The following is a 51,398-nucleotide window of genomic DNA, read 5'->3' as shown; positions in this document are numbered from 1 at the left end:
GGACGGGCACGATGGACCATGAGGTGGAAGCCAGCGCTCAACGCGTTCGCGATCACCTTCGCCGACCGCTGGCCGGCAGCAGAGACCTACTAATGGAAACCGCCGGAAACACCGTTACTGAAACAGTCCCGGAGAGACGGACACTTGTTCGCCTTCGGATACGACAGGCGTGTCTGGCGCCGACGCCGGCGTCCGTCATGTGCCGGCCGTGCTGCCGCCGCGAGGACGCGGCGGCAGCAGGCCGATGAGTTCTGCGGGTCAAGGCCGATTCAGGCGGGGACGACGGACCGGTTGCGGCGAAGGAGCCACATGACTGCCGGGTAGCCGGTCAGGAGTCCCACGACGACTCCGATCTGCATGAGGAACCAAAAGGTGCCTTCGGTGACCGGGGGCATCAGATCGTTGAAGTGCAACAGGAGCATCCAGCCGACCATGCCGACGTCGAACGCCGCGACGGTGATTACGGCACCCACGAACGCAGCTCCAACCGAGATGCGATGGACACGCCCAGCGCGCTGGTCACGACTGGCTGCACGCTCGTAGATCGCCAGCATGACGGTCGCAAGGACCGCGATGACGAGGATCATCGGCCACATCGCCAGACCGGCGACAGTCCAGCCGACCGCAACGACCAGTGGCACCGCGATCAAGTGTGCCACCGCGGATGCCCCTCCACCGGGGAGCACGGCGACCGCCCTCCCGTCGGCTGGCTCAGCCATCCCCAAAGCGACCTTGTTGGTTGCGGGGTGGGCGCGCCCGCGGCGCAGGTAGGCGACGACGGCAAACGGGCCAAGGTAGAGCGCAGAGGTGAGCCACACCAGTTCTGTAGCGACGCTGCGATGACGGCGACGTAGCACATAAATGTCGAGTGCGATGAGGGCGACGCTGAGCAGTGACACAGTGATGTAGGTCCAAGCGACCGGTGTGAGCCAGTCGGGGACGGCGGAACGCATAGACATGTCCATGAGGTTGTGAATCCTTTGTAATCAAAGTGAGTGGTCGACCAGCCAGATCCCTGGGCCGTCGCACGGCGCGGGAGCCGTTCGGGCGGGACTGGTCGGGGCTGTGCCCGGCGCACGCCAGGTCAGCAGGTGCGCACGCCGAGGGGCGCACGCGTCGAGCTCGGCTCAGAGGCAGTCTCTGAGCGACCTGTCACACCCTCAAGACGCACAAGGAGATGGGTGAAAGCACTGTCCATGCTGGTTGGTGACATCGCCATCGACGCAGAACATCACGAGGACGTGCGCGCGCCACCAGTGCCAAGAAGGTGTTGCGTCGAGTGGCCAGGACCAGCGCCAGCAGCGTGAGCAGGCTGAGACCCCCGGCCATCATGCACACCACGCTCACGTCCGCGACGCACACGTTGTCGCACATCGAGCTCATGGCTGACATGACCGGCGCAACCGCTTCGCTGACGACAGCCCCTACCGCGTCGCCTGTCTGGCCGCCTACTGAAGGGCCGAAGGCGACCGCAGGTGCGGGAATGGAGGCTCCGGCCGACACGGTGCCAGCCAGGCCCTCCATGTCGGTCATGTCGATCATGTCGATCATGTCGGTCATGGGAGTCATCGATGCCGCGACCGCGAGACCTATGCACGCCACGGTCAGCGCGCAGGCAGCCGCAACGCATAGAACGCGCCGCGACAAGCGGGCGACAGCGACGGACCTGAGCACGCGGGAACGATATACGAAGAGCCCATGGGCCGCCCCTGCGCTGAGGCCTAGTCAGACGCGGACGCTCTCGAAGGGACCACCAGGCCGTCGGCGCAGTGCCGGGCGGGCTCCGCCCGGCCTTGGATGGAGCCGAGCGCCGTCCCATGCTGTTCTTACCGCGTGAGGCTCGAGGTGATGTTGACAGGCGCGAGGGAACGATTGTTCATCAGCTCCCAACACCGGGTTGGCCCCCGGCGGCCAGGGAGGCCTGGGCCCAGACTCGACTGACCGTTCGCTGTGAGTGAGAGGTGTTCAATCAGTGTGTGCGAAGCGCGTCGAATGTGTTCCAGCAAGGCTATTCTCTGGACGCGACCGCACCGGCGCTGCACACGACAAAAATCCGGGGAGCCTGCTCATGTTCGTACGCAACTTTCGCACTGTTACCGCCGCGCTGGCCGCCCTCGCGTCGGCAGGCCTACTCTCGTCGCCCGCATCCGGACTTGCAGCCCGTGACTCTGACGGGGACGGGATGCCAAACAGGTGGGAGCTGCGTCACGACCTGAACCCGCAGCGTGCCAATGCGCGCCGTGATGCCGATCACGACGGACTCCGCGACCTTGGCGAGTACCGTCATGACACCGACCCTCAGGTCGAGGACTCCGACGGCGACGGCGACGATGACGGGGACGAAATCGCTGACGGCGTGGACAGCACCGATGTGAACGATCCCGACACCGATGGCGACAACACGCCCGACGGTGACGAGGACGCAGATCACGACGGCGTTGCCAACGAGGATGAGGACGACAACGACGAACCCTGCATCGCGGACGATGACGACTCGGACCAGGACGACGTGGCCGACGAAGACGAGAACGAGCAGGGTGGCAGCCTCAAGGACTCCGACAGCGACGACAACGGCACCTCTGACGGCGACGAGGACTCCGACCGCGACGGCATCGACAACTCCGTCGATGCCGATGACGAGGACTCCGACACAGACGACGACGGCATCGACGATGACGACCAGCAGGGCGACGCGCAGGACGACTGCGACGATCGCCTCGACTGAGTAAACGGATCCGGGATCCGTGCGCATCTCCGGGCCAGCGAGACCGCGCTGGTTGGGCTGGGGACTCCCGAGAGGGTGAGACCCGACTGACCGACGAAGCTGTCGATTAGATCGAAGAACGGCCAACGCCGACGGCCAACGGCCAACGGCGAGTAGCAGAACGTCTTCGTATGGCGCTGTCAGCGCGCAGCCCCGGTCGACGTGCGGACGCAGTCTGCATGCGCAACCGCGCGGCGCCTCCGAAGGAGGCTGGATCCGAGCGCGCCTTGTGTCATCGTCTCGCGGCGGGACGGTTCACATGACAGACGACACTTCAGCAATCGACGTTGTCCTGAGCTACATCGAAGCTTCTCAGCGTGCTCGGGCTTCGGGAAGCGTCGAAGACTTCGAAGCCCTCCGCACGTTCTTGGCTTCTGACTACGTCATCAAGGTCCGCCAGCCCGTGGACCGATGAGCCGTGGCAGGTGATGCAACGCGGGACGGACGCCGTGATTGCACGGTTGCAGGCGCCGATCAACAAGGCCACCTCGCTCACCACCGATAACACCAACGTGCAGCAGGCCGGCAACGACGTGTACGTCGAGCAGCTCTCGACGATCGTCGATGACGACGGCACCCACGTCAGCATGGTGTGTCACATCTTCACGGTGGTCGACGGAGTCATTACCGGCTTGCGGGGCTATCGCAACGAGCGCGGCATTCCCGCAGGGGCTGAGCTGTCACTCATCCGCGCAAGGCGCTATGAGTACGGCACAGCGTGAACGCCCATGCCGCAGATAGCGTGAGCGCTGCGGCTCTACCGGATCGGCCGCGAGGTGTGCGCGATGCCGTCGCAATTCGGTCGCCAGCCAGCGAGATGTGACTGTCAAGAACCCTAAGCCGCCACGCACTGAGCAATTTTCCTGACCGGCGACACTCCCCCGTCCGCTGGCGCTGTTGCCGACGATGACTCGCCCACGCCAACCAACATCAGCAGGGTGCACTTCTGCGCACAGTAAACCCACTGGCGGAGCGGGTAAGTATCACCCGCCAGCACGCAATGGGGAGTCTGCAGACCGGCGGGCGTCGAGTCGACCTAACCGCCCATCCCGCATGACACGAGCGCGGCGCGGAGCTGTCACCAGATTGTGCGGTCGGCCCTCCTTCGGTGTGGTGCTCGTCCTCTTTGACTCAAACGGGAGCGGCATTAGACCTGGGGTGTTTACTCAGCTGGTCTTTGCGGTGCTCGAGTTGCTGAAGCCGCTGAGGTTGAGCGGCGCGTCGTAGGCCCGGACCTTGTAGGTGTAGCTGGTGCGCCGCTGCAGCCCGCTGTCGACGTAGGAAGTGCCGGTGGAATCGGCGACCAGTGCGAAGGTGGTCGAGCCGTTCTGGCTGCGCCAGATCTGGTAGCCGGTCACAGCGGTGTCGTCGGTCGAGGGCTTCCAGGTCAGCGTCACCCGGTTCTTGCCGCCGGTCGCGGTCAGGGACAGCGGGGCCGACGGCGCTGTCGTGTCCGCAGGCGGGGTGGTGCCACCGATCCTGGCGGCCACGTCACGACGGATCGTGGGAAGCGTGGCGTAGAACGCGTCGCCGGGACACAGGGTAGCCGCGTAATCGCGGTGCGAGGCGATATTGGCTGTCGTGATCGTGGCCCCGCTGACGGGGTTGACGAACGCCTGGGTGGCCTGCGGGTCGATGCCGTTGCGGCTCGCCTCCCACGCCAGCAGCGACTCCAGGGCCTGGCGGGCGGCCGGGGTTACGTCCGCGTCGGTGTAGGTCCCTAGCATGGCGATGCCAACCGTCCCGGAGTTCCAGCCTTGCGTGTGGGCCCCCGTCACGCCGCGGCCGTCGAGGTCGTCGCCGCTGGGGTTTGCTCCCGCGTAGTCGCGGGAGTAGCGACCCTCGTAGATGTTGCCGAACTTGTCGATCAGGAAGTTGTAGCCGATGTCACCCCAGCCTTGGGTGACCGAGTGGTAGTAGTAGATCGCCCTGATCTGGCTCTCGGCGCCGGCCCGATCGGCGTAGTCGTGGCTGGTGTCGGTGTGATGGACGACCAGCTTCTTGGTCGCGTAGAACGCCGGCGTCCACGTCATGTACTGCGGGTCCGCGCCCCAGGCGGACCGCGGCTCGACAAGGGGCTGCGTGGTGGCGGCCTGAGACGACTCCGCAATCTGGAACCGCACGGTGCGGTGGGTCGTGATCGCGCCGTCCGACAGGCCAAGGACGGTGAGCGAGCCCAGCGGGCGGTCGGTCACGACGCGCACGGCCACCGCCCCGTCGGCGTTGCGGATGGCCCCGTACGTGGTGCCGTCGTGTCGCGCCAAGCCGATTTCGTCCCGGCCGGCCTCCACTGGCTTACCGAAGTGGACCCCGTCGAGCGAGAACGCCAGCGTGACCTGCGCGCGGGGGTTGCCCCGCCAGTACGGCGCAACGAACTCGGCCCGCACCGGCAGCTGGAAGACCCTGGAAGCTGCGACCCCCGCGGTCACCTGCTCGGCACGCATAGGCGCTGTCCGGTCCACGGCCGTGGCAAAGCTCGGGAGCACCACGGACAGAACACTCGACATGCAGCTGATGATGACGAACCCGATGGTACGACGCATCCGCTCATGGTAAAGCAACCGCCCGCCCCTGGTGCCCGCGCTCCTTCCGTTGCCCGCGAGTGTCGGAGTCGGAGACGCCGTCAAGTCGCCAGAGACAGTCCGGTTCCGGGTTGTGAGCCGGCACAACCTCGACCGGGGACTCGACCCCACGATGGCCGCCTTGCCGCAGGCTATCGAGCGGAGCGCAGGCGGCGCCATCGCTACCTGCGGCGTGCCCTACTCACAAATTGCACGCACCACTCGAACGAGGCTTCGACGGGCCCGAAATTGGACCGTTCTCAAGCCACGCATCAAGAACGGAAAAGATGAAGCCAACCGCAATGATTTGACACGCTGACGACACGACCGTTGTTACGGCGATGAATCCGGGGTGGACACTCTCAGACCACGACACGGCAAGGTCAGATTGTCGGGCCTGACTCACGATGCGGGTGTGACGTTCTGGTTCAGGTGGAACACGTTGTGCGGGTCGTATTGAGCCTTCAGCGCGCGGAGCCGGACTAAGCGGTCGCCGTATGCGTCCTGCACGTAGGCACCGTCCGCGTCGGGCTCGTAGTTGGTGTAGCCCCCGCGCGAGTGCGGCTCTAGTGCCGCAGCAGTGTCACGCGCCCAGGACACGCAGCGGTCCTGATCGACCGGGTCAGTCCAGTTGGCTGCGATGAGTACGTCGTACTTTGCGTCGCGGTGCGCGAAGGCTCCGTCACCCTCCGCGATCGCGCCGCCCATGTGCTCCACGATCAGCTCGAGTGCGGGCGGCGCCTGGACGTCGCTGGCCCGATCGACCAGGACGTCGATGACATCGTCGGTGAGGTCATCAAGGAAGCACGAGCGCCAGTAGTGATACTCACCGCGTGGATATCCCTCGTCCACCCGGCTCTGCTGCTCGATGTAGCTCAGCAGACCCAGCCCATCAAGCAGCGGCTCGCCGACCGCAGCCTTGGTGGGATCGAGCAGGCGTGCACCCTCGGCCGGATCGCCCGCGTAACAGGCGGCAATCGCGGCCACCGGCGAGCCGTCCGGACCCGCGGTCATCGCCGCGTAGGTCGTCAGCTCGTCCGGGGCCTTCCTGGTCAGCTCCCGGTACGACTCCAAAACAACGCGCCGGTGCTCAGGTGCGTACGCCACGCCCCCGCCGTACACCATCGGACCGACCGGATGCAGCCGGTACTCGAACGACGTGACGACGCCGAAATTTCCTCCCCCACCCTTCAGGGCCCAGAAGAGATCCGGGTTCTGGTCGGCGCTGGCCGTGACCAGGCAGCCGTTGGCGGTGACCAGATCGACCGAAAGCAGGTTGTCGCACGCGAGCCCGTGCTTGCGCATGAGCCACCCGATCCCGCCGCCGAGCGTCAGCCCGGCGATCCCGGTCGTGCTGACGACCCCGAGTGTTGTCGCGAGACCGTGCTCCTGGGTCGCGCGGTCGAACTCGGCGCCAGTGGCCCCTGACTGGGCCCGCGCGACGCGTGTCTGGGCATCGACGCTCACCGTGCGCATCAGGCCGAGATCGATGAGTACGCCGGCGTCGCAGGTCGAGAAGCCGGCGACGCTGTGCCCGCCTCCCCGCACCGCGACGGGGAGGTCGTGCTCCACCGCGAAGCCCAGCGCTCGCTGCACGTCGGCTACGTCCTCGCAGCGGGCGATCAGCGCCGGCCTCCGGTTGACGGTGCCGTTCCACACCTGCCGCGCCTCGTCGTACCCGGTGTCGGCCGGCGCCAGCACCTGGCCCAACATGACCTCGCGCAGTCCCGAGATCCCCGCCGCGTCGACTCCCTTGGTCTCAGACATGCTCTTCATCACCACTCCACCTCCGGCTCGCTCCTGTGACAACTTCGACGCGCTGCATGCGGTCGAACGGGTAGTTGCTGCGACGACCGACCTCCAGCACGTCGTCTTCTTCGCCGGCCTCGAACAGGGTCAGCACGACCTCGTCGGCTGGGATCCAGGTCGAGCTCAAGATCCGGATCGGGATCCCGTCGCGTGTCATCTCGCCCGCGACGCGACAGAGGTGCTCCTCTGTGGTCACCAGGTCTGCGCGCCTGACGCCGGGCCAGTAACGCTCCATCAGGAACGTCTCCTGCAGGGCAAGCTTCATGTGAACACGGTAGGCGGGCGCCCACGCGCCGTAATCGGGGAACTCCCTCGAAGCTCAGGCTCTCGTGGCGCCAGGGGTCGAGGTCGACTCACGCGGGACCGACATCCTCGCTACGAGCTCCGCCCGGGAGCGGACGCCCAGCTTCCTGTAGGACCGCGAGAGGTTTGCCTCGACCGTCTTCCTGCTCAACGAAAGCGCCGCGCCGATCTCGCCATTGGTACATCCCTGAGCGACCAGCGCCGCGATCCGCCGCTCGACCGGAGTCAGGTCGACCTGGGCGGTTGATCGCACGCCGAGGCGTGCGATCTCCGAGCGCGCCCGCCCGGCCCACAGGGTCGCGCCGCAACCCTCGAACAGAGCGAGGGCCCGCCCGAGCGTCTCGCGGGCGACCGCTCGACGTTTCATCCTGCGCTGAACGATGCCGCGGATCAGGAGCGTCCGGCCGAGCTCGAGGGGCATCGGCAGCCGCTCGTGCGCCGTCAGCGCCCGTTCGAGGCTTGCGTCTGCCCCGTCGAGGTCGTTCCTGGCCGCCTGGACCAGTGCCCGGGACCGGGCACCGGTGGCCACCGTCCAAGCCCTCTGGGTCGCTCGGGCGACCTCGTCCATCCACCCCACAAGGTCCTCGGCCCGCGCCAGCTCACCGAGCGCGACGAGAGCCTCAATCTCGTCAGGGACCATATGGCAGTCGCCGAACTCCCGATTCCAGCGCGGCCGCATCAGATCGGTCGCCTCGCCCAGCAGGGCTCGAGCGGCCTCGTGGTTGCCGAGCGACAGCTCGACAAACCCGAGCACATGCAGGTTCTGCATGCAGAAGACCACGTCCTCCGCGCGCCGCGCTTCCACCAGACCGGCCTCAGCCAAGCTTCGGGCCTCGTCGACATCACCGAGGCACGCCCGCGCCATCGCCTCGGCGTACAGAGGCGCACCCGACTGGTCGAGGTGCTGTCGTAGCTGAAGGCTCTCCCTAGCGTGCCTGATCGCGCCGAGCCACTCTGCGGCCCACACGTCGAGCTCGGCCAGATGGAACAGGTGCGTCGATGCCGCGTACAGATCGCCGGTCTCCATGGTCTCGTCCAGCAGCAACGTGAGGAACTCGCGGGCCTCGTCGTGTCCGTCGTTGTCCATCACGACCTTGGCCAGGTGACTGCGCGGAGAGGATGCCCCGGCCGACCCATCGAGTGCGACCGCGCGCTCGAAGAGATCGCGGCGTACACCTCCACCGCCGCAGAAGGTCCAGTGGGCCAGTTCGGCGATGGCCATGCCCAGCGCCTGGTCGTCGCCGCTGCGCTCCGCAAGCTCGACGCCGAGACCGGCGTGGTGCTCGGCCGCCGGTACGTCGCCGAGGAAGTAGGCGATCGCTCCTTTGGTCCGGTGGATCCGGCTGGCGACGGCCGCATCCGTGCCGGCATCCAGGAGCGCTCGGTCGCACAGGGCGAGGCCGTGGCCAAGCGGGGTAGAGAGCTCTGCCAGCCACCGCAGCGCCCCTGCTCGTCCTGGGCCGGGGGGCGCATCGGCGACGGCACGTTCGAAGAGGGCCCGGGCGCGGGACCGGTCACCGGCGGCCAGCGCGTACACGCCCGCCGCCATCGCGCGCCGGAAAGTCGCGTCGTGCTCGCCCAGGGGAGTGAACTCAAGAGCCCGCTCGGCGAAGGTTGCCGCCACGTCTGTTGCACCCCGCCGGGCCACGCGGGCGGACGCGTCGTCGAGGGCCGCAGCCAGCGCCTCGTCGGGTTCGAGTGAGGAGAGCGAGAGGTGCCGGGCCCGTTCTTCGGGATCCTGGACAACGTCGGCCAGCTCCCGATGCACCATCCGCCGCTGCGCTGCCGTCGCGGCGTCATACACCGTGGCAGCCATCAGTGGATGGGTGAACCTCACAGTCCCGTCGCTGGAGTCGATGACTCCCGCCGTCTCCGCCCGGGCGACGTCATGCTCGACCGGGCGGCCCATCGCCTCCTGTAGTTGCCCCACGCTCGGTCCCGCCATCGCAGCCGTGAGGAGCAAGACCCGCCGGGTGCGCTCGGGCAGATCCTCCAAGCGTCTGGGAAGCAGGTCGCCGAGACGCTCCGGCACGGGAAGGTGCCCGACGTCGGCCACCCCGCCTCGGTCGATCCACGTTCGCGCGAGTTCGAGGCTGAAGAACGGATTGCCCCGCGACGTCTCATGCACCCGCACGAGCGCCGGCCGCGCGAGCGTGACGCCGAGCCGAGCGTGCACGAGCTGGTACGTCGCGCCCAGCGACAGCGGCGAAACCGCGAGCCGAGTCACCGGAACGTGCTCGAGGAGCGCGTCAGCCCGCCAGTCCTTACGCCGCGTGATGATGACCGCGATCGGCTCGGCTTCGAGGCGACGCAGCGCGAACCCGAGTGCCTGCCTGGTCGGCACGTCGAGCCAATGAGGATCATCGATAGCGACTATGGTGGGCGCCGCGCGAGCAAGCAGGCGAAGGACACTGAACAGCGCGACGGCAACGGCACCCTGACCCACAGGTGCCTCCGTCGACCTGCGCATCAGAGCCGCATCGAGCGCCCGTCGTTGCGGCTCCGGCAGATCGGTCGGGTCATCGTCCACCCACGAGCTCAGAAGGTCGATCAGGCCCGCGAAGCCCACCCCGGCCTCGCTCTCCGTAGGCTGGCAGGCGAGTACGCGATACCCACGCTCTTCGGCCGCACGTACGGACTCCCGCCACAGCCAGGATTTGCCGATGCCGACCTCTCCCTCGATGAGCAGAGCGGTCAAACCTCCGCCGGCCCGTTCCAGGAACGCCCCGATCAAAGCGAGCTCCGAATCGCGCCCGACCGTGCTCTGCGCAGAAGACATCACACCGTCGATTGTGGTCGTCTTCGAAGAGGTCCGGCAACCGCTATCGGGATCCGGCCCCTGCCCAGCCGACCTCTACCCGTGCGGACACGAGCTCCATGGTCGCGCTACCGTCCACCGCCGCAGCACCCGGCGCCGCCGCGCAGCCGTCAACTGCGAGCTCGTCCGCTGAAGGCTCATTCACCCTCCAAGGCGACGAAGCTGCCGCCTACCGAGTGCCGGGCGACGTAGAGGAGATCTGGCGGTCCCGATTCGCTGACGGCACGACCCAGACGCGCTACCAGCAGGTTGTCGACGGTGCAGATGTGCTCGACGGACAGGTCACAGTGCTGAAGGACGCTACCGGGATCACCACGGTCATCGGCGCCCACTTCACGGGTCTGCGGCCTGCCAACTCGCTGCAGCTCGCCCCCTCAGACGCACTATAGGTCGCCACGGAACTCCTCGGCGCGCAGGGGAACCGCACCACGTCACTGCACATCAACCCCCGTAGCGGGAACCTGTACTACGAGGTGGAGACGGCGCGGTTAACCACGCGCTGGGTCCTGTGGGTGGATGCAGCGACGGGTGCGGTCTTGAACCGCTTCAATGCCATTGCTGAGGGTGAAGGCACCGGGGTCAAGGGAGACACCAAGACCATCGACACGACCCCGACCGGTGATCGATTCCAGCTGCAGTCGGCTGACGGACGTCAGAAGACCTACGACGCCGGGAACATGAAGGCGTCGCCGGGCACGATGATGACTGACGACAACGACATCTGGGACACCGAGGTTCCGCTTGACCCGAGTCCGAGCCGGCGGCCCGGGGTGGACGCGCACTACTACGCCAACGTGGTCGACGACTTCTACGCCGACACCTACAGCCGCAACAGCATCGACGACGCCGGGATGCCGATCATCTCGACCGTCCACTACGACGCCGGCTACTGCAACGCGTTCTGGAACGGCACCCAGATGACCTACGGCGACGGCGACGGCGTCAACTGGCTGGCCCTGTCCGGTGGGCTCGATGTCGCTGGCCATGAGCTGACCCACGGCGTCACGGAGTTCACCTCCGGCCTGATCTACGAGAACGAGTCGGGAGCGCTCAATAAGTCGTTCAGCGACATGATGGGCAACACTGCCGAGTTCTACGCCGACCAGCGCGCGCTGGACCCCGCCGCCGAGCCGGACTGGCTCATCGGTGAGGACGTCATCCCGGCCGGCGTGTACGGTGGTGCCGAAGCCGGTTTCCGGAACATGGGCGACCCCAAGGCCGTCGGCGACCCGACCACTACTCGGAGCGGTCTACCAGCAGCTCGGACAACGGTGGGGTGCACACCAACAGCGGCATCCCCAACCACGCCTACTGCCTCGCGGTCGTCGGTGGACGCAACGCGGGCTGTGACGTCGGCGGCTCGGGCGGGCACACCGATGTCGCTGACTGCGCGACCACTGTCAATGCGATCGGTCTGGCGCGTGCAGAGCAGATCTTCTACCAGGCAGTCACCAGCCTGACCGAGTACGCCAACTTCTGCGATGCCCGCAACGCAACGCAACCGTCTCGGTGGCCAAGGGCCCGCGAAAGAGCATCAACAACGCATGGGGCGCAGTAGGCGTCCACCAGGGTGGCGAGCCCGCACTGCCGCCGCCGCCGCCGTGCGTCGGCGACGACGACACCGCCCAGATCCCGTTCGAGACCCCCCACCCCTACGGGAACAACGGTGACTGCACCTGGACCCTCGACAACGACTCGTCAGGGGGCGATGTTCTGGTTGAGGCGGAACAGGTTTGTGGGATCGGTCCGCCGTTTGACCTCGACGAGGCGCTGGTACTTCTTCTCGCCGTAGGCATGCTCCACGAAGTCTTGGCTGCTATCGGACTGTTCGTTGACGTAGTTCGAGGTCACGCCCGACGCTTGGCCGAACAGGGCGGCAGTTTCGCGGCCCCATTGCACGGCGGCTCCTCGATCCTCAGGTCCGTCCCAGGACCCTGTCACGACGTAGTAGTAGGGGTTGGACCTACCTGAGTACGCGGCCTCGTCGTCATCGACGTCAGCGACGGCTCCGCCGAGCTGGATCATGTAGACGTCGCACTCGGCGGTTGGTGCTGCGGCGATCTGTCGGGTCATGAGAGAGATGAAGCCATCGTCGAGCCTCGAGACGAAACCGCCCTTGGAGTAGCAGCAGATCCCCCAGGCGACTGACTCGTCAGAGGCGTGTTGCAGCTCCGTGAACGTGCTGGTCGCCGATTCACCACGCTGACCACCCAACCTAGTCATCGGGCCCAGGCGGGTCTCGGCGGTGGCCGTGTCACCGAACCAGACAGATTTCACCCTGAGCTCATCTCGTGACATCAACAATCCGACGGTTTGATCCCTGGGGAGATCGCTCGCGATGCCGGCCAGGTCTCCCAGGACCCGGTCGGCGGCGGACGTGGGGTAGGCGCTCGTGACCACACAGGGGGAGCCCAGCTCGCGCATTCCAAATTCGAACCACGTGACGACTCCGAAGTTGCCACCGCCACCCCGGATGGCCCAGAACAACTCCGGGTCGGACTCCGCGTCGACCTTGCGCCAGGTTGCGTCAGCGGTGACGAGATCCACGGAGAGAAGGTTGTCGATCGTCAACCCGTAGCGACGACTGTTCCACCCCATTCCCCCACCAAGAGTGAGCCCGCCCACTCCGGTGTGCGAGACCACGCCAGCGGGAACGACGGAATTGACCGGGACGGTGGCCGAATCGAGGTCGTGAAGCAAGGCACCACCGGGCACGCGCACGCGAGCCCGGGCCACGTCGACTTGCACCTCATCGAAGCCCGCGAGGTCGAGCACGATGCCATCGTCGCAAGTGGAGAAACCTGCAAGGCTATGTCCGCCTCCGCGCACCGCCAGCGTGAGTCCAGAGTCGCGGGCTGTCGCGACGGTTCGTTGGACATCTTCCACGACGGACGGGCGAACCACCGCCAGCGGGGATCGATCAAACGCACCGTTCCACACCCGGCGAGCGCCGTCGTAGTCGGTGTCGTCCCTGCCGATGACCTGGCACTCGAGGGATGCGCGCAACTCCGCGAGGACTGACTCAGGAGACGTCATCGTCTACCTCCTTGTGCGGCGTGCGCGTCGAACGGAATCATGGGGCCCCCCTGGTGGGACCCTTTGAACTGGTCCACTCAATATGAGGGTTCTGTTGGGTTGTTGCTGGTCCAGGTGGCTGCGTACTCGCCGGGGGTGAGATCTCCCAGCGAGGGGTGCGGCCGGTAGGTGTTGTATTCGATTCTCCAGGCCTCGACGATGACCTGGGCTTCGTGCAGGGTAGCGAATTCCTCGACGTTGAAGAGCTCGTCGCGGGCACGGCTGTTGAAGGACTCCACGAACGGGTTCTCCCACGGGGTGAATCGCCCTGGGTCTGATGGAGACTCCATCAGACCCAGGGCGATTCACTCGCGGGCCTCCGCAGGAGCGCTTGCGGTCGCAGCCTTGCCCCTAATGAGCCGCGCAAGGCGATGTACATCGCGCTGTCCGTGTTCCTATAGACGAACAGAGTGACCTGTGTCCTCAGTCACGCGTTGCGCCGTAGTGCAAACGAGCGACCGGGCATTCTGAGTATTCACGTCAACTTGTCCGCACGTCCCGCGAGCCGAACGCCGATCGGGAGCGGCGCTGGTCATCAGCCGCGCGATCATCCGGACGTCCCGGTACACCCGTCCGGTGGTCGTCGCCGGGACCGGGACGTTCCCCGGAGACCTTCCAGCGACTGAAGACCCCGTGGCGAGGCTTGCTTCCGAAGCGTCCGTCAGCCCCCAACAATCAAACCGGACGCGGGATGGCGACGCGGGAACTACGCCGCGAGGCATCCCGACCCGCAGCAGATCGCTGGCGCTGTCGACCTCTGGGTCATCGAACCAGAGGTCGTTGCCTCAGAAGCCGCCGAAGCGACGTCCACCCAGGGCTCAGTTCGTCCCCGAAGGTCCCGGCGGATCCAGATTCGTTTACGACGCATCTACAGCCCTCGCGGGCCCTGAGCCTCGCGTCGGCTGCTTACAATTGCGGACAAACGGCGGTCGAGAACGTCAGAGGCGGCTCCCGGATCTCTCCGAAAACCGCCTCTGACCTGCTTCTTTACTTTGTAGCGGGGGCAGGATTTGAACCTGCGACCTCTGGAAGAGATCGAGTGCTACGGAGTGACTCGGACGATCGCGGATCTCCTCGGATGTACGCGGATAGACCTCGCGGTTCACTGCGGAGTGTAGCGCCCTGGCATGGAGGTAATCGGACTGTAAGTGACTAGTTTGTGACAGCGCATCGAATCCCGCGCATTGTCCGCTCTGCATGTTGTCGACGGCGTGTCTGCGGTGGAAGCCCGCGCCCATTCACCGTCCAACAGCCCGCAGCACCTCCGTATTTCGCGCCGCGCAGCCCGTTAGCACCGCCAGTGCTGCACACCCCCTTCTCGTGTTGTCTCCCGCAAACACGCGATAGGGCGCGTGCAATGCTCGCGTTCCAGCCGTGTGAATCGCGGCAGCGTCGGTAGTACTTGGTTTCGATCTACGTGACCAAGACCACCCAGGCGATGCGGACAGATGCTGCCGCGTTAAGTCCCGCGGCGCGTAGCAGCGACGTCGCCCGCAGACGCACCGGCGTCGACACTTCGACTGACCATGCGCTGAGTGTGGCGACACTCATCGCGTCGGGCGAGCGCGCAGGGTGAGTAGCTGCCGTCGCCAAATCGCAGGTGCACCTCATCCCGGTGTGCGACCACCTGCACATCTGGTTCGGTACCGATCATCCGTGCCAAGACGTACGCCGCGCCGATCGCTGTGACATCCCGAGTCACGCCCAGTGGCAGCAAGGACTTGGTCTCGGCGACAGCCTCTTGCTCGCCGGCCCGCATGACGATCCGGGTCGACGATGACACCGCCGAAGCTGCGACTGCGACCGCGACGTTGTCGAGGTCCAAGGATCCAACCGCGGCGACCGCGAGGCAGCGATTCAGCCGGAGTCGTTCCAGCAGCCGCCTCGACTTCCCGTCACCCACAATGACGGGGATGCCAAGCTGCCGGGCCAGCGCGATCCCTGACGCGTCACGGTCTCGCTCGACGGCGACCATGGGTTGGCCGAGAACCTGCAGCCTTTCGCAGAGCCTGACACCGACTTGTCCGAGTCCGATCACGATCACGTGTCCTCCCCGAGGAACCGAACCGCCGCCACGGAACCGCACTAGTCGTGGCTCCAGGAACCGGTCGACCAGGCCCGCTGTAAACAGTGCCGTCAGTACGATCGTCGCGAGCATGGCGGCGGCCGAGAAAATGCCGTACGTGCCTTCTGCGTGCTGGGGGCCGGGACCGACCGTTGCCAACACCCGCGACGCCTCGGAGAGGGCAACTACTGGGGGATGCCCAGCCACCAGCGCGAGCCACATCCAATCAAGCATCAAAATAGCAGCCAAGCCCAGCAGTCCCTTAACCATGATTCGGCTGCCAGGGTCAAGGTGGCGAGGATTCACCGAAAACCGCCTCGAAAGGCTACGCCATGGGGACACGGCCCTGCCCGAGGACGGTCGTTCCTCGAAGGTGTTGGATCCTGGTCGCCAAAGCACTTGAATGCGGTCTCCGTAGTCAGTGAACTCGGCGACGACACCGTTGCCTAGGCACGGGCCGATCAGGCTTGGGATCGCGGCCTCGGCGGACGACACGACCGCTGCGCGCGGTAGAAGAAGGCGTAGCTGCTCGGCGATCGTGCGGTCGAAGACCGTGACGATGAGGGGCAGTGTGGGCTTGAGGTGCGCCAGGGCGAGTGCGTAGCGCAGGGCCTCCACGTCGTCCCGGATTAGGACCAAAGCGTGCGCGTACTCGTCTCGCAGAACGGTGGCGAGATCGGCGTCGCTGGGAGCGATTAGGTGCGCCACCTGGACATCTGCGCCGAGCGCACCAAGGGTCGCACACACGCGGCATGCCACGGGCGTGTCACCAATGACGAGGAGAGGACCGGTAATCAACTCCCCCGCCAGCCATGAAATGGGGTGCTCCGTCGCCAGCGCTCTCTCGAGCGAGAGATCCCTGGGCTCAATCACGACTTAGGCTTTCCATCGGCAGTCATCTGATTTGTACGGGTCGCAAGCCAAGCATCGTGGCTCGCCGCAGCCGGCGCACGGCATGAGCTCGGCATTGCAATGGCAACGCCCTCTCCTGACTGATATCCGTGGAGCGCGACCGGTCGGGGACCGGATGTAAGTACTCATCTGAGGCTCCTGTCCAGTCGACTTCGATGAAAGAATTCGACCGATGTGAGGGTCGTAGATGGCCCAGCTGATCCGGCGGAGTAGTCAATCGGTCAACGGACGCGTCAGCGTCCGGCATGACACGACCCAGCGACCCGCTACGGCGAAAGCCCGTCCCCAGGTGCGCTGGCACCCAACCAACCCGGCCCAACTCCGCTTGACGCGATACGAGTGGACCCCGGCGAGCCTGGTGGACGACTCTCAAAACCGTCCGTTGTCGATCTACGCTCCGATACGAATCAGTTTCTTGTTGACGAACTCGTCCGCGCCAAAGCGACCAAGCTCGCGTCCCGACCCGGACCGCTTGACCCCGCCGAAGGGCAGCTCCGGGCTGTCAGCGCCGACGATGTTGACATAGACCATGCCAGCCTCCAGCGCGTCGGCCACGCGCGCGGCCTGGTCCGGGTCGGTGCTGTAGACGTAAGAACCCAGCCCGAAAGGTGTGTCGTTTGCTACGCCGACCGCCTCTTCCTCCGAGGCGACGCGGTAGATGACGGCGACTGGCCCGAAGAGCTCCTCGCGGTGGATGTCGTTATCCACCGTGACGCCCGTCAGCACCGCAGGCGGGTAGTAGGTGCCATTCGGTTCACCTGCCCGGACGATCGATGCACCTTGCGCAACGGCTCGCTCCACCTGCTCATGCAGCCGCTCGGCCGCAGCGGCCGATGACATCGGACCGACAACGGTGTCTGCCTCGGACGGGTCACCGACCTTCGCGTTAAGCAGGGCTTTGGTGAACTTCTCCACGAAGGCGTCGTAAAGGTCGTCCAGGACGATGAACCGCTTGGCGGCGTTGCAGGCCTGGCCTGTGTTCTCGAGCCTCCCCACCACAGCATCTTCCACAGTCGCGTCAAGGTCGGCAGACGAGAGCAGCACAAAGGGGTCAGACCCACCAAGTTCCAACACGACCTTCTTCAGGTGCCGGCCGGCAACCTCTGCCACGGCGGCGCCAGCCCGCTCGGATCCGGTCAGGGAGACGCCTTGCACTCGCGGATCGGCGATGATGTCCTGCACCTGATCGTTGCTGGCGTAGACGTTCTGGTAGGCCCCTACGGGGAAGCCGGCGTCGTGGAAGATCTTCTCCAGGGCGGCAGCTGACTCGGGGCACTGAGGTGCGTGCTTGAGCAGGATGGTGTTGCCGATGGCGAGGTTCGGAGCCACGAAGCGCGAGACTTGGTAGTAGGGGTAGTTCCAAGGCATGATCCCAAGGAGTAATCCCAGTGAGCTGCGGCGCACCACGCCGGACCCTTCGCCGCCGAGGAGCTGGATGGGCTCGTCGGTTAGGAACTGGCCCGCGTTCTCGGCGTAGTAGTCGTAGATATCGGCGCAGAAATCGACCTCGCCGAGCGAGCCCGCGAGGGTCTTGCCCATCTCCCTCACGATGATGGCAGCCAGCTCCTCGCGCCGCTCGCGGTGCAAGTCGCCGACCCGCCGAATGAGCGCCGCCCGCTCCGCGACGGTGGACCTACGACCCCACGTGCGGTGAGCCTCAGCGCCGGCTCCGACCGCTAGCACCAAGGCCTCGTCCGTGATCTCGGGATAGGTTCGAATGACTTCGCCGGTGGCGGGGTTTGTGACTGCGTAGTGCGACATGAATCCTTCTCTCGGTGATGTCTGGTGCGGGTCGGCGGGGTCCGGTCAAGCTAGGGGATGAGCAACTGGCGCAGCACGGCTCCACCCTCAAGGTCGAGCAGCGCCTGTTCGGCGTCGGCGAGTGGTCGTCGGGCGCTGATCAGCTCGTCGATCATGAGCGTGCCCTCCATGTACTGGTCCACGAGCCAGGGGATGTCGATCGACGGCCGGATGCCTCCGTAGTTGGACCCCATGATCCGCTGGTCCCGATCGACCAGGACCTGGGGCTCGAACGTCGCCGTCACCCCCGCCGCAGGGATGCCCACGACGACCGCCGCGCCCCCCAGACCCAACAGGGCCAGGCACTGCCCGGTCGTCGCACTCTTGCCGATGGCATCGAAGGCGAAATCGACTCCCTCATGCAGGAGGTCGAGCACCGCAGCAACCGCGTCGGTCGAGCTCGCGTCCACCACGTCGGTGGCCCCGAAGGTGCGCGCCAGCGACAACTTCTCCGAACGGACGTCGATCGCCACGATCCGCTCGGCTCCGGCCATACGGGCGCCCTGCACGATGGAAAGACCCACCCCGCCGCACCCGACGACGGCGACCGTCGCGCCCGTCGGGACACCGGCGGTGTGGCGGACGGCGCCCACGCCGGTCGCGACAGCACACCCGACAAGCGAGATTGCTTCCAGCGGTGCGTCGCTGCGGACCTTGATCGCCCCCGCCGCTGGAACAACCGCCTGCTCCGCGAAGGACGACGTCCCCAGGTAGTGGTGGATCGGGGAGCCGTCCACACTGAGTCGCGTGGTGCCGTCGTTGAGTCCGCCACCGAGGGCGACCGTCGTGGCAGCTACTTCGCACCGCACGTCAAGTCCCTTGAGGCAGTAACGGCACTTACCGCAGGGAGCAACCCAGGACAGCACGACGTGATCACCCGGCACGAGGTGCGTGACGGACGCGCCTACCTCGGTGACCACGCCGCTGCCTTCGTGACCCATGACCAACGGCAGCGGCAGTTCCCAGTCCCCCCGACGCACATGGAGGTCGGAGTGGCACACACCAGCGGCTGCGATCGCAACCTTTACCTCGGTGGGGCCAGGCGGGGCTAGCTGCACGTCCAGGATCTCGACAGGGCGTGAGGGATCTGTGAAGACGGCTGCACGCACGGTGATCGACCACCTTTTCTGGTTGCGAACGACGGGTCGGGTCAGGCCGAACTGTGCTCCGAGCCGCTGCGCCCGGGCTCGACGTTGCGAAGGGCCAGCGCCGGCCCTGCCTCCCCGCGCTCCAATCGACCGCGAAGCGCGAGCAGCCACCAGAGCGCGGCCACCACCATCACCAACACGAACGTACGCCCGTTGGCGCGGAAGTCGGGCAGAAACAGCAGGGCGGCGGTCACGCAGGAGAACAGGAACAGTCCGAGCAAGTGGATGGGCGTGCGCCACGTGCCGAGGTTGAACGTACCGGGCGTGGGCTCGGGAAACCGGCCGTGACGCGTCGCGTAAAGCATGCCTGAGGTGGTCAGCACGTAAGCGGTGAAGTAGCCGAGCGCCGACATGCCCAAGATGTAAGCGAACGCCTGCTCGCTTGCGAAGGCCGACATCAGCAGACACAGCGACACCGCACCTGTGGTCCACACGGCCGCGGATGGGGTCTTGCGACTGGGAGAGACGTGGCTCAGGAATCTGGCGCCCGGAACCATGTTGTCTCGCGACATGGCGTAAAGGAGCCGGGTGGCGACAAGCATGTTGGCAAGCACGCACACGAAGATGTTCGTCAGCGCGAAGGCAACGACCACGTCGGAGAACAGGGGGCTGACCTGCTGGCTCATGATGTCAGCGATGGGTGCCGCAGAGGCGCTGATCGCAGCCGGGTCCTTGATGGCCAGGAGGAAGACGACGTACATCAGGAACTCGACGGTGGCCGCGGCGCCGAGCGCGTAGAGCATGGTGCGCGGGATCACCTTGCGGGCATCGCGGGTTTCCTCCGCGATGTCAGCAGCGGCCTCCACACCGAGAAGACCGAAGATGCAGGCCAAACTCGAAGTCAGCCATGCCACGGCGTACGGCGAGGCGACAGCGTCCCCCTTGGTGAAGAGAAAGTCCACGCCCTGGTGGTCGGAGGAGAAGACAAGCGCGACCAGCGCGATAAACAGGGTGACCCCTACTGTAACGAGGATCTCCAGGGCGACACCTGCGTTGTTGAGGGCGGTGGCGAGTCGCACTCCGTATGCGTTGATCAGGACGCATACCAGCACGATCGCTACTGTCAGCCATATCTGCGTGCTGGTCGTCATGGTGAGGCCTAGCAGGCTACCGAGGTAGCTGGCCATGATGTAGGCGACGCCGGTGAAGCCGCTGATGAACCCGATAAGGGCGGAGTACCCCGTGAACCAGCCGAGAGTGGGCCCAACGAGTCGGCTCGTCCACTGGTAGGCGTACCCGGAGAGCGGGATCTTGGAGGCAAGGTCGCCGGCAATGACTGCCCAGACGAAGAAAATCAGCGCGGCGATGGGGAAGGTCCACACGAACGCCGGTCCGGCGGTCGCCAGCCCGAAGCCGAACCCCGAATACACAGCGGTCGTTGCACTAATCACGGCGAATCCCAGGCAGAACGAGGCCACTCGCCCCACCGACCGGTCGAGCTTTTGGGTATATCCGAACTCGCTGAGCGTTGCGTCTTCATCGACTGTTGCCATGGCTCCTCTTAAGGGTGGGTTCCACCGACACGCCCCACAGACAGGCCGGCTTTGGTGGAATGTGGCTCATGCTAAAAACAATGACAAGCTCCAGGACAGATGATTGAATCCGCCAGCTGATACAGGAAAACCCTGCACGTTGACAAACGCCGAACGCAGCGTTGGGCGGCCGGACAACGCCACACGTTTACGCCGGGTCCCGAAGCCGGTGAGCACTCGACGGTCCTGCCGTCCGGTCATAGGGGGACGCTGACCCGTGCCTCGCGGCAGAATTGGTCGACTGCAGCATATGGCGGCCACGGTGCCCATCAGCGCAGCACTTCAGGGCGAAGCATGTCCGTGCCGACAGCCTCTCGCGCGTCCGTCGACGGCATCTCCTGGAGGCGCGCAATTCGAAGCGTCGCGGTAGCCTGGTGCGCGGACATGCCCTCGGAGGCGGAAATGACGTCCACAGCGTCGGCCAGCAGGTGTGTGGCCCCCTTGGCGACACGCTGGTATGTCAGCGGCTTGAGGAAGCGCGAGACCGAGAGACCGGCAGAGTGCTTGGCTCCCCCGGCGGTGGGCAAGACGTGGTTGGTGCCTGCCATGCCTTTGTCGGAGTAGGCGACGGTGCTCCAGGTGCCGAGGAAGAGGGAGCCGTAGTTGCGGAGGTTGTCGTGATACCACTCGTCTTCGGAGGTGAGGACCTCGAGGTGCTCGGGCGCGAGGTCGTCCATCAGCGCTACCGCGGTCTGACGGTCCTGGGCCACAGTGATGGACCCGTAATGGCGCCACGCCGGTCCACAGATGTCGCGGGTGGAAAGAGTCTCAAGCTGGCGGTCGACCTCTGCGGACACCGCCGAGGCAAGGCCGGCGTCAGTGGTAACGAGGGCGGCGGGCGAGTCTGGCCCGTGCTCGGCCTGACCGAGCAGGTCGGCCGCGACGAGCTCGGGGTCTGCGGAGCCGTCGGCGATCACGGCGACCTCCGATGGGCCGGCGAGAAGATCGATCGCGACCCTGCCGAAGAGTTGACGCTTTGCCTCGGCCACGTAGGCGTTGCCGGCACCGACGATCATGTCAGCTGGCTCCTCTTCGAGCAGGCCGAAGGCCATGGCGGCCAGTGCCTGCACGCCGCCCAGCAAGAAGGCCCGGTCCACCCCGGAGATGGCGGCGGCGTAGAGGACGGCAGCGTTGGCGAGTCCGTCGGACTGAGGCGGCGTGCATGCCGTCACTGACGGGACACCGGCGATCTTAGCTACGTTGACTGTCATAAATGCGCTCGCCGTCAGCGGGAACCGCCCGGCCGGCAGGTAGGCGCCGACACGTCCCACCGGGATGTAGCGGTGACCGGTGACGATGCCGGGGACTAGCTCGGTTTCGAAGTCCTGCAGGCAGTTGCGTTGGGCGCGGGCAAAGGCCGCTGTCCGCTCGGCGCCGAGCTCAATGGCCTCGCGCAGGGTGCGGTCGAGGCGCGCCCCGCTCGCATCGATCGCGGCGCGGTCCAGTTCAACCAGGCCCCCGTCGTACCGGTCCAGTTGGCGGGCGTAATGGAGAACGGCGTCCATCCCCTGCCTCTCAATTGTTGACAGCATCTCGGACACCGTGGCGACAACCGCGGGGTCCCTCTGGGCAGCGGGGTCCCCCCCACGTTCGGGAGCCTTCACGACGCGGAAGCGGCCCTCAAGGGATGACAAGACGGATGGTGTGAAACGCATGACCGTCACCCTAGAAAGCCGAAACTCCGGGGACAACCCCGACTTGTCACGAGTTCGCCACAGGGTTTCCCTATGGAGCACTTGGGCCTTAAAATCCTAGGATGGCAACCCTCAACCAACTGCGAGCATTCCTCTTGTCCGCTCGAACCGGCACGTTCACTGCGGCGGCCGTCGAGATGGGGACCGCTCAGGCCTCCGTATCCGAACTGATCCGCCGCCTGGAGGCCGAGTACGGACTAGACTTCTTTGTACGAGGCGGGCGGCGACTCATCCTGACTGCTGCGGGTGAGGAGCTGCTCCCCCACGCCGAGCACTCGGTGGAGGCAGCAGACAACGGCGCTCAGGCACTGCGCTCTCTCCGCTCCCTGGGCGGGGGGGTCGCGACCTTCGGCCTGCTGCGCAACGCCAACTACTACTTGCTTTCCGGCCTGATCGAGCCGTTCCTACAGCGCCACCCGCAGGTGCGGGTCCGTCTGGTGGGGCTGAACTCGGTCGGGGTCGCCGCGGCGGTGGCGTCGGGCGAGCTCGAGGCGGGCCTCGTGGTGTTGCCCATCGACGACACCGGGCTTCGTGTCACCCCCTTGATGCGAGACGAGGTCTTCTTCGCGACCGCGACGCCAGAGCGCGCCGCAACGCCGGTGACGATGGATCAGTTCGCGCAGTCTCGGCTGATCCTGTACGACGCTCACGTGGGGTGGAGTGACCCCACCCGTCGTCAGCTCAGTGACCGGGCTCAGCTCCGGGGGCTCAAGCTCGAGCCGTGGGTGGAAGTCGAGCACGTGGAGTCCGCCCTGGCGCTGGTCAGCCACGGGGTGGGAGACACGATCATCTGCAAGGCCGTCGCTGACCATCCAGCCTTCCCAGACAACATCCACATCGCGCCATTCGAGGAGAGGCTCTACGACACCGTTGCGCTAATACAGCGCGAGAGCGGCGCACTGTCTCCAGCGACGGCTGAGCTCATGCATCTGGCCCGACGGATGTTGCTGCGGGGTAGGAAGCAGCAGCTCCAGGACGCTACCGAGTCCTAGGCTCTCGGCGGCTCAGCTTACGAGCTCCCCGCCGTCGGCGGCGAACGCCTGGCCGGTGAGGAACGATGCGTCGTCGGAGAGCAGGAAGCGCACGTGCAGAGCCACCTCCTGGGCCGAGGACATCCGGCCTAGGGGCACGACCTCGCCCACTTCCCTGAGGAAAGCCTCGCGACCCCCGTAGGTCTCCCACACAGGCGCATTGAACGGCGTGTCGACGAACCCGGGGCACAAGGCGTTGACCCGTATCTGGTCCCGGGCGTGGTCGCGAGCCATAAGCCGGACGAGCTGAACTGCGGCCGCCTTCGTGGTCGAGTACGCCGCCATCCGGCTCTCGGTCTGGAGTCCCGCGTTGGAGGCTGTGACCAAGAGGACACCGCCGCCGTTGCTCCTGAGCTCGGGGATCGCCACTTGGCCCAAGATCACGTGAGATCGCACGTTGACCTCCCACGAGCGGTCGAACTCGTCGAGGGAGGCCTGCTCCACCGTCCCGTTGGTCTGCATGCCCACGTTGCTCCACGCCGCGTCCAGCCCGCCCAACTCGTTGATCGCGCGGCGCAGGGCGTGCGGGTAGCCGACTGTGTCGGTCACGTCGACGACGTAGGCGACCGCCTGTAGCTCCGACGCGAGTTGCCCGAGGGCCTCGGCGTTGCGGTCGAGGAGTGCCAGCTCCCATCCCTGGTCGGCAAGCAGGCGCGCACCGGCGGCGCCGATACCAGTGGCGGCGCCGGTGATCAGCAGACGTTTCGATCGGGTCATGACGAGACTCCTCCGTGGATGTGGCGCGCGGCCAGCTCGGTCAGTCCGGTGGCCACGGCATAGCGGGGACCGAAGCGCCCGGCTACGTCGGCACGAGCGACGACGGTGCCTTGGCCAAGAAGCTCCTCACTCACCGTGCGCACAAGCTCGTCGTCCATTGCACCTCCTCCAGCGAGGACTAGGACCTGCGGTGTGGTGTCCAGCGCCCGCAGCGCTCGACTGACAGATGCACCGACGGTGCTGCGCTTGATCGCGAGCCGGAGGCTGCGCCACTCCTCCGGGGCCAGCGTCGTGGAGAAGGGGAGGAGTTCCGAGGCGGACGCAACGCAAAGGGAGCCGGCGGCCGCCGGCTGTGCCGGCTCCGGCAAGAAGGTGCGGCGACCGTCCTCCCCGTGGGCTAAGTGGACGCCCTCCACACGCACGGCCGGGCGCCGCTTGACGTGCTCGGCCAAGCCGCGCGGGATGCCGAGTGCCGCTGCTGTGACACGCGTCACGAGCTCGCCCGCTCCTGCGCGTATGACGGTCCGGCCTGCGTGTACGCAGTCGACCGTGCCGCCGCCGATGTCGCAGACCGCGGCCCCCTCAGGCACACCAGGGGTCGATCCCACCCCAAGGGTGGCGGCCTGTGCCTCGCTCGCCAGGCACACAGTCGGGATGCTCGTGAGGCGGGCGAGCCGGTCTTGGGGGTTGGTCGCCGGCTCCGCGGTCAGGTTCGCCACCACGGTGGCGGTCGCCTCCACGATGCCGCGTCGTAGCCATGCCCCGTCATCGATCGCGCGCATCGAGACGACGGTCGCGTCGGCGACCTCGCGGAGCTCGGACCCCAGCCAGAGACGACGGACTGTCAGGTCGGGGTCCCGTGCGCTCAGTCGCGCCGCGTCGTGCACCGAGAGTCGATGGCGACCCCCGAGGGTCTCCACCTCTACCCAGGGAGTGCCGTGGTCCACGGCGACCAGCTCGGGAACGGCTGTGACCTCAGGCGCCAGTGTCAACGCACTGGCCGGCGCGTCCGCGAGCTCGCGCAGCTGCGCGGCCAGGGCGGACAAGAGGTCGGACCCGATGCCTAAAGCATGCGCCACTGCCACCGGATCTCCCCATCGGCGCGCCACCGAGTGCGCAGCCATCACCTCCACCGCCACCAGCTGGCCCTCCCGCAGGCCAACGAGGTCCACCTCGTCAACGACCGGAAGGTCCGCGTCGATGCGGTGGTGGAGCAGCACCGCATCATCGTCGGACGAGAGGAGCGCCACGATGGGCCACCCCACTGCCAGCAGCCGCCGGACGTGGTGGGCCGCTTCGTCAAAGTCGTGTGGATCCGGGAGGCTGACGACGATGGGCTGGGTGGCGTCCGGGTCATCCGCATTTGCGAGCAGGGACGCAAGGCTGCGGTGCCGTCCGAGGGACGCCCCCGAGCCCGCTGGCGTACCGGCGGAAGATCTGCGTCGCTCCCGGACTACTGCCCGCAACGGTGCGGGCGGCACCATCACAGTCGCGGTGTGTACTGATACCAGCGGCGCGACGGCGAGCAAATCGGGTCTTCGGCCGCACTCCGCGGCCGCCCGTGTCACCAGGGAGGCGGCGGCAACAAGGGAGCGGTGAGAACCCTTGGCCCCGGCCGTCGGAACGCGACCACTCCATAGGATGCTCGCTGAGCTGGGACCAATCCGTGACACCACGATCTCGGTGGTTGTGTTCCCGATGTCGATCCCCGCGACGAGGTGTGTCACCGCACCAGTCCCCGTTTGGCGTAGACCCCGGCAGCCTCTCGCACCAAGGTCGCGCACCGCTCAGCGCCCCGGGTCTGAAGGTCTGTCGCGAAGGAGTCAAGCTCCTCGCGAGTGGCGCGGTGGGGGCGGAGGACTTCGTAGAGGTCGAGGACCTCCTCGTCGCTCATGGTGGTGAGTTCGGAAGCCAGTAAGAAGTTCGCGGCGAGCTGTGGGTTGCCGTGTTCCTGTGCCACGGATGATTGGCGCACGAGGGCCTCTGATGTCATCCGAATGTCGGAGATGTCGAGGCTGCCGTCCAGCGCACCCTGCACACTCAGGCGAGACGGCTCAGTCACGGTGCACCTCGATGTCCAGGGGACCGGCCTGTGGCTGACAGGCGGTCCGCTCGAGTGAGACCAGAGCCACTGCGCGCGCGTGGTAGCGGGCGGTGATTGCCTCCTCCGTCCCAGCGACGAAGATCGGCGCGGGTGCGGTGTGCTTCGCATGTCGCGCCGCGTTGCTGCCCAAAGCCCGGTAGTGGCCAGCCGTCAGCTGAGGAGCCACGCTGAAGAGTTCGAGGTTCGCCAAGGGCGCGAGATCGCGTCGGTGGATGAGTGCGGTTCCCTTGCCCTGCAGACCGATCCCGACACCGGAACCCGAGAATCGAGCCGCAGAGAGTCCTATCATCCCCACATCGATGGTGGACCGTATCCTTATGAAGCGGGTCACACAGCCCTCCTCCTCGATGCCGGCGGCAATCTGGCGCATCACCTCTCCGATCGGCAGACCACTTAGGGAGAGCCAGACCGTCTCCCCCAGCGCCGGAGACAGGCCGACGCAGACCTCGCGCGGGTCGCGACCGACCTCCGCCGGACCTGTAGGGACGAGGCGTATGTGGTCGCGGTGATCGTCCTGGTCGGCGGTCAGCTGCGCGGCGGTACGCGCCTGACGGATGGCATCGATTTCGGCCTTGCGGGCGGGAGTCGGTCGGTACCCGGTGCCTGGGCCCGTGTAGTCGTTCGGATCGGTGACCTTGGAGAGCACCCGCATCTGCTCGTCGAAAATGGCCGACGTCTGCAGTTGGTCTCCCTGGAGCCGCGCTTGCGTGAGCGCCATGATCGCGTCGGCCTCCTCGGTGAAGCCAGTCCGTGCCAGGGACGCGACCACGTCGATCACGTCGAGCTGCTGTCCCTCGATCACGCGAGCGGCGTCCTGCACCGCCAGCGGATTACCGTCAGGCAGGTCGCGAGAGTCGTTGGCGACGACGACGGCCTCGACGCGAGCGTCGTCGTAGTCAGCTAGGCCGAGGTCTCGGTACACCGCCTGGACTGCTTGGGCAGCCCGACGTCGGACGCGCCCCAGGTGCTCCGGCGTACAAGTCCGGAGTCCTCCATCCACGCCCCAGTCCCTCTGAAGAACTAGGTAGTCGTCGAGGTCGTCGGCGTTGAAGTTGGAGATGGCGAACGTGTTGTCGTAGCGCGGGATGGACCCGTAGCCCGAAAAGATGAAGTCTGCACCCCCGAGCAGCACCGGCAGCGTGTGGGCGGTCCGCCTGATGTCGGACTCCGAGACGAGGGTGTCGTTGCCAGCGCAGGACTCGAGGTCGCGCAACATGACCATGAGGTTCTCGGCCAGCAGCCCCTTCATTCCCTCGGGCACGGACGCCACGATGGCCGCGCCGTCGATACCGCCGTTTTGCACTCCCTGTGTGCCCAGCGCCCGGGCTAGCGAGACACATCGCGACTCTAGGTAGAGCATTGAGCATCCCTCAGCCGCACCCATCAGCACCTCGGAGCCGGCACCGCTGGTGACCCGCATCTTGAGTCCGCGGGAGGCGTACGCCGCAGTCAGGAGGGCCTTGGACCAGGGGGTGTCGTCGCCGTCGGTGAAGACTTGCTCGGTGCCGTAGATGGAAACCGTCTCGGCATAGCTGGTGAGGCCCCGCAACCCCAGCCGCAGCTCCAGCGCCTCCTCGATCGAGCACTGCGCCATTGCGCCAGGCACGCCAACCTGCGATCCGATGAGGACGGCGATCGCGTTCGACGGGGCGTTGGCTAGGACTGGGACGGTGGTCTCCACTTCGCGGAAGCCGTACGCCACCGCTGACGCCGCATCGGCGGCGAGCAGCAGTGGGTCGTCGAGCCGGTTGGTCACGTGCGCCTGGATGCTCGGTGTGCGTCGTGCCCGCATCTTCGACATGGCCAACTGCAGTTCGGCTGGCTGGAGCAACGCGACGACTCGCGCAAGTTTGGCTGGGGTAGTGCCCCCCACCAGCTCGACGACCCGCTGTCGAGGAACGGAGATGTCGACTGTCATGCGGGCCAGATCGACATCGGCCATAGCCATCGCGGATTCAGCTACGGAAAGGTCGATGCCATGCGCCGCGATGAAGGAGTCGATCGTGTCGAATTCCTCTTCCGCCCTGCCATCAAGCTCCACGATCCGCCCATCCCGGACGATCAGCGATGGTGCCGGATCTCCTGGGCTGGAGAGAGCGACCAGGCCGCTGGCGGGGTCGGCGACGTTGAACCCGTCCAGGTTCACGGGCCTCGCATCGAGCACCTTGAAGCGGCGCATCGGCGCCTTGGCCGCGGTGTCGCCCATGGCACTCTCATTTCATCTGTTTCACCGCCGTTGCCTTCGCAAGGCACGGTCGCACTCAGGTGCCTGCGGCACCGGGGCAACGGCGACGCTAAGGTGACGTCTGCGTTCAGGACAACCCCAACTTATCCAGCACTGCGCACAGGAAAACCCCGCGTTCTGGGTCTAATTGGTGAAAGAACGCGATGCGGTGTGGGCACTGGGCCGACGGTCGTCGCACTGTCAGGCGTACGAGTTCCACCGGAGAGCCGATGGCAGGTCGACGTTCACCGGAACCGTCGTCTCAGAACCGGCAGGACTCGTCAAGCCTCCCCCAAGACACTCAACGCCCTCCAGTCAGCGCCACTCACCTGTAGCCAACTTTTCGGACCCCCAAGTCCCTCGCACCTCATGCAACGTCGGAGGTAGGCGCCGGGCGAGCGTCCGGGATCGTCTGGTCATGACGGTGTCGATGCCGCTTGAACACTCATCAGATGCGTCGCGACGCTCGCCGTGGCGACCACCCTCTTGAGCAGTTGATCACAACCCCTGCCCCGGCATCACGCGCACGAGACAGTCATCGGTGCGCACCTCCCTGACATACAGGTGCCGACGTGGTTCCACAGGTCGACCAACGCGGCTGCCCACAGCCCGCAGGTTAGAGAACCCCCCTCGTTCTGCAAACGGTGTATGTCGAAATGGGGTGAGGACGGGCGGAGGCTCTGCGACACCTACAAGATGGGTGGAGACTCACGGCGGGAATCGGCGATCATGACGGCGGATGGAGTTCATGGGTACGAGCGTGCATGCGGTCGTCGGCGTTCACGGAGAAGAAGACGGTGATCCGACTTCTTGGGCGCGGTCTTAGCTCGCGGAGACGAGCTGTGGGACCGCAGAGCGTCAGGTTCCGGGGCGCGCTGACAACCGGCGGCCCTACGCGGAAGGAACTCTGCAGTGCCCACACCGCTCGTCGGCCGTGGCCTCGTTAGCGGCCTCGTGAAGCTGCATCGGCATGGCCCGGCGCCTCTGCAGAGAGTGGAGCGGGCGTGCCACGGCGACGTCCTCGAGCACGTTCACTGCTACTGCAAGGGTCAGGGAAAGGCCACTGGCCAGCACGCGACCTCGATGCCCGAGCGCCGCAAGATACGACCCGAGCGCGACGCCCTTGACCTAGGCACCTGGACACCGGCGTTCACGTCGGCGTGAATCGGGCAACATCAACCCTTTGCGGGGGCTCGCGGATATGCGCGAATGTCCGCAGCACCCCTGCACCCGTCCTGGGACGGGCGGAGGAGGGGGCGCACAGGACGGGCGCTCAGGACGGCAAGAATTGGTGCTTTCGCCATGCACACTGGCTACATGAACGCTGCCTCGGTGGGACCACGCGCCGTGAGCGGCGTGGGGCCGACGGCGTGGCAGGAGGTCAAAATCATCAAAACCGCAGGTCGCGCCGGTCATGCTGAATCAGCGGGACCGTGGGATGCACTCGCAGGTCGAGGCCCCGGTGCCTCGAGTCAGCCCTCGCCATCGGACCAATGCGGAGCAAGCGCCTCGAGTATCTCTGCAGTCACGGGATTCACCTTCTCGTCCGCTTCGATGTAGTGCTCCTTGGTGATCTTGGACGAGGTGTGGCCCAGCATCTCCGCAGCCAGGTCCGCTCCTGCGGCGCGATCCAGGACGGTCGCGACCGTACGCCGGAACGAGTGGGGCGTCACGCCTTCGATCCCGGCCTCCTCGAGCACCGCGCGGAGCCGTCGGCGGATGTTGTTCGTCGTCAGTGGAGTGCCGTTGCGGCTGAAGAAGATCAAGTGGTCTGGCGCTTCTGATGCGATGGCCACCAGCCGTGCGCGCAAGACCTCGGCGGTGAACGACGGCACCGAGACAGTCCTGGTGGACTTCATTGTCTTCGGGTGGGATTGGCGATGCGTGGGCCTGCCCGCGGGCGAAACGATGGTGCCGCACAGGCGGACCGTCGCCGGAGACCTCGTCACGTCCACGTCGCACTTGCGGATGGCGAGCACCTCACCGATCCGAGCCGAGGTGCCGAGCATGACCTCGATGATCTGCTCCAGCTGCCCGTCCGGCGGTGGGCCAGGCACGCCGGACCCTCGGCGCCAACCGCGCACTGCCCGTCGGATCTCCTCTACCTGCTCGATCGTCAGAGACATTGCCTGAGCGGGCGGCCTGCGAAGGCGAGCGGTGTCGCGGACCGGGTTCTCGCGCATGGCGTCGTAGCGCACGGCGAGCCCGAAGGCCAGGCTCAGGACCGTGCGTGCCTGCTTCGCCATGCTGTAGCTCTTGGTCTTGGCAAGCGTCTTGATGAACTGGTCGACCTTGCGGACGCTGACCTCGCGCAGCGCGTAGTGCTCGAAGGCCGGCAGGACGAGCTGGCGCATGTTGCGCTCATAGAGGGCTCGCGTGCTGGGAGCGAGCGCGTCCTCGAGGTCGAGATCGGCCAGCCATACGTCAACCAGATGCCGGAAGGAACTGGCACACGTGAGATCGCCCTGCCCGACCTTCTGCTCGGTCCGCTCGGCAAGCATCTCCTTCAGCTTGCGCTCAGCCGCTTTCGGCGTGTCCGCCGTCGCTTGGACTCGGCGCAGCTGACCGTCGTAGTCACGGAACCGGGTCAGCGCCCGGGCTCGACCGTCGTGGATCCTCTCAACGTGGATCTCACCGAAGGTGCCGATCGGAGTGCGAGGTCTAGCCACGATCGCTCACCCACCGCTGGGTCCGCGCCCCGGCTCGGCCTCGCGCTGCCTGTGCAGCCAGGTCAGGACGTCGGAGGTGGCGAAGCGGACGCGACCGCCGACCTTGATCGCGCACGGCCCCTTGCCGTCGGTGCGCCAGTCGCGGATCGTCGTGACGGGCACGTCGAGATACTCGGCGAGCTCCTCGATGCTCAGCAGCGGCTCCAGGCCGCTCAACGTGCCGTGGGTGGTCTCCATGGCCGTCAGGTGTGCTCGGTGTCCCGGATGCTCCCGCACGGCTCCGTGACATTCCGTGCCGATGGCCGTCGGTGCGTCGTGGAGTGGTCTCGAGACGGGGTTTATGGCCGGTTTGTGGCAGTCGGATCAAATCTCAAATGCTTTCAGGCTCGGAGATCCGTGATCTCCGAGCCTGAAACTTTGTAGCGGGGGCAGGATTTGAACCTGCGACCTCTGGGTTATGAGCCCAGCGAGCTACCGAGCTGCTCCACCCCGCGTCGGTGAACAGAACATTACAGCCGCGGTGCGGACAGCCCAAATCGGGGTCAGCCGGCCAGGCGTACGGCCTCCTCGATGAGGTCGCGACCCTCCTCCATCAGCCGGGCCCACTTCACCGTGTTGCCGGCCTGCTGGGCGGCGTCGGCCTCGGTGAACTTCTCCTCGGCCTGACGGAGCAGGTCGCGGATCTGCGCCTGCGTGCCGCCCGGGGCCGGGGTCGAGGGCGAGGACGACGGCGACTCCGAAGGCGTCGCGGTCGGCGTCTCCGTCGGCTCCGGGGTTGACGGGTCGGGGGTCGAGACGACCCCGTCGAGCGAGTCCTCGATCGCCTCGCGCAGCGTCTCGCCGATGCCGACGCGACCCTCGTACGAGACCAGCACGAAGCTCAGCACCGGGAATGCCGACTCGCTGTCGCGCCGCGTGTAGAGCGGCTGGACGTACATGAACGAGTCGTCGATCGGCAGCGTGAGCAGGTTGCCGAAGATCGGCTTGGCGTCACCGTTGGTGAAGCTCAGCAGCTCTTGTCGCACCGTCTCGTCCGTGCTCAACGCCGCCGCGATCTGGATCGGGCCGTCGGTGCTGGTGTCCTGCAGCTCGCGGACAGAGATCTTCCCGTAGTCCTCACTCGTCGCGTCGCTGTTGACGTTCATGAAGGCGACGAGGGTCTCGCGTTCACGGGGGACGTAGACGGAGGTGAGGGACCACGACTGCTCGCCCGTGCCGTCGGTGTCGGTGAAGAGTCGGTAGGGCGGCTGCAGACGCGTGGAGGCCTGCGGGTCCTTGGGCAGCACCCATCGGGTGGAGCCCTCGAACCAGTCCTTGGCGACCGTCTCGTGGTAGCGCTGGAAGTGGTAGCGCTGGGTCTTGAACAGGTCCTCGGGGTAGCGCAGGTGGGACATCAGCGCCTCGGGGATGTCGTCGCGCGACTTGATCAGGCCGGGGAACACCTCGTCCCAGACCTTGAGGATCGGGTCGTCGGGCTCCCAGGCGTAGAGCGTGATCGTGCCGTCGTAGGCGTCGACGGTCGCCTTCACCGAGTTGCGCAGGTAGTTGATCTCGTCGGTCGGCAGCGTCTGGAAACCGTTGTCCTGCTGGAGCGAGTCGTCGGTCATCGTCTCGAGCGACTCGCGCTGCGACTGCGGGTACTTGTCGGTGGCGGTGTAGCCATCCAGCACCCACGTGATCTTCCCGTCCACGACGACCGGGTAGGGGTCGGAGTCGACGGTGAGCCACGGCGCGACCTTCTCCACCATGCTGCGGGGGTCGCGGTCGTAGAGCACCTTGGAGCTCTCGTTGACCCGACCCGACAGCAGGAAGTTGGGCTCGCTGAACTTCACCGCGTAGAGCAGCTTGTTGAACAGCCCGCCCACCGGCACGCCACCGTCGCCGTCGTACGTCGTCTCGGCGGTCTCCTCGCCCTCGCCCGCGGGCAGCACCAGCTCGCGATCCGCGCCCGAGCCGCTCTTGCCGACGACGCTGTAGTCGGGGCTCTTCTCACCGAAGTAGACGCGGCTCTCCACGCCGTCCGGCGACAGACCCGTGAGCGCGTCCTCGTTGGCCTGCTGGCCCTCCGCCCACTGGACGTTGAGCGACTGGCTGGAGTCGTCCTCGGGGCGCTGGTTGGCGTACGCCGCGATGACGCCGTCGCCGTGGGTGTAGACGGTGTGGAGGTTGGTCCAGTTGCGGTCGCCTTCCGCGATGCCGGCCTGGTCGAGCTCGCGCACGCCGAGCACCACGGCGCGGTCGACGCCGTCGATCTCGTAGCGGTCGACGTCGAGCACGTCGCTGACCGAGTAGTAGGCGCGGACCTGCTGCTGCTGCTCGAAGACCTCGCTGACGATCTTGGGGTCCACGAGCGGGACGCTCGAGGTCATCCCGTCGAGCTCGTCGAGCCGGCCGCCACCGGTGACCGGCGTGCCCTCCACCGGGCCGACGTCGATCTGGTCGAGCCCGTACGCCGCGCGGGTCGCGTCGATGTTGGCCTGGATGTACTCGCCCTCGCGGTCGGGCACGTTGGGGTTCACCCGGATCGCCTGGACCACCGACGGGACGATGAGACCCAGGATGATCGCCGACAGGGCGAACAGGGCCACACCGACCGACGGCAGCAGCCAAGTGCGACGCCAGATGTTGGCCAGGAACAGCACCGCGCAGACCACGGCGATCCCGGCGAGGATCTCCTTGGCCGGGAGCACGGCCTTGGCGTCCGTGTAGCCCATGCCCGTGAAGATCGAGCCGGAGTTGGTGACCAGGTCGAAGCGGTCGAGCCAGTAGTCGACGGCCTTGGCCAGCACGAACAGGGCCAGCAGGGCCGACACCTGGATCTGCGCGGCGCTGGTGAGCCGGTCCCCCGGCCTCGCGGACAGGCGGACGCCGCCGAAGAGGTAGTTGATGACGACCACGGCGATCAGGCCGACGACCGCCAGCGCCATCACGTAGTCGACGAGGTAGTGCCAGAACGGCAGCTGGAAGACGTAGAAGCCGACGTCCTTCTTGAAGTAGGGATCCGTCGTGCCGAAGTCCTGGGCGTGGCGCCACATCGAGTAGCTGCGCCACTGGCCGGTCGCGGACGCACCGGCGAAGAGGCCCATCACGATGGCCGCGCCGGCGATCACCCAGTTCATCCGGGGCGCGAGCAGCTCGCGGTAGCGGTCCATGCCGTCGTCGGGCATGCCAGGCATCCCCGGCCACAGGACCGGGCGGAACCGGTAGGCCATCGCCATCGCGATCCCGACCGTTGCGGCCATGAGGCCGGCGAAGACGAAGAACAACCCGATGCGCGTCAGCAGCAGGGTGGTGAAGACCTCGCCGTACTCGACCGAGCGGAACCAGAGGCGCTCGGTCCAGAACGAAGCGAAGCCGCTGAGCAGCATGAAGCCGACGACCAGGACGATCGCGGTGATGACCAGTGCTCCCGGCCGCCGCGAGGGGGGCGTGGTGCGCGTGGGCGTGGGTCCGGAGGGCCCCTGGGGGCCGCCGGAACGGGGACTGTCGAACGGATTGCTCATGCCTGCTCAGGGTTCTCGTGGGTGGCGTCGTGGGCGTCGTTCAGGGTCGCGTGGAGGAGGTCGAGGAGCCCCGGCACCAGCTCGGTGCCGTTGACCACCGACTGCTCGTCGTCGTGCGCGCGCAGTCGCAGGGCACAGTACGACGCTCCGGCTCGGGTCACGCCGGCCACCATCCGGACCTCCTGCCGGTCGGGGTGCTGGCGGGCGAACAGCTCGGCGGCGGTCGGGTCGTCCGGGATGTCGTCGTCGACGTCGGGAGGCAGCACGAGGCGCTCGATTACGGCGGCGCAGCCGAGGACGCTCTCGGGCCAGGCGATCGAGTGGAGTGCTGCTTCGAGGGCCTGGCCCGGCGGGAGGCCCTCCTGCTCGATCGAGGTGAAGGAGCCGTCGTCGGCGGGTCCGTCGATGGCCATCGCCGCGGCCAGCGCCGGCTCCTGCGCGACGAGCGTCGCGGTGTCGACGAGGGCGTACAGGCGGGCGGGCTGGTCCCACCCTTCCTGGGCGACGTGGGCCTCGATCTCCAGCACGGCCGCAGCCAGCGCCGGGTCCTCCGGCAGGAGTGCGATGTCCGTGGGGTCGGTCGTCATGAAGCGGTGTCCTTGCAGCTCGGAAGCGGGGCGTCGTGGTCGGCGACCCAGTCGGCGAGGGTCTCGACGGCACGGTGCATGGTGGTGGCCCTGGCGAGGCGCATGTCGCCGGTGTCCACTCCCCCGATGCCGTCACAGTTGTCCGCCGGCACGAAGAACAGCTCCGCGCCGGCGTCGCGGGCGGCGGCGATCTTCTGCTGGATGCCGCCGATCGGCCCGACCTTGCCCGACGGCGTGATCGTGCCGGTGCCGGCGATGTCGGCACCGTCGGTCAGCGAGCCGGGCGTGAGCGTGTCGAAGACGGAGAGCGAGATCATCAGGCCGGCGCTCGGGCCGCCGATGCTGTCGGGGATGCTGACGCTCACCCGGTACGGGAAGTCGAACCCCACCCCGGGCGAGAAGCCGACGCGGTAGTCGCCGTCGACCGTGCGCGGGGTGACCTGGACGGTCAGCTCCTTCTTCCCACGGCGTACGACGAAGGCGACCGGCTCGCCCCTGGGCGATCCGTCGATGGCGTCGACGACGTCCTGGGTGCTGGTGATGGCGGTGCCGCCGACACTGACCAGGACGTCGCGCACCTCGAGCTTGCCGTCGGCGGGCATGCCCGGCGTGATGTCGACGATGTCGACGATCGGCGTGATCTTCTCGCCGAGCTCGGTCAGTGCGGCAGCGACGGCGGTGTCCTGCGACGACACCATGGCGCCGGCGGACTCCCGGTCGTTGGACTCGTCGGTCTCCTCCGGGGCGTAGACCGCCGACCGCGGCCAGACGGCGTCGTCCGGGTCGAAGTAGGCCTGCAGCAGCTCGGCGAGGCCCACGCGCTCCTCCGGGGTGCTGACGTAGACGGTCGTCATCCGCAGCTCGCCGTCGTCGTAGTAGGCCTTGTGCCCGGTGACCTGCACGGTCTCCTCGCCGTCGACCTCGGCGAGGATGTCGACGGTCGGTCCGGGGCGATAGGTGACGTAGGGCAGCGGCACGAACACAGCGGTCCCCCACAGCACGGCCAGCAGGCACAGTGCGAGCAGCCCCGCCCTGGTCCGCTGACTCATGGGCGCAACTCTCTCAAACGTGCGCAACTACCCCGCACTCTGCCCGTGGCTGGGACGCACGGCGATGCCCGTGCTGCGATCCCGCGCGGGTGCGGCCGTACGACGGGTGCCGGCCGGCATCTCCTTGCCGAGGGCCTTGCCGAGCCGCTCGACGGCGACGTCGCGGTCGACCTCGCCGCGACCGTCACGCCCCATCCAGGACACCCAGACCATGGCCATCACCGTGGCGACGACGGCGGGCACGAGCCAGAGCAGGATCTCCACGCTCCGAGGGTAGGGCGCCGGGGCGTCCACACCGGGCAGGCGTCACGGCGTGCCGACCCACTCCTCGGTCGCGTCGTCGAAGACCTGGTGCTTCCAGATGGGCACCTCGGCCTTGAGGGTGTCGATGAGGGCGCGCGAGGCGGCGAACGCGTCGCCCCGGTGCGCCGCGGTGGTGGCGACCACGACAGCGAGGTCGCCGATGCGGAGCTGGCCGACGCGGTGCACCGCGGCCACACCGCGTACGTCGTGCTCGGCGGCCACGCGACGGCAGACGTCCTCGAGCCGCTCGAGCGCCGACGGGTGCGCGGAGTAGTCGAGCGCGGTGACACCCTTGTCGTGGTCGTGGTCGCGCACCTGCCCGATGAAGAGCGTGAGCCCGCCGGCTCCGGCGTCACCGAGCGAGTCGACGACCTCGGTCACGTCGAGCGGGGTGTCACGGATGGCGACGAGTCGCACGGGATCAGTCACGCCCGGAGTCTAGGACGACGGGGCGGGACGGGGCTGGGCGCAGTGGGTACCGTGGATGCCATGAGTGACACCCCCGGAGGCCCCGGATCGTCCGGTCAGGGCCCCGACGACAACAACCCCTTCAAGGGCACGCCCTTCGAGCAGATCTTCGCGCAGATGGGCGGCCTCGGCGGCGCGGGCGGCGGCATGCCCGACCTCGGCGCGCTGATGGCGCAGATGCAGTCGTTCTTCGCTCCCCACGACGGGCCCGTCAACTGGGAGACCGTGACCGACCTCGCCCGGCGCACGGCTGCCCAGGAGCCGGACCCGACCGTCAGCGCCGCGCAGTCGAGCGCGGTCGCCGACGCCGTACGCCTCGCGGACCACTGGCTCGACACCACGACCGAGTTCCCGTCGGGTGTCGCGACCACCGCGGCATGGTCGCGCGCGGAGTGGATCGTGGAGACCATCGACGTCTGGAAGGTGCTCGTCGAGCCGATCGCCGGCTCCGCCACCACGGCTCTGGGCCAGGCGATGCCCGAGGAGATGCGTCAGCTCGCCGGTCCGCTCATCGCGATGCTCGGCAAGGCCAGCGGCGCGATGGTGGCCAACCAGGTCGGCAGCGGTCTCGGCGCCCTCGCCGGCGACGTGCTGAGCGCCTCCGACATCGGCCTCCCGCTCGGCCCGACCGGCAAGGCGGCGCTGCTGCCCACCAACGTGGCGGCCTTCGCTGCCGAGCTGCCCGACGTGACGCCCGACGACGTGCTGCTCTACCTCGCCCTGCGCGAGGCTGCGCACCAGCGACTGTTCGCCGGCGTCCCGTGGCTGCGCGACCACCTGATCAGCGCGGTGTCCGAGTACGGCGCCGGAATGGACTTCGACACCTCCGGCATGGAGGCCAAGCTGCGCGACATCGACGTCTCCAACCCCTCGGCGATCCAGGACGCGATGGCCGGAGGCCTGTTCGACCCCGAGCCGTCGGCCGCGCAGAAGGCGGCCCTCGAGAAGCTCGAGGTGACCCTCGCGCTCGTGGAGGGCTGGGTCGACGAGGTGGTCAGCCAGGCCACCGCCGAGCGGATGCCTGCGGCCGCGAAGATCCAGGAGACCGTACGCCGTCGGCGTGCCGCCGGCGGGCCGGCCGAGCAGACCTTCGCGACGCTCGTCGGCCTCGAGCTGCGGCCGCGCCGGCTGCGCGACGCGTCTGTGCTGTGGGGGTCGCTGCGCACCCGTCAGGGCGCCGAGGCCCGCGACGGCGTCTGGATGTCGCCCCACCTGCTGCCGACCGCCGCCGACCTCGACGACCCGCTCGGGTTCCGTGAGGACTCGGTCGCTCCCGGCGAGCTGTCGGAGGACGAGTTCGACGCCGGCCTGCGCGACCTCCTCGACGGTCCGTGACGCTCCACTCCGACGCCCGGGCCGTGCTGGCCGGGTGGGCGCCGCCGAGCGCGCGCGACGCCGAGCTGCGGAGTCGGTTCGTCGCCCACCTCGACGCGCACCCGGACGCGATGACCCGCGGCTGCCTGCCCGACCACCTCACCGCCGGGACGATCGTGCTGACGGCGAAGGCCGACGCGGTGCTGCTCAACCACCACCGCAAGGCGGGCGTCTGGCTCGCCTTCGGCGGTCACTGCGAGCCGGGCGACACCACCCTGGCCGGGGTCGCGCTGCGGGAGGCGTACGAGGAGTCCGGGCTCACGGACCTCGACTTCGACCCGGTCCCGCTCGACCTCGATGAGCACGCCGTGGAGTTCTGCTCGCCCGGGACGACGGTCCACCACCTCGACGTACGCTTCCTCGCCACGGCGACGCGGGATTCACGCCATGCCGTCAGCGAGGAGTCGCTCGACGTGCGCTGGTGGCCGATCGACGCACTGCCGGAGATCTACCCGGACATGCGGCGCCTGATCGGTGACGCGGTCGCGCGCCTGACCCGCTGACGCGTCAGACCGTGCCGACGATGATGCCGTCGGTACCCGTTCCAGGGTCTGCGGTGGTGGTCACAGTCGCAGTACCAGATCCTTCGCGTTTGACGACGAAAGTAATCGCTAGAGAGCCACCTACGATGATCTGCGTCCCTACTGGGGCAGTGAACCGGACCTCAGTGGCGGAGATGACCGAGCGACTCCACCCAGCAGGCGCAGTGTGTTGGCCATTACCGCTGGCCACGCCCGTCGACACCTTCACTGTGACAGTGAGTGCGTCTGTAGCCCCGCCGCCAGTGTTACGCAGAGTCAGATTCCCGGTTATATCGCTGCCACTAAGCGTGTACGGCACCAGGGGATTCGTGCCAGAGCTGGTTGAGAGATTAGCTGCAGAGGACGCGAACGCGGGCGCAGTCGTCGCCACGGCAACGGCAGGCACCGTCCATAGACCCGCCCGGACGAGTTGACGACGGTCCGGCTTGATTCCGGTCACGAGATTTTTCCCCACGTTGCGGTGCACTAACCCGAGAAGGTTGACAGCGACCGTAACTCAGAGATCCGGGTTCCGTGGCATCGTCAGCCGAATTGTCCATACTTTGAGTCGACTTGCGGATGAACTCAAGGTTCGTCCTCCACCCCAGGGGGTGGTTCGAGGCGTGCGGCGCTCGAATAGCCCTCGAGATAGCCCTTGGCCTTCTCGGCCCGGGGATAGCGGTCGACCCAGGCCCAGAACTCCGGCGTGTGGCCCGCCTCGAGCAGGTGGGCGAGCTCGTGCACGAGCACGTAGTCGACCACCCAGGCCGGCATCTTCTGGAGCCGGTCGCTGAGCCGGATCGTCCGGTCGCCCGGCGTGCACGAGCCCCAGCGGGCGTTCTGGTTGGTCACCCAGCGCACCGAGGCCGGCACCGCCAGTCCACCGAGGTAGGTGTCGTTGAGCTTGGCGGCACGGGCCACGAGGTCGTCGTCGGAGCGCAGCTTGCGGCGCTCCTGCCGCTCGATCCGGGCGACCATGTCGGCGACCCACGTGGCCTCGTCGCGCTTGCTCATCGTCGCCGGGATGAGCACGACGATCTGCTCACCGTCGCGGTAGGCCGAGACGGTGCGCCGACGGCGGCGCGATCGGCGTACCTCCACGTCGGGGGTCGGCGAGCTCATGCGCCGAACCTAACTCCCGCCACCCACACCGGGTGCCCGGACGCGCTGGTCAGAGTCGCGCGCCCGCCCACTCCAGCAGCCGGTCGCGCTCCCACGTGGTGACGATCCGTTCCGGGTCGATGCCCGCCTCGGTGGCCCGCGCCGCGCCGTAGTCGAGCATGTCGAGCTGCCCGGGCGCGTGCGCGTCGGAGTCGATGGAGAACAGGCACCCGAGGTCGCGCGCCAGCTCCAGGAGCTTCGTCGGCGGATCGCGGCGCTCGGGTCGCGAGTTGATCTCGACCGCCACGCCTTCCTCCGCGCAGGCCGTGAACACGAGCTTCGCGTCGAACTGGCTCTGCGCGCGTGTGCCGCGGTTGCCCGTCACCAGCCGTCCCGTGCAGTGGCCGAGCACGTTCGTGTGCGGGTTGCGTACGGCTCCGACCATCCGGCGCGTCATCGCGGCTGCGTCCATCTTGAGCTTGGAGTGCACCGACGCCACCCGGACGTCGAGCCGCCCCAGCATCTCCGGCGTCTGGTCGAGCGCACCGTCGTCGAGGATGTCGACCTCGATGCCCTTGAGCAGCGTGAAGGTGCCGCCCAGGTGCTCGTTCACCGCGTCGACGACGCCGAGCTGCCGGGCGAGCCGCTCAGCACTGAGGCCGTTGGCCACCCGCAGCCGCGGGCTGTGGTCGGTCAGGACGAGGTAGTCGTGGCCCAGCTCCATCGCCGTCATCGCCATCTCCTCCAGCGGCGACCCGCCGTCGGACCAGTCGGAGTGGGAGTGCAGGTCACCCCGGAGGCGCGCGCGGAGCTCCTCACCACCAGTGGCGAGCGGGCCGGCGGTCTTCTCGAGCCCGACCAGACGGTCCGGCACCACGCCGTTGCACGCGTCGGTGATCACGGCGGCCGTGCTCGGCCCGATCCCTGCCAGCTCCGTGAGCGTGCCGGCGGCCGCGCGGCGGCGCACCTCGTCGTCGGGCAGCGGCAGGATCGTGCGGGCGGCGTTGCGGAAGGCCTCGATCCGGCGGCTCTCCTCGCGCTGGCGCTCCATCAGGAAGGCGATCCGCCGCAGCGTGGCAACCGGTCCCCGGGCCTCGCCGGACGACGAAACTTCGCTCAACTTTCTCTCCTCCACAGCCGCGCGATCGGCGTACGTGCTGGTCACCCGCACAGTACGACGCCGCGCCGGGCGTGTCGCCCACAGGCCTGTCCCCACTGCCGGGCCGTTGCTCCACCGGTGCGACCGCCGCGTGCACAGGGCCTCCACAGGGCTGTCCACAGGCGGGCACGTCGACCCGTTGACCGGGCGAGCGGCACGCTCGTACGGTGGCGCGCAGAAGGGCCCCACGGCTCCTCGACGTCAGCAGGGGAAGGCAGGCGTCGAAGGCTGCGGGGCCCCTTCTTCTTCGCGGAGGGTCAGCGGCCCTCGAACCGCGCCGGCCGCTTCTCCCGGGCGGCGGCGATGCCCTCCTGGAGGTCGGCGGTCGCCAAGGTCATCGGCTGGGCGAGCGCCTCCCACTGCAGCGCGGACTCGAAGTCGGCGTGCCCGCCGTCGGCGAGCGCGACCTTGGTGAGCCGGCTCGCGATCGGGGCGGTGGCGGCGATGCCGGCGGCGGTGGCCAGCACCTCGTCGAGGAACCCGTCGCCCTCGAGCACCCGGGAGACCAGGCCGAGCCGCAGGGCCTCGTCGGCCTCGACGATGCGGCCGGTGAGCAACAGGTCGCGGGCGTGCGCCGGCCCGACGACGTTGGGCAGCAGCCACGTGCCGGCCATGCCTGCGTGCATGCCGAGCTTGTTGAAGGGCAGGCCGAGCTTGGCACCGCTCGCGGCGTAGCGGATGTCGCAGGCGAGGGCGAGGCAGAGCCCCGCTCCGATGGCGGCTCCGTTGACCGCGGCGATGGTCGGGACCTCGAGGCGTCGGATCGAGAGCCACGCGCGGTAGAACGGCAGCATCCGCCGGCGGAGCTGGTCGACGCTCGCGTCGGGCTCGCTGGCGATCCACGACGTGTTGCCGCCCGAGCAGAAGGCGCTGCCAGATCCCGTCACGACCACCGCGCGCAGCGAGGTGTCGGAGGCGAGCTCGTCGATCGCGGCGACCCACGACGCGGTCATCTCGTCGCTCATCGCGTTGCGCATGTCGGGGTTGTCGAGGGTCAGCAGCACGACCCCCTCGGAGGGGCGTTCGAGGCGCAGGTGGGTGAGGTCGCGGGAGGTGTCGGGCATGCGTCGAGGGTACTGATGGGGCCGACCGCGCGTTCACGCGGTTTCACGCTCAGCGCGTGTGGTGCGTGAGCGTGAGCCACGCGTGGCGTAGGGTCGTCGACGGAGCTCGGGCAGACGCCTGAGATCCCCGGCGGGCTTCCCCTTAGACAACCCCGTCGCGACGACCAAGAACAACAAGCAAGGAGGCCGTCATGGCGGAGACCTGGAGCGGTGAATTCTACTGCGTCAAGTGCAAGGAAAAGCGTGAGGCGGAGGGCGAGATCCGCGTCAACGACAAGGGCACCAAGATGGCCAAGGGCGTCTGCCCGGTCTGCGGTACCAACCTGAACCGCATCCTCGGCAAGGCGTGAGCATCACCCCTTGATCAACTAGCGGCGGCGCCACCCACCCGGGTGGCGCCGCTGCTGCATTTCCCCCGTGTTCTCGCCTGTGGATGGCGCTCCACGGCACCGGTCCTCGTGGCAGCGTCGGAGCCATGCCTCACCCGTGCCCCCGCAGCCCGTACGCCGTGCCGCTGCGCGCCCAGCTCGACTGCCCCGACCCGTGGCGTACGCAGGCACTGGCGGCGCTCGCGGTCGCCGGGATCACCGTCGAGACCTCGGCCCCGGTGGGCATCAGCCTCGCTCCCGGCCGTGCGGTCTCGAGGGCCGTCGACGACTGGAGCGTCGCCTCGCTCCCCCACCTGCTCCTCGGCGTCACGCCGTGGGCGGTCGAGGTGGGTCCGTGGGCCGCGCCCGGCGTCGGTCCGTGCGCGCGGTGCGTAGCGGCGGCTGTCCTGGACGACCGGCCGCGTGACCTGTTGGACCTGCTGCCGCGACCGCTCCTCGCCCTGGCCGCGGGTGCCGCGGCCCGGGACCTGACGGCCTGGATCGCCGGCGACGCGCCGCACACCTGGCTTACCTCGTGGCGCTTCGACCACGAGCCGCTCCCCACGGCACGCCGGTGGGAGCGCCACCCCTACTGCGGGTGCGCCTGGTTCGACACGGCGTGAGGGCGCCTCACCACCACGCGCTGTCGAGCTTGCCCTCCATCGCGCGCAGGTGCGCGCGCGAGCAGGTGTCGCAGAAGGCGCAGTGCCGACCGTTCTCGACCGCCGTGGTCCAGGTCAGTGCCTCGGCCCCGGTGGCGCGGGTGCCGCAGAGGTGGCAGCTGACCGTCTCGTCCTCGTCTACGCCCACCCGGGCGACGCTACTCCTGGGCGTCGGCGGGTCGAGGCAGAAATGACCCACGAGCCGGCACGTCGTCATCGTGACGACGTACCGGCTCGTGGTCTGTGCTCACCCGCGATCAGGGCGAGGGCCTTCTCAGATCGCTCGGGCGAGGGCGAGGCGCGCCTGCTGCGCGGCCAGCTCGGCCTTGCGGCTCATCCGACGGGCCATCACCAGGTGGTGGCCCCGTCGCATTTCGTGCGCCTCTCCCAGGCGCGCGGACATTTGCGCGCGTGCGAGTTCTTCATGCATGAGATTCATGTCGTTGCTTCCATTTCGGTAGGTCTTCATTGAGGTGTGTTCCTTGTGTTTCCTGAGTGGGAGTGAGTACGCGGTGGCGCCTACGCGGCGGCCCCGTCCTTCTGCTTCTGCTCGGCCGCAGCTGCGACCTGCTCGGACTTGCGGGGCCGGCCTCGCGGCCGCTTGCGCGGGATCACCACGCCCTGGAGGAAGAGCTCGCCTCCCCAGACGCCCCACGGCTCACGCCGCTCGAGGGCTCCGTCGAGACAGAGTGCCCGGACCGGACAGGCGAGGCAGAGGGCCTTGGCGTGCTCCACGTCCGCAGGGGACTCGGCAAACCACAGCTCTGCGTCGAAGACGCGGCAGGGCAGCAACTCCTCATCCACTCCGGCAGCTGCGTCGTGCAGGGCTCCCAGCGGAGCCTGGGGCTCCAGCGGGGTCGTGACGGCGGCAGCTCGGTTGCGGTCGAGAACGCTGATGGTCATGTGTATTCACCTCCTCTTCATTGACCTGATCGCGGGTGCATGGACAAACAGAAAGGCCGCGGATCCCGGTGTCGGGTTCCGCGGCCTGGAGGCTGCCGATGTAGGTGTGTCACCTATGTCGACGGACTCCAGGCAGGAGAACCCGGGAAATCGCCCTTGATGCGAACGATGGCGGCGGCGTCGCCCTGGACAGCCATCACGCCGGCGCCGAAGGCGCGGTTGTGCGCGCAGGGGCGGCCGAGGGTGGACATGCCGAAGGACGGCGTCCAAGCCGTCATCGTCTTCGTGTAGTTCTCCATGCTGGCCACCTCCTTCGGGGCGTCGGGCGCGGATCGTTGTCAGGGATCCCATGCGCGTGGGTTGGTGAAGGGAACGCTAGACCCTGCCCCGCGTCAGGGGCAAACGATTTTGTGGGTATTACCGAAAATTGTTCCGGAATCATCCTTCCGGACGATTCGAGGCCCTCAGGCCGAGGCCTCCGCGACCAGCGCGAGCACCTCGTCGCCGTACTTGGTCAGCTTGCTCGGGCCGACCCCGCTGATCGCACGGAGCCCGGTCTCGTCGGCGGGCGCGTGCTCGGCGATCAGCTGGAGCGTCGCGTCGGTGAAGATCACGAACGCCGGGACGCTGTCCTCCGACGCGCGGGCCAGGCGCCACTCGCGCAGTCGCTCGAAGAGCGCCTCGTCGTAGGACGCCGGGCAGTCGGCGCAGCGGCCGATCTTCTTCTGCTTGGCGTTGGCCAGGGGGCTTCCGCACTCGCGGCAGCGCATCGCGGCCCGGTTGCGCTCGCTGCGCTCCCGGCGCTGCGCCGAGACGCCCGGCGCGCCGTCGAGCAACGGGGCCAGGAACGGCGAGGGGCCGCGGTTGCCGCGACCGCCCGGCTCGCGGGCGCTCGCCCACGACACGGTCAGCTCGTCGCGGGCGCGGGTCATGGCGACGTAGAGCAGGCGCCGTTCCTCCTCGATCGCCGCGGGCGTCTGCGCCTGCGAGATCGGCATCATCTTCTCGTGCATGCCGGCGACGAAGACGGCGTCCCACTCCAAGCCCTTGGCGGAGTGGATGGTGGCGATGGTGACCGCGTCGGCGACCGGCGCGTGCTGCTCCCCGGCGCGGCGGTCGAGGTCGTCGACGAAGTCGCCGAGTGACGCGTCGGGTCGCTCGCGGGTGAAGTCGGAGGCGAGGTCGACCAGCGCCTGCAGCGACTCCCAGCGGTTGCGGACCTCTCCCCTGCCCTCGGGCGGCTGGGTGGAGTGGCCCATCTGCGAGAACACCGCAATCACTGCATCGGGCACCGGCCCGGCCCCCTCACCGCTGCGCGCTGCGCCGCGTACGAGGGTGATCGCCTGGCGCACCTCGCCCCGGTCGAAGAACCGCGCCGCACCGCGTACGACGTAGGGCAGGCCGCGCGCCGCGAGCGCCTCCTCGAAGCGCTCGCTCTGCGCGTTGATGCGCAGCAGCACCGCCATCCGGCTTGCCGGGGTCCCCTGCGCGCGCAGCGCGGCCACGCGGTCGGCCACGGCGTCGGCCTCTGCCACCTCGTCGGTCGCCTCGCGGTAGGTGATGCTCGCGCCGGACGGACGCTGGGCCACCAGCGCCACGCCCTGGCTCTCGGTGCCGGCCAGGAGCTGGTTGGCACCGGTGACGACCTCGGGGGTGGAGCGGTAGTTGCGGACCAGCTCGACGCTGGTGGCCGAGGGGAAGCGCTTGCCGAACTCGCGCAGGTAGCGCGCGTCGGCGCCCGCGAAGGAGTAGATCGTCTGGGCCGGGTCACCGACCACGCACAGCTCCTCGCGACCGCCCAGCCACAGATCGAGCAGCGCGTGCTGGAGCGGCGAGACGTCCTGGAACTCGTCGACGACGAACCACTTGTACTGGCGGCGCACCTGGGCGGCCACGGCCTCGTTGTCGGCCAGCAGGCCGGCGCCGAAGAGCAGCACGTCCTCCATGTCCATCCGGCCCTGCTCGCGCTTGACCTCCTCGTAGGCCCCGAAGGCGCGAGCGACCACCTCGGGGTCGAGGCCGGAGACGGCCCTGGCGCGTGACCGGGCGAGGGCGGCGTAGGTGTCGGGCGAGACGTTGCTGACCTTGGCCCACTCGATCTCGCTGGCCAGGTCACGCAGGGTGGCCTGGTCGGTCGCCAGCCGCTGGCGTCGGGCGGCGAGGGCGAGCATCCCGAGCTTGGACTGGGTCAGCTCCGGCAGCTCACGCTGGTGCACCCGCGGCCAGAAGAACCTCAGCTGGCGCAGCGCTGCCGAGTGGAACGTACGGGCCTGCACACCCGGGGCACCCAGTGCGCGCAGCCGCTCACGCATCTCGCCCGCGGCGCGGGTGGTGAAGGACAGCGCCAGCACCTCGGTCGGCGCGTAGACGCCGGTCGCGACCCCGTGGGCGATCCGGTGGGTGACGGCCCGGGTCTTGCCCGTCCCGGCCCCGGCGAGCACCCGCACGGGACCGCGCAGGGCCTCGGCGACCTGTCGCTGCTCGGGGTCGAGCGCTTCGAGCAACGTCGGCTCCTGGCGGGGGTGGGTGGACGAACGCGCCAACCCTATGCGCCGGGGCCGACAGCCGGCCGACCGCTCTCCACAGCCCGATCAGAACGACTGCGACCCGAACCGCATGATCGCGACGAACAGCGCGAGCCCGCCCAGGACCACGTTGACGCCGATCATCGAGAACTCCTTGCGGCGGGCGTGGGTGGCCGCTGCGAGCACCATCGTGAGGGCGAGCCCGCTCGCGGCGAGGGGCGTGAGCACGGGGGCGATGTCGAGTGCGGCGGGCATGACCAGGCCGATCGCACCGAGGATCTCGACGACACCGATGAGCTTCACGGTCCGCTCGGAGAAGTCCTCGACCCAGTCCATGTTCTCGGCGAGCTTGGCCTTGGGCGTGGTGGCCTTCATGAAGCCGGCCGCGCCGAACGCGACGGCGAGGACGATGGCGATGATCCACAGGGTGATGTTCATGGGGGTCTCCTTCAGAGAACTTGAGGCGTCAATAACTCTCAGGAGAAGAACTTGATGCATCAAGTTATTCCGCTAGCCTCGATCGCGTGACCACCGAGGAGCCCCGCTGGCTGAGCGACGACGAGCTCGCGGGCTGGATGGCGGCCGCGGCGCTGCTGATCAAGCTGCCCGGCGCCCTCGACGCGCAGCTCCAGTCGGAGCAGGGGCTCACCTTCTTCGAGTACATGGTCCTGGCGGTGCTCTCCGAGCGGGACGACCGCACCCTCCAGATGAGCGACATCGCCGCGGCCACCTCCTCCTCGCTCTCGCGCCTGTCCCACGTCGTCAAGCGGCTGGAGGCCCAGGGCCTGCTCCGCCGCGAGCGCATCCCCGGCGCCGGACGGCGTACGAACGCGGTGCTCACCGACGCCGGCTGGGTGAAGGTCGTCGCGGCCGCTCCCGGCCACGTGGCGCGGGTCCGACACCTGCTGGTCGACGCCGTGGCGGCCGACGACCTCGCGGCACTGCGCCGGATCAGCGAGACAGTGATCGAGCGCATCGACCCCGGCCGGTCCTGCTAGGGAATGCTCGCGGGCGCAGCATCGTTGGACCGGACATGTCCGACAACCAGTTCACGATGTTCACCACGCCCTGGTGCGGCTACTGCCACCGCCTCAAGAGCCAGCTCGACCGCGAGGGCATCACCTTCGACATCGTCGACATCGAGCAGCAGCCGGATGCGGCATTCACGGTGGAGCAGGCCAACGGCGGCAACCAGACCGTGCCGACCCTCCTGTTCACCGACGGCAGCACCCTGACGAACCCCTCCGTGGCCCAGATCAAGGAGAAGCTGGCGACGCTTTCGTGAGGCTGGCCGGACCGTGTCGGACCGTCGGGGTTAGCCTGCTGTCGTGTCCCTGCTGAACTCGATCGACCGTCCTCACGTCCTCACCGCCATCGAGACCTGGGACGCGGCGGGCGGGGGCAACTACATGCTCGTGCGCGGAGGCGTCTCCACCCACGTCCTGCTGCACCACGGCCGGGAGTACGACGCCGCCGCGATCGCCGGGATCGCCCACGGCCTCGCCACGGGCCGCACGCTGACCGCCGCCGACATCCCGGGTGGTTCGGCCGCGGCGAGCAAGGCGCTCGTCCGCCTCGGCTTCGACATCCGTGACGACTCCCCGCCCGTCGCCGAGCGCGTGCCCGGCACCCGGTCGACCACGCCCCGTACGCCTCGCGCCACTACGACGCGCGCCACCACGACGAGCCGCCCCCGAGTCGCGGCGAGCGACCGGATCGTCGACAAGCTGTGCCCGCACTGCTTCATCGCGATGCCCGCCACGGGCATCTGCGACCAGTGCGACTGACCTGAGGGTCAGTCCCAGCCGGGACCCTCGAGCGGACGGCCGAACCAGCTCTCGATGAGCGACGACGAGATCGAGACGCCGCGTGGCACCACGAGCTCGCCCGACTGCGCCGCGGCCTCGAGCTCGGTGCGGGTCCACCACCTCGCTTCCTCGATCTCGGCCCCGTCCACGTCGATCTCGGTGCTGAGGGCGCGGCCCGTGAAGCCGAGCATCAGGCTCGCCGGCAGCGGCCACGGCTGGCTGCCGAAGTAGGCCACCTCGCCGACCCGGACGCCGACCTCCTCGTCGACCTCACGGCGTACGGCGTCCTCGAGCGTCTCCCCCGGCTCGCAGAACCCGGCGAGCGTGGACCAGCGTCCCGGCGGCCAGCTGCGGTTGCGGCCGAGCAGGATCGCCTCGTCGTCGCCGTCGCCGTGCGTGATCGCCATGATCACGGCGGGGTCGGTGCGGGGGAACTGGGCGCGGTCGCACTGCGTGCACCGCAGCTCGTGGCCGGCCGCGCGGCTGACGAGGTCGCCGCCGCAGCGGGGACAGAAGCGGGTCGCGTGGTGCCACTCGGCCAGGCCGATCGCGTGCATGAGCAGCGGGGCCTGGTCGGGGTCGTGCTCGGCCAGCGCCGTCAGCACGGCCCGCAGCGGCACCCACTCCTCGGGGTCGCCGGGCGCGTCGTCAGGCCCGACGATCACCGCGAGGTGCACGACGCCGTCCCGCTCGCCCAGCAGGACGCGGGTGCCGTCCGGCGCGCGATCAGGGGTCACCCACTCGACCGACCCGTCCGCGAGCCGGAGCCGGTTACCGGCCACGACCAGCACCCGCGTCGCCGGTTCGGACATCCGCTCGTCGAGCCACGCCTCGTCGGTGCGGCGCAGGCCGATCCGGTTGTGGGCGTGGGCGGAGAGCGCGGCGTGCGGGAGGGGGCGTACGGAGGTCACGTTTTCCCACGGTAGTCGGTAGCGTGCGCGGGGTGAGCACGCACATCGGCGCCCGGCCCGGCGACATCGCACCCACCGTCCTGCTGCCCGGCGATCCGCTGCGGGCGAAGTGGATCGCGGAGACCTTCCTCGACGACGCCCGCTGCTACAGCGAGGTCCGCGGGATGTACGGCTTCACCGGCACGTGGCGCGGCCAGCCGGTCTCCGTACAGGGCTCCGGCATGGGCCAGCCGTCGATGGCGATCTACGTCAACGAGCTGTTCCGGGACTACGACGTGCAATCGATCGTCCGCGTCGGCTCGTGCGGCGCGGTGACCGACGAGGTCGGGATCCGCGACGTCATCATCGCCTCGGGCGCCTGCACCGACTCCTCGATGAACCGGATCGCCTTCCACGGCCTCGACTACGCGCCCGTCGCCGACTTCGGCCTGCTGCGCGGAGCGGTCGAGGCCGCCGAGGCGCGCGAGGGCGGCTCGCCCTTCCACGTCGGGCTGATCTTCTCCAGCGACTCGTTCTACGCCGCCCGCCCCGAGCTGCTCGGCGAGATGGTGAAGTACGGCGTGCTCGGCGTCGAGATGGAGGCCAGCGGGCTCTACACCCTCGCCGCGAAGTACGGCCGCAAGGCCCTCGCGATCTGCACTGTCTCCGACCACATCGTCACCGGCGAGGAGACCACCTCGCAGGAGCGCGAGCAGACCTTCGGCGAGATGGTCGAGATCGCGCTCACGGCCGCCCTGGCCTGACGTACGGACCTCAGAGCTCGAGGAGCTGCTCCAGGCCGGCGCGGTCGGGGAGGTCGGGCGGCTCGACGGTGCGGCCGGACCTCACGTAGTGGAACGCAGCCCGCACCTGCTCGAGCGGGGTGCCGGTGAGCTCCGACCAAGCGAGGCGGTAGAGCGCGAGCTGGAGTGGGTCGGAGGTCTCGTGGCGGCTGGTCTTCCAGTCGACGACGAGGAACCCGCCGTCCGGTTCGGCGTACACCGCGTCGATGCGGCCGCGGACGACCTGGCCGGCGAGCACCAGGGCGAAGGGCGCCTCGACGGCGTGCGGGGCGCGGTCGGCGAACGGTCCGGCCTCGAAGGCGTCCTGCAGGATCTGGAGGTCGGCATCGTCCTCGATGCCCGAGTCGTAGCGGCCGGGCAGGTCGTCGGGATCGAGCAGCAGCTGCTGCTGGCCGAGTCGGCCTTCCACCCAGGCGTGGAAGCGTGTGCCGAACCTCGCCTGCGACGCAGGAGGTCGGGGCATCGGGCGTACGAGGTCGCGGGCGAACTCGTCGGGCTGGTCGCGCAGCCGGGCGAGAGCCGTCGCCGAGAGGCTGCTCGGCAGCGGAACGCGGCGGTCACCGTCCTCGCCGCGGGAGGCCTCGGCGACCAGACGATCGATCTCGCGGTCCCACGCCTCGATCCGCTCCTGGACGAGGAGGTCGTCGACGGGGGCGGGCTGCCACGGCCCCCACCGTACGGCGGCCAGGACCCGGGCGGCCTCGTGCCGGCGCTCGACCTCCGGCGTGTGGTGCGAGATGGGCCAGGGCAGGTCGGCGACGACAGCTGCGTAGGGGTTGGCGTCTCCCCGCTGCGGGCAGTCCTGCCATCGCTCGGGGACCTCGCCCCACGACTCGACCGCCTCGCGGGTGGCGCGGGCGTAGGCAGACGGGCCGGTCCCCGTCTTGCGGTGCGGTGCGAAGCACCACGCCGAGACGAAGAGCCGGTGCTTGGCGCGGGTCCAGGCGACGTAGGCGAGCCGGAGCTCCTCCACGGCGTCACGCGCCTTGGTCTCCTTCTTGAACGACTCGATGTCGTCAGGCGTGTAGCCCCTCAATGGAGCCAGGTCCTGGCTGTCGCCCCGCAGCGCCACCGGCAGGACGTG

At 68.1% G+C, this 51,398-nt stretch carries 47 protein-coding genes, 1 tRNA gene and 2 pseudogenes (1 of these 50 running past the window's edge); 14 read left to right on the top strand and 36 right to left on the bottom strand.

Features of this window, described 5'->3' with window-relative positions; translation table 11 throughout:
• Window positions 1–269: 269 nt before the first annotated feature.
• Together EUA94_RS15535 and EUA94_RS15530 are read right to left on the bottom strand one after the other, a co-directional pair.
• Window positions 270–965: a DUF4396 domain-containing protein gene (locus EUA94_RS15535; RefSeq protein ID WP_129427790.1), complete on the bottom strand. Its 696-nt coding sequence runs from the start codon at window positions 963–965 to the stop codon at window positions 270–272.
• Between the two features lie 187 nt (window positions 966–1,152).
• The gene (locus EUA94_RS15530; protein ID WP_129427789.1) at window positions 1,153–1,560 is read right to left on the bottom strand and encodes a hypothetical protein; all 408 of its coding nucleotides are present in this window, start codon (window positions 1,558–1,560) and stop codon (window positions 1,153–1,155) included.
• A gap of 508 nt (window positions 1,561–2,068) precedes the next feature.
• Here EUA94_RS15530 and EUA94_RS22190 point away from each other — a divergent pair.
• Window positions 2,069–2,725 (top strand): Midasin, encoded by a 657-nt coding sequence (locus tag EUA94_RS22190; RefSeq protein ID WP_165356917.1) that lies wholly within the window; start codon window positions 2,069–2,071, stop codon window positions 2,723–2,725.
• Between the two features lie 464 nt (window positions 2,726–3,189).
• On the top strand, window positions 3,190–3,486 hold the full coding sequence (locus EUA94_RS15520) for a nuclear transport factor 2-like protein (RefSeq protein WP_129427788.1): 297 nt from the start codon (window positions 3,190–3,192) through the stop codon (window positions 3,484–3,486).
• Window positions 3,487–3,930: 444 nt separating this feature from the next.
• On the opposite strand, the gene EUA94_RS15515 is transcribed toward EUA94_RS15520, so the two are convergent.
• From EUA94_RS15515 to EUA94_RS15500, 4 genes are all read right to left on the bottom strand, one after another.
• On the bottom strand, window positions 3,931–5,307 hold the full coding sequence (locus EUA94_RS15515; protein WP_165356916.1) for an N-acetylmuramoyl-L-alanine amidase: 1,377 nt from the start codon (window positions 5,305–5,307) through the stop codon (window positions 3,931–3,933).
• A gap of 420 nt (window positions 5,308–5,727) precedes the next feature.
• Window positions 5,728–7,092: an FAD-binding oxidoreductase gene (locus EUA94_RS15510; RefSeq protein WP_207210573.1), complete on the bottom strand. Its 1,365-nt coding sequence runs from the start codon at window positions 7,090–7,092 to the stop codon at window positions 5,728–5,730.
• Complete coding sequence (locus EUA94_RS15505; protein WP_129427786.1) at window positions 7,085–7,399, bottom strand: hypothetical protein; 315 nt, start codon at window positions 7,397–7,399, stop codon at window positions 7,085–7,087. The genes EUA94_RS15510 and EUA94_RS15505 overlap by 8 nt, the downstream gene beginning before the upstream one ends.
• A 54-nt stretch (window positions 7,400–7,453) precedes the next feature.
• Window positions 7,454–10,216 carry an ATP-binding protein gene (locus EUA94_RS15500; protein WP_129427785.1) on the bottom strand — a complete coding sequence of 921 codons (2,763 nt, stop codon included), beginning with the start codon at window positions 10,214–10,216 and terminating at the stop codon, window positions 7,454–7,456.
• Between the two features lie 98 nt (window positions 10,217–10,314).
• Here EUA94_RS15500 and EUA94_RS23150 point away from each other — a divergent pair, with 98 nt between their 5' ends.
• The 3 genes and pseudogenes from EUA94_RS23150 to EUA94_RS23145 all read left to right on the top strand — a co-directional run bounded on the left by EUA94_RS23150 (window position 10,315) and on the right by EUA94_RS23145 (window position 11,813).
• Window positions 10,315–10,644, top strand: a complete 330-nt coding sequence (locus EUA94_RS23150; RefSeq protein ID WP_129427784.1) for a hypothetical protein — start codon at window positions 10,315–10,317, stop codon at window positions 10,642–10,644.
• Between the two features lie 84 nt (window positions 10,645–10,728).
• Window positions 10,729–11,487 (top strand): annotated as a pseudogene (locus tag EUA94_RS15490) (M4 family metallopeptidase); the annotation flags it as partial.
• Between the two features lie 44 nt (window positions 11,488–11,531).
• Window positions 11,532–11,813, top strand: a complete 282-nt coding sequence (locus tag EUA94_RS23145; protein ID WP_422879904.1) for a M4 family metallopeptidase — start codon at window positions 11,532–11,534, stop codon at window positions 11,811–11,813.
• A 140-nt stretch (window positions 11,814–11,953) separates the two neighbouring features.
• Here EUA94_RS23145 and EUA94_RS15480 read toward each other — a convergent pair whose 3' ends face one another.
• The 7 genes and pseudogenes from EUA94_RS15480 to hisD all read right to left on the bottom strand — a co-directional run bounded on the left by EUA94_RS15480 (window position 11,954) and on the right by hisD (window position 22,442).
• Entirely contained in the window at window positions 11,954–13,291 is a 1,338-nt protein-coding gene (locus EUA94_RS15480; protein WP_129427782.1) for an FAD-binding oxidoreductase, read from the bottom strand.
• 131 nt (window positions 13,292–13,422) lie between these two features.
• Window positions 13,423–13,590, bottom strand: a pseudogene (locus EUA94_RS15475) (integrase core domain-containing protein); the annotation flags it as partial.
• Between the two features lie 1,199 nt (window positions 13,591–14,789).
• Complete coding sequence (locus EUA94_RS15470) at window positions 14,790–16,268, bottom strand: NAD-binding protein (protein WP_129427780.1); 1,479 nt, start codon at window positions 16,266–16,268, stop codon at window positions 14,790–14,792.
• A gap of 429 nt (window positions 16,269–16,697) precedes the next feature.
• Window positions 16,698–18,068 (bottom strand): NAD-dependent succinate-semialdehyde dehydrogenase, encoded by a 1,371-nt coding sequence (locus EUA94_RS15465; RefSeq protein ID WP_129427779.1) that lies wholly within the window; start codon window positions 18,066–18,068, stop codon window positions 16,698–16,700.
• A 50-nt stretch (window positions 18,069–18,118) separates the two neighbouring features.
• Entirely contained in the window at window positions 18,119–19,165 is a 1,047-nt protein-coding gene (locus EUA94_RS15460) for a zinc-binding dehydrogenase (RefSeq protein ID WP_277986119.1), read from the bottom strand.
• Between the two features lie 92 nt (window positions 19,166–19,257).
• Window positions 19,258–20,748: an amino acid permease gene (locus EUA94_RS15455; protein WP_129427778.1), complete on the bottom strand. Its 1,491-nt coding sequence runs from the start codon at window positions 20,746–20,748 to the stop codon at window positions 19,258–19,260.
• A gap of 308 nt (window positions 20,749–21,056) precedes the next feature.
• Complete coding sequence (hisD, locus tag EUA94_RS15450) at window positions 21,057–22,442, bottom strand: histidinol dehydrogenase (RefSeq protein ID WP_129427777.1); 1,386 nt, start codon at window positions 22,440–22,442, stop codon at window positions 21,057–21,059.
• A 101-nt stretch (window positions 22,443–22,543) separates the two neighbouring features.
• On the opposite strand from hisD, the gene EUA94_RS15445 reads away from it, so the two are divergent.
• Window positions 22,544–23,473, top strand: a complete 930-nt coding sequence (locus EUA94_RS15445; protein WP_129427776.1) for a LysR family transcriptional regulator — start codon at window positions 22,544–22,546, stop codon at window positions 23,471–23,473.
• Window positions 23,474–23,485: 12 nt separating this feature from the next.
• On the opposite strand, the gene EUA94_RS15440 is transcribed toward EUA94_RS15445, so the two are convergent.
• The 12 genes from EUA94_RS15440 to EUA94_RS15385 form a co-directional block, all read right to left on the bottom strand.
• Entirely contained in the window at window positions 23,486–24,229 is a 744-nt protein-coding gene (locus EUA94_RS15440) for an SDR family NAD(P)-dependent oxidoreductase (RefSeq protein ID WP_129427775.1), read from the bottom strand.
• Window positions 24,226–25,956, bottom strand: a complete 1,731-nt coding sequence (locus EUA94_RS15435; RefSeq protein WP_129427774.1) for a diol dehydratase reactivase ATPase-like domain-containing protein — start codon at window positions 25,954–25,956, stop codon at window positions 24,226–24,228. The genes EUA94_RS15440 and EUA94_RS15435 overlap by 4 nt, the downstream gene beginning before the upstream one ends.
• Window positions 25,953–26,291, bottom strand: coding sequence for a diol dehydratase small subunit (locus EUA94_RS15430; protein ID WP_129427773.1), 339 nt, complete (start codon window positions 26,289–26,291; stop codon window positions 25,953–25,955). Before EUA94_RS15430 ends, EUA94_RS15435 begins: the two co-directional genes overlap by 4 nt.
• Window positions 26,284–28,539: a propanediol/glycerol family dehydratase large subunit gene (locus EUA94_RS15425; RefSeq protein WP_129427772.1), complete on the bottom strand. Its 2,256-nt coding sequence runs from the start codon at window positions 28,537–28,539 to the stop codon at window positions 26,284–26,286. The genes EUA94_RS15430 and EUA94_RS15425 overlap by 8 nt, the downstream gene beginning before the upstream one ends.
• A 1,490-nt stretch (window positions 28,540–30,029) precedes the next feature.
• Entirely contained in the window at window positions 30,030–31,226 is a 1,197-nt protein-coding gene (locus tag EUA94_RS15420; RefSeq protein ID WP_129427771.1) for a tyrosine-type recombinase/integrase, read from the bottom strand.
• A gap of 6 nt (window positions 31,227–31,232) precedes the next feature.
• On the bottom strand, window positions 31,233–31,463 hold the full coding sequence (locus tag EUA94_RS15415; RefSeq protein ID WP_129427770.1) for a helix-turn-helix domain-containing protein: 231 nt from the start codon (window positions 31,461–31,463) through the stop codon (window positions 31,233–31,235).
• A gap of 183 nt (window positions 31,464–31,646) precedes the next feature.
• Window positions 31,647–31,720: transfer RNA gene (locus EUA94_RS15410), tRNA-Met, on the bottom strand.
• A gap of 48 nt (window positions 31,721–31,768) precedes the next feature.
• Window positions 31,769–34,729, bottom strand: coding sequence for a UPF0182 family membrane protein (locus tag EUA94_RS15405; RefSeq protein ID WP_129427769.1), 2,961 nt, complete (start codon window positions 34,727–34,729; stop codon window positions 31,769–31,771).
• A complete protein-coding gene (locus EUA94_RS15400) occupies window positions 34,726–35,316 on the bottom strand; it encodes a PPA1309 family protein (protein WP_129427768.1) in 591 nt (196 codons plus the stop codon). The genes EUA94_RS15405 and EUA94_RS15400 overlap by 4 nt, the downstream gene beginning before the upstream one ends.
• Complete coding sequence (locus EUA94_RS15395) at window positions 35,313–36,365, bottom strand: YlbL family protein (RefSeq protein WP_129427767.1); 1,053 nt, start codon at window positions 36,363–36,365, stop codon at window positions 35,313–35,315. Before EUA94_RS15395 ends, EUA94_RS15400 begins: the two co-directional genes overlap by 4 nt.
• Window positions 36,366–36,392: 27 nt before the next feature.
• On the bottom strand, window positions 36,393–36,629 hold the full coding sequence (locus tag EUA94_RS15390; protein WP_242494910.1) for a hypothetical protein: 237 nt from the start codon (window positions 36,627–36,629) through the stop codon (window positions 36,393–36,395).
• A gap of 42 nt (window positions 36,630–36,671) precedes the next feature.
• Window positions 36,672–37,097, bottom strand: a complete 426-nt coding sequence (locus EUA94_RS15385) for a molybdenum cofactor biosynthesis protein MoaE (RefSeq protein ID WP_129427766.1) — start codon at window positions 37,095–37,097, stop codon at window positions 36,672–36,674.
• 60 nt (window positions 37,098–37,157) lie between these two features.
• On the opposite strand from EUA94_RS15385, the gene EUA94_RS15380 reads away from it, so the two are divergent.
• Entirely contained in the window at window positions 37,158–38,471 is a 1,314-nt protein-coding gene (locus tag EUA94_RS15380) for a zinc-dependent metalloprotease (protein ID WP_129427765.1), read from the top strand.
• Window positions 38,468–39,013, top strand: a complete 546-nt coding sequence (locus EUA94_RS15375) for an NUDIX hydrolase (protein ID WP_129427764.1) — start codon at window positions 38,468–38,470, stop codon at window positions 39,011–39,013. The genes EUA94_RS15380 and EUA94_RS15375 overlap by 4 nt, the downstream gene beginning before the upstream one ends.
• Window positions 39,014–39,616: 603 nt before the next feature.
• On the opposite strand, the gene EUA94_RS15370 is transcribed toward EUA94_RS15375, so the two are convergent.
• From EUA94_RS15370 to EUA94_RS15360, 3 genes are all read right to left on the bottom strand, one after another.
• Window positions 39,617–40,153, bottom strand: a complete 537-nt coding sequence (locus tag EUA94_RS15370) for a M48 metallopeptidase family protein (RefSeq protein WP_129427763.1) — start codon at window positions 40,151–40,153, stop codon at window positions 39,617–39,619.
• Between the two features lie 49 nt (window positions 40,154–40,202).
• Window positions 40,203–41,252 carry a PHP domain-containing protein gene (locus EUA94_RS15365; protein WP_242494909.1) on the bottom strand — a complete coding sequence of 350 codons (1,050 nt, stop codon included), beginning with the start codon at window positions 41,250–41,252 and terminating at the stop codon, window positions 40,203–40,205.
• A 296-nt stretch (window positions 41,253–41,548) separates the two neighbouring features.
• Complete coding sequence (locus tag EUA94_RS15360) at window positions 41,549–42,355, bottom strand: enoyl-CoA hydratase/isomerase family protein (protein WP_129427762.1); 807 nt, start codon at window positions 42,353–42,355, stop codon at window positions 41,549–41,551.
• Between the two features lie 191 nt (window positions 42,356–42,546).
• On the opposite strand from EUA94_RS15360, the gene EUA94_RS22185 reads away from it, so the two are divergent.
• Window positions 42,547–42,705, top strand: a complete 159-nt coding sequence (locus EUA94_RS22185) for a DUF5679 domain-containing protein (RefSeq protein WP_165356914.1) — start codon at window positions 42,547–42,549, stop codon at window positions 42,703–42,705.
• Between the two features lie 125 nt (window positions 42,706–42,830).
• Entirely contained in the window at window positions 42,831–43,346 is a 516-nt protein-coding gene (locus EUA94_RS15355) for a hypothetical protein (protein ID WP_129427761.1), read from the top strand.
• Between the two features lie 7 nt (window positions 43,347–43,353).
• Here the strand turns inward: EUA94_RS15355 and EUA94_RS15350 are convergent, their stop codons facing one another.
• From EUA94_RS15350 to EUA94_RS15325, 6 genes are all read right to left on the bottom strand, one after another.
• Window positions 43,354–43,533, bottom strand: a complete 180-nt coding sequence (locus EUA94_RS15350) for a hypothetical protein (protein ID WP_129427760.1) — start codon at window positions 43,531–43,533, stop codon at window positions 43,354–43,356.
• A 126-nt stretch (window positions 43,534–43,659) separates the two neighbouring features.
• Window positions 43,660–43,854, bottom strand: a complete 195-nt coding sequence (locus EUA94_RS15345; protein ID WP_129427759.1) for a hypothetical protein — start codon at window positions 43,852–43,854, stop codon at window positions 43,660–43,662.
• 50 nt (window positions 43,855–43,904) lie between these two features.
• The gene (locus EUA94_RS15340; RefSeq protein ID WP_129427758.1) at window positions 43,905–44,288 is read right to left on the bottom strand and encodes a WhiB family transcriptional regulator; all 384 of its coding nucleotides are present in this window, start codon (window positions 44,286–44,288) and stop codon (window positions 43,905–43,907) included.
• Window positions 44,289–44,401: 113 nt separating this feature from the next.
• The gene (locus EUA94_RS15335) at window positions 44,402–44,587 is read right to left on the bottom strand and encodes a hypothetical protein (RefSeq protein ID WP_129427757.1); all 186 of its coding nucleotides are present in this window, start codon (window positions 44,585–44,587) and stop codon (window positions 44,402–44,404) included.
• A 165-nt stretch (window positions 44,588–44,752) separates the two neighbouring features.
• The gene (locus tag EUA94_RS15330) at window positions 44,753–46,792 is read right to left on the bottom strand and encodes an ATP-dependent DNA helicase UvrD2 (RefSeq protein ID WP_340640863.1); all 2,040 of its coding nucleotides are present in this window, start codon (window positions 46,790–46,792) and stop codon (window positions 44,753–44,755) included.
• 87 nt (window positions 46,793–46,879) lie between these two features.
• Window positions 46,880–47,251 (bottom strand): DoxX family protein, encoded by a 372-nt coding sequence (locus tag EUA94_RS15325; protein ID WP_129427755.1) that lies wholly within the window; start codon window positions 47,249–47,251, stop codon window positions 46,880–46,882.
• An 86-nt stretch (window positions 47,252–47,337) separates the two neighbouring features.
• Between EUA94_RS15325 and EUA94_RS15320 the strand changes: the two genes are divergently transcribed.
• The 3 genes from EUA94_RS15320 to EUA94_RS15310 are packed head-to-tail and all read left to right on the top strand — an operon-like array spanning window position 47,338 to window position 48,600.
• Window positions 47,338–47,811 (top strand): MarR family winged helix-turn-helix transcriptional regulator, encoded by a 474-nt coding sequence (locus tag EUA94_RS15320; RefSeq protein ID WP_242494908.1) that lies wholly within the window; start codon window positions 47,338–47,340, stop codon window positions 47,809–47,811.
• Window positions 47,812–47,846: 35 nt separating this feature from the next.
• Window positions 47,847–48,098 carry a mycoredoxin gene (locus EUA94_RS15315; RefSeq protein WP_129427754.1) on the top strand — a complete coding sequence of 84 codons (252 nt, stop codon included), beginning with the start codon at window positions 47,847–47,849 and terminating at the stop codon, window positions 48,096–48,098.
• 43 nt (window positions 48,099–48,141) lie between these two features.
• Window positions 48,142–48,600 (top strand): ScoMcrA-related endonuclease, encoded by a 459-nt coding sequence (locus EUA94_RS15310; protein WP_129427753.1) that lies wholly within the window; start codon window positions 48,142–48,144, stop codon window positions 48,598–48,600.
• Between the two features lie 8 nt (window positions 48,601–48,608).
• On the opposite strand, the gene nudC is transcribed toward EUA94_RS15310, so the two are convergent.
• Window positions 48,609–49,532: an NAD(+) diphosphatase gene (gene nudC / locus EUA94_RS15305; RefSeq protein ID WP_242494907.1), complete on the bottom strand. Its 924-nt coding sequence runs from the start codon at window positions 49,530–49,532 to the stop codon at window positions 48,609–48,611.
• 32 nt (window positions 49,533–49,564) lie between these two features.
• Between nudC and deoD the strand changes: the two genes are divergently transcribed.
• Window positions 49,565–50,275 (top strand): purine-nucleoside phosphorylase, encoded by a 711-nt coding sequence (gene deoD, locus EUA94_RS15300; protein WP_129427752.1) that lies wholly within the window; start codon window positions 49,565–49,567, stop codon window positions 50,273–50,275.
• A gap of 10 nt (window positions 50,276–50,285) precedes the next feature.
• On the opposite strand, the gene EUA94_RS15295 is transcribed toward deoD, so the two are convergent.
• On the bottom strand, window positions 50,286–51,398 hold the final stretch of the coding sequence (locus EUA94_RS15295; RefSeq protein WP_129427751.1) for an ATP-dependent helicase. Its footprint extends 2,121 nt past the window's final position; only the last 1,113 of its 3,234 coding nucleotides appear in the window; its start codon lies beyond the right edge, outside the window; its stop codon occupies window positions 50,286–50,288.

It is taken from the genome of Nocardioides zhouii, from assembly GCF_004137345.1.
GTDB lineage: Bacteria > Actinomycetota > Actinomycetes > Propionibacteriales > Nocardioidaceae > Nocardioides > Nocardioides zhouii.
This window is presented reverse-complemented; position numbering and strand designations above follow the sequence as displayed.

What these genes read in the sequence shown, in the direction of transcription:
- EUA94_RS15535 (WP_129427790.1), bottom strand. Translation starts at nt 965, where the DNA reads ATGGACATGTCTATGCGTTCCGCCGTCCCCGACTGGCTCACACCGGTC.
- EUA94_RS15530 (WP_129427789.1), bottom strand. Translation starts at nt 1,560, where the DNA reads ATGACCGACATGATCGACATGATCGACATGACCGACATGGAGGGCCTG.
- EUA94_RS22190 (WP_165356917.1), top strand. Translation starts at nt 2,069, where the DNA reads ATGTTCGTACGCAACTTTCGCACTGTTACCGCCGCGCTGGCCGCCCTC.
- EUA94_RS15515 (WP_165356916.1), bottom strand. Translation starts at nt 5,307, where the DNA reads ATGCGTCGTACCATCGGGTTCGTCATCATCAGCTGCATGTCGAGTGTT.
- EUA94_RS15510 (WP_207210573.1), bottom strand. Translation starts at nt 7,092, where the DNA reads ATGTCTGAGACCAAGGGAGTCGACGCGGCGGGGATCTCGGGACTGCGC.
- EUA94_RS15505 (WP_129427786.1), bottom strand. Translation starts at nt 7,399, where the DNA reads ATGAAGCTTGCCCTGCAGGAGACGTTCCTGATGGAGCGTTACTGGCCC.
- EUA94_RS15500 (WP_129427785.1), bottom strand. Translation starts at nt 10,216, where the DNA reads ATGTCTTCTGCGCAGAGCACGGTCGGGCGCGATTCGGAGCTCGCTTTG.
- EUA94_RS23150 (WP_129427784.1), top strand. Translation starts at nt 10,315, where the DNA reads ATGGTCGCGCTACCGTCCACCGCCGCAGCACCCGGCGCCGCCGCGCAG.
- EUA94_RS15480 (WP_129427782.1), bottom strand. Translation starts at nt 13,291, where the DNA reads ATGACGTCTCCTGAGTCAGTCCTCGCGGAGTTGCGCGCATCCCTCGAG.
- EUA94_RS15465 (WP_129427779.1), bottom strand. Translation starts at nt 18,068, where the DNA reads ATGTCGCACTACGCAGTCACAAACCCCGCCACCGGCGAAGTCATTCGA.
- EUA94_RS15455 (WP_129427778.1), bottom strand. Translation starts at nt 20,748, where the DNA reads ATGGCAACAGTCGATGAAGACGCAACGCTCAGCGAGTTCGGATATACC.
- hisD (WP_129427777.1), bottom strand. Translation starts at nt 22,442, where the DNA reads ATGCGTTTCACACCATCCGTCTTGTCATCCCTTGAGGGCCGCTTCCGC.
- EUA94_RS15445 (WP_129427776.1), top strand. Translation starts at nt 22,544, where the DNA reads ATGGCAACCCTCAACCAACTGCGAGCATTCCTCTTGTCCGCTCGAACC.
- EUA94_RS15440 (WP_129427775.1), bottom strand. Translation starts at nt 24,229, where the DNA reads ATGACCCGATCGAAACGTCTGCTGATCACCGGCGCCGCCACTGGTATC.
- EUA94_RS15425 (WP_129427772.1), bottom strand. Translation starts at nt 28,539, where the DNA reads ATGGGCGACACCGCGGCCAAGGCGCCGATGCGCCGCTTCAAGGTGCTC.
- EUA94_RS15415 (WP_129427770.1), bottom strand. Translation starts at nt 31,463, where the DNA reads ATGGAGACCACCCACGGCACGTTGAGCGGCCTGGAGCCGCTGCTGAGC.
- EUA94_RS15405 (WP_129427769.1), bottom strand. Translation starts at nt 34,729, where the DNA reads ATGAGCAATCCGTTCGACAGTCCCCGTTCCGGCGGCCCCCAGGGGCCC.
- EUA94_RS15400 (WP_129427768.1), bottom strand. Translation starts at nt 35,316, where the DNA reads ATGACGACCGACCCCACGGACATCGCACTCCTGCCGGAGGACCCGGCG.
- EUA94_RS15395 (WP_129427767.1), bottom strand. Translation starts at nt 36,365, where the DNA reads ATGAGTCAGCGGACCAGGGCGGGGCTGCTCGCACTGTGCCTGCTGGCC.
- EUA94_RS15380 (WP_129427765.1), top strand. Translation starts at nt 37,158, where the DNA reads ATGAGTGACACCCCCGGAGGCCCCGGATCGTCCGGTCAGGGCCCCGAC.
- EUA94_RS15370 (WP_129427763.1), bottom strand. Translation starts at nt 40,153, where the DNA reads ATGAGCTCGCCGACCCCCGACGTGGAGGTACGCCGATCGCGCCGCCGT.
- EUA94_RS15360 (WP_129427762.1), bottom strand. Translation starts at nt 42,355, where the DNA reads ATGCCCGACACCTCCCGCGACCTCACCCACCTGCGCCTCGAACGCCCC.
- EUA94_RS22185 (WP_165356914.1), top strand. Translation starts at nt 42,547, where the DNA reads ATGGCGGAGACCTGGAGCGGTGAATTCTACTGCGTCAAGTGCAAGGAA.
- EUA94_RS15355 (WP_129427761.1), top strand. Translation starts at nt 42,831, where the DNA reads ATGCCTCACCCGTGCCCCCGCAGCCCGTACGCCGTGCCGCTGCGCGCC.
- EUA94_RS15345 (WP_129427759.1), bottom strand. Translation starts at nt 43,854, where the DNA reads ATGAAGACCTACCGAAATGGAAGCAACGACATGAATCTCATGCATGAA.
- EUA94_RS15340 (WP_129427758.1), bottom strand. Translation starts at nt 44,288, where the DNA reads ATGACCATCAGCGTTCTCGACCGCAACCGAGCTGCCGCCGTCACGACC.
- EUA94_RS15335 (WP_129427757.1), bottom strand. Translation starts at nt 44,587, where the DNA reads ATGGAGAACTACACGAAGACGATGACGGCTTGGACGCCGTCCTTCGGC.
- EUA94_RS15325 (WP_129427755.1), bottom strand. Translation starts at nt 47,251, where the DNA reads ATGAACATCACCCTGTGGATCATCGCCATCGTCCTCGCCGTCGCGTTC.
- EUA94_RS15315 (WP_129427754.1), top strand. Translation starts at nt 47,847, where the DNA reads ATGTCCGACAACCAGTTCACGATGTTCACCACGCCCTGGTGCGGCTAC.